General features: G+C 70.8%; 49 protein-coding genes and 2 pseudogenes (1 of these 51 running past the window's edge). 24 read left to right on the top strand and 27 right to left on the bottom strand.

What is annotated here, in order from left to right:
• Window positions 1-70, bottom strand: the 5' portion of a protein-coding gene (locus BLW63_RS23110; RefSeq protein ID WP_091161529.1) for a M1 family aminopeptidase. Its footprint begins 1,364 nt before the window's first position; 70 of the gene's 1,434 nt are visible here — the first part of the coding sequence; its start codon is at window positions 68-70; the stop codon falls past the left edge of the window.
• A gap of 267 nt (window positions 71-337) precedes the next feature.
• Here BLW63_RS23110 and BLW63_RS27100 point away from each other — a divergent pair, with 267 nt between their 5' ends.
• Window positions 338-1,537 (top strand): hypothetical protein, encoded by a 1,200-nt coding sequence (locus BLW63_RS27100; protein WP_091161527.1) that lies wholly within the window; start codon window positions 338-340, stop codon window positions 1,535-1,537.
• A 51-nt stretch (window positions 1,538-1,588) separates the two neighbouring features.
• On the opposite strand, the gene BLW63_RS23100 is transcribed toward BLW63_RS27100, so the two are convergent.
• From BLW63_RS23100 to BLW63_RS23090, 3 genes are read right to left on the bottom strand one after another with little or no spacing between them, the layout of a single operon-like run.
• Window positions 1,589-2,287 carry a BPL-N domain-containing protein gene (locus tag BLW63_RS23100; RefSeq protein WP_211517253.1) on the bottom strand — a complete coding sequence of 233 codons (699 nt, stop codon included), beginning with the start codon at window positions 2,285-2,287 and terminating at the stop codon, window positions 1,589-1,591.
• A complete protein-coding gene (locus BLW63_RS23095) occupies window positions 2,277-3,581 on the bottom strand; it encodes a heparan-alpha-glucosaminide N-acetyltransferase domain-containing protein (protein ID WP_139263759.1) in 1,305 nt (434 codons plus the stop codon). Before BLW63_RS23095 ends, BLW63_RS23100 begins: the two co-directional genes overlap by 11 nt.
• Complete coding sequence (locus BLW63_RS23090; RefSeq protein WP_211517252.1) at window positions 3,578-7,633, bottom strand: Pls/PosA family non-ribosomal peptide synthetase; 4,056 nt, start codon at window positions 7,631-7,633, stop codon at window positions 3,578-3,580. The genes BLW63_RS23095 and BLW63_RS23090 overlap by 4 nt, the downstream gene beginning before the upstream one ends.
• A gap of 383 nt (window positions 7,634-8,016) precedes the next feature.
• Between BLW63_RS23090 and BLW63_RS23085 the strand changes: the two genes are divergently transcribed.
• The 3 genes from BLW63_RS23085 to BLW63_RS23075 all read left to right on the top strand — a co-directional run bounded on the left by BLW63_RS23085 (window position 8,017) and on the right by BLW63_RS23075 (window position 9,952).
• Window positions 8,017-8,727, top strand: a complete 711-nt coding sequence (locus tag BLW63_RS23085) for a 4'-phosphopantetheinyl transferase family protein (protein WP_211517251.1) — start codon at window positions 8,017-8,019, stop codon at window positions 8,725-8,727.
• A 133-nt stretch (window positions 8,728-8,860) separates the two neighbouring features.
• Complete coding sequence (locus tag BLW63_RS23080; protein WP_091161520.1) at window positions 8,861-9,457, top strand: TPM domain-containing protein; 597 nt, start codon at window positions 8,861-8,863, stop codon at window positions 9,455-9,457.
• A 240-nt stretch (window positions 9,458-9,697) separates the two neighbouring features.
• The gene (locus tag BLW63_RS23075; RefSeq protein WP_091161517.1) at window positions 9,698-9,952 is read left to right on the top strand and encodes a hypothetical protein; all 255 of its coding nucleotides are present in this window, start codon (window positions 9,698-9,700) and stop codon (window positions 9,950-9,952) included.
• Window positions 9,953-9,988: 36 nt separating this feature from the next.
• On the opposite strand, the gene BLW63_RS23070 is transcribed toward BLW63_RS23075, so the two are convergent.
• Window positions 9,989-10,831 carry a hypothetical protein gene (locus BLW63_RS23070; RefSeq protein WP_091161515.1) on the bottom strand — a complete coding sequence of 281 codons (843 nt, stop codon included), beginning with the start codon at window positions 10,829-10,831 and terminating at the stop codon, window positions 9,989-9,991.
• Between the two features lie 68 nt (window positions 10,832-10,899).
• Window positions 10,900-11,097 (bottom strand): hypothetical protein, encoded by a 198-nt coding sequence (locus tag BLW63_RS23065; RefSeq protein ID WP_139263757.1) that lies wholly within the window; start codon window positions 11,095-11,097, stop codon window positions 10,900-10,902.
• A 323-nt stretch (window positions 11,098-11,420) separates the two neighbouring features.
• On the opposite strand from BLW63_RS23065, the gene BLW63_RS23060 reads away from it, so the two are divergent.
• Window positions 11,421-12,020, top strand: coding sequence for a TPM domain-containing protein (locus BLW63_RS23060; protein ID WP_170856934.1), 600 nt, complete (start codon window positions 11,421-11,423; stop codon window positions 12,018-12,020).
• 104 nt (window positions 12,021-12,124) lie between these two features.
• On the opposite strand, the gene BLW63_RS23055 is transcribed toward BLW63_RS23060, so the two are convergent.
• On the bottom strand, window positions 12,125-13,444 hold the full coding sequence (locus tag BLW63_RS23055; protein ID WP_091161507.1) for a UDP-glucose dehydrogenase family protein: 1,320 nt from the start codon (window positions 13,442-13,444) through the stop codon (window positions 12,125-12,127).
• 1,340 nt (window positions 13,445-14,784) lie between these two features.
• On the opposite strand from BLW63_RS23055, the gene istA reads away from it, so the two are divergent.
• Both istA and istB read left to right on the top strand, forming a co-directional pair.
• The gene (gene istA, locus BLW63_RS23045) at window positions 14,785-16,023 is read left to right on the top strand and encodes an IS21 family transposase (protein WP_091161503.1); all 1,239 of its coding nucleotides are present in this window, start codon (window positions 14,785-14,787) and stop codon (window positions 16,021-16,023) included.
• On the top strand, window positions 16,020-16,811 hold the full coding sequence (gene istB / locus BLW63_RS23040) for an IS21-like element helper ATPase IstB (protein ID WP_091161501.1): 792 nt from the start codon (window positions 16,020-16,022) through the stop codon (window positions 16,809-16,811). The genes istA and istB overlap by 4 nt, the downstream gene beginning before the upstream one ends.
• A gap of 569 nt (window positions 16,812-17,380) precedes the next feature.
• Here istB and BLW63_RS23035 read toward each other — a convergent pair.
• On the bottom strand, window positions 17,381-18,892 hold the full coding sequence (locus BLW63_RS23035) for a sugar transferase (RefSeq protein WP_091161498.1): 1,512 nt from the start codon (window positions 18,890-18,892) through the stop codon (window positions 17,381-17,383).
• A 551-nt stretch (window positions 18,893-19,443) separates the two neighbouring features.
• Between BLW63_RS23035 and BLW63_RS23030 the strand changes: the two genes are divergently transcribed.
• Together BLW63_RS23030 and BLW63_RS23025 are read left to right on the top strand one after the other, a co-directional pair.
• Window positions 19,444-20,463 carry a glycosyltransferase gene (locus BLW63_RS23030; protein WP_170856933.1) on the top strand — a complete coding sequence of 340 codons (1,020 nt, stop codon included), beginning with the start codon at window positions 19,444-19,446 and terminating at the stop codon, window positions 20,461-20,463.
• The gene (locus BLW63_RS23025) at window positions 20,460-21,467 is read left to right on the top strand and encodes a glycosyltransferase family 2 protein (RefSeq protein WP_091161494.1); all 1,008 of its coding nucleotides are present in this window, start codon (window positions 20,460-20,462) and stop codon (window positions 21,465-21,467) included. The genes BLW63_RS23030 and BLW63_RS23025 overlap by 4 nt, the downstream gene beginning before the upstream one ends.
• 104 nt (window positions 21,468-21,571) lie before the next feature.
• Here BLW63_RS23025 and BLW63_RS23020 read toward each other — a convergent pair whose 3' ends face one another.
• The gene (locus BLW63_RS23020) at window positions 21,572-22,312 is read right to left on the bottom strand and encodes a PIG-L deacetylase family protein (protein ID WP_170856932.1); all 741 of its coding nucleotides are present in this window, start codon (window positions 22,310-22,312) and stop codon (window positions 21,572-21,574) included.
• Window positions 22,313-22,810: 498 nt separating this feature from the next.
• On the opposite strand from BLW63_RS23020, the gene BLW63_RS23015 reads away from it, so the two are divergent.
• Window positions 22,811-23,674: a DUF6492 family protein gene (locus BLW63_RS23015; protein ID WP_170856931.1), complete on the top strand. Its 864-nt coding sequence runs from the start codon at window positions 22,811-22,813 to the stop codon at window positions 23,672-23,674.
• 54 nt (window positions 23,675-23,728) lie between these two features.
• Window positions 23,729-24,322: a DapH/DapD/GlmU-related protein gene (locus BLW63_RS27530; RefSeq protein WP_091161487.1), complete on the top strand. Its 594-nt coding sequence runs from the start codon at window positions 23,729-23,731 to the stop codon at window positions 24,320-24,322.
• 16 nt (window positions 24,323-24,338) lie between these two features.
• Here BLW63_RS27530 and BLW63_RS23005 read toward each other — a convergent pair whose 3' ends face one another.
• Together BLW63_RS23005 and BLW63_RS23000 are read right to left on the bottom strand one after the other, a co-directional pair.
• Complete coding sequence (locus BLW63_RS23005; protein ID WP_091161485.1) at window positions 24,339-25,721, bottom strand: oligosaccharide flippase family protein; 1,383 nt, start codon at window positions 25,719-25,721, stop codon at window positions 24,339-24,341.
• Between the two features lie 68 nt (window positions 25,722-25,789).
• Window positions 25,790-26,512, bottom strand: a complete 723-nt coding sequence (locus BLW63_RS23000) for a WecB/TagA/CpsF family glycosyltransferase (protein WP_244522748.1) — start codon at window positions 26,510-26,512, stop codon at window positions 25,790-25,792.
• A 291-nt stretch (window positions 26,513-26,803) separates the two neighbouring features.
• On the opposite strand from BLW63_RS23000, the gene BLW63_RS22995 reads away from it, so the two are divergent.
• From BLW63_RS22995 to BLW63_RS22975, 5 genes are all read left to right on the top strand, one after another.
• A complete protein-coding gene (locus BLW63_RS22995) occupies window positions 26,804-28,018 on the top strand; it encodes a glycosyltransferase (RefSeq protein ID WP_211517250.1) in 1,215 nt (404 codons plus the stop codon).
• Window positions 28,019-28,064: 46 nt separating this feature from the next.
• Entirely contained in the window at window positions 28,065-29,435 is a 1,371-nt protein-coding gene (locus BLW63_RS22990; protein WP_211517249.1) for a hypothetical protein, read from the top strand.
• A 181-nt stretch (window positions 29,436-29,616) separates the two neighbouring features.
• Entirely contained in the window at window positions 29,617-30,588 is a 972-nt protein-coding gene (locus BLW63_RS22985; RefSeq protein ID WP_091161477.1) for a glycosyltransferase family 2 protein, read from the top strand.
• A gap of 188 nt (window positions 30,589-30,776) precedes the next feature.
• The gene (locus BLW63_RS22980; protein WP_170856929.1) at window positions 30,777-32,039 is read left to right on the top strand and encodes an O-antigen ligase family protein; all 1,263 of its coding nucleotides are present in this window, start codon (window positions 30,777-30,779) and stop codon (window positions 32,037-32,039) included.
• Window positions 32,040-32,041: 2 nt separating this feature from the next.
• Window positions 32,042-32,839, top strand: a complete 798-nt coding sequence (locus tag BLW63_RS22975; protein ID WP_091161472.1) for a YveK family protein — start codon at window positions 32,042-32,044, stop codon at window positions 32,837-32,839.
• Window positions 32,840-32,992: 153 nt separating this feature from the next.
• On the opposite strand, the pseudogene BLW63_RS26385 reads toward BLW63_RS22975, so the two are convergent.
• Window positions 32,993-33,169, bottom strand: a pseudogene (locus tag BLW63_RS26385) (IS3 family transposase); the annotation flags it as partial.
• Between the two features lie 242 nt (window positions 33,170-33,411).
• Window positions 33,412-33,669: pseudogene (locus tag BLW63_RS29090) on the bottom strand (transposase); the annotation flags it as partial.
• Window positions 33,670-33,846: 177 nt separating this feature from the next.
• On the opposite strand from BLW63_RS29090, the gene BLW63_RS22965 reads away from it, so the two are divergent.
• Window positions 33,847-35,229, top strand: coding sequence for an NF041680 family putative transposase (locus BLW63_RS22965; RefSeq protein ID WP_091161544.1), 1,383 nt, complete (start codon window positions 33,847-33,849; stop codon window positions 35,227-35,229).
• A gap of 418 nt (window positions 35,230-35,647) precedes the next feature.
• On the top strand, window positions 35,648-37,261 hold the full coding sequence (locus BLW63_RS22960) for a glycosyltransferase (RefSeq protein WP_139263749.1): 1,614 nt from the start codon (window positions 35,648-35,650) through the stop codon (window positions 37,259-37,261).
• A 760-nt stretch (window positions 37,262-38,021) separates the two neighbouring features.
• Here BLW63_RS22960 and BLW63_RS22955 read toward each other — a convergent pair.
• The 4 genes from BLW63_RS22955 to BLW63_RS22940 form a co-directional block, all read right to left on the bottom strand.
• Window positions 38,022-39,215, bottom strand: a complete 1,194-nt coding sequence (locus BLW63_RS22955; RefSeq protein WP_211517248.1) for an ABC transporter ATP-binding protein — start codon at window positions 39,213-39,215, stop codon at window positions 38,022-38,024.
• A 1-nt stretch (window position 39,216) separates the two neighbouring features.
• Window positions 39,217-40,053: an ABC transporter permease gene (locus BLW63_RS22950; protein ID WP_170856928.1), complete on the bottom strand. Its 837-nt coding sequence runs from the start codon at window positions 40,051-40,053 to the stop codon at window positions 39,217-39,219.
• An 8-nt stretch (window positions 40,054-40,061) separates the two neighbouring features.
• On the bottom strand, window positions 40,062-40,568 hold the full coding sequence (locus BLW63_RS29085) for an NAD-dependent epimerase/dehydratase family protein (protein WP_211517254.1): 507 nt from the start codon (window positions 40,566-40,568) through the stop codon (window positions 40,062-40,064).
• A gap of 179 nt (window positions 40,569-40,747) precedes the next feature.
• Entirely contained in the window at window positions 40,748-41,500 is a 753-nt protein-coding gene (locus BLW63_RS22940; RefSeq protein ID WP_091161460.1) for a PP2C family protein-serine/threonine phosphatase, read from the bottom strand.
• A gap of 129 nt (window positions 41,501-41,629) precedes the next feature.
• Here BLW63_RS22940 and BLW63_RS22935 point away from each other — a divergent pair, with 129 nt between their 5' ends.
• The 3 genes from BLW63_RS22935 (at window position 41,630) to BLW63_RS22925 (ending at window position 43,547) form a co-directional block, all read left to right on the top strand.
• Window positions 41,630-42,802 (top strand): glycoside hydrolase family 3 N-terminal domain-containing protein, encoded by a 1,173-nt coding sequence (locus BLW63_RS22935; RefSeq protein WP_139263745.1) that lies wholly within the window; start codon window positions 41,630-41,632, stop codon window positions 42,800-42,802.
• Window positions 42,803-42,935: 133 nt separating this feature from the next.
• Window positions 42,936-43,244: a hypothetical protein gene (locus tag BLW63_RS22930; protein ID WP_139263743.1), complete on the top strand. Its 309-nt coding sequence runs from the start codon at window positions 42,936-42,938 to the stop codon at window positions 43,242-43,244.
• Between the two features lie 84 nt (window positions 43,245-43,328).
• Window positions 43,329-43,547: a hypothetical protein gene (locus BLW63_RS22925; protein WP_091161453.1), complete on the top strand. Its 219-nt coding sequence runs from the start codon at window positions 43,329-43,331 to the stop codon at window positions 43,545-43,547.
• A gap of 6 nt (window positions 43,548-43,553) precedes the next feature.
• Here BLW63_RS22925 and BLW63_RS22920 read toward each other — a convergent pair whose 3' ends face one another.
• Window positions 43,554-44,600 carry an NAD-dependent epimerase/dehydratase family protein gene (locus tag BLW63_RS22920; protein WP_091161451.1) on the bottom strand — a complete coding sequence of 349 codons (1,047 nt, stop codon included), beginning with the start codon at window positions 44,598-44,600 and terminating at the stop codon, window positions 43,554-43,556.
• 273 nt (window positions 44,601-44,873) lie between these two features.
• Between BLW63_RS22920 and BLW63_RS22915 the strand changes: the two genes are divergently transcribed.
• Window positions 44,874-45,386, top strand: coding sequence for a diguanylate cyclase domain-containing protein (locus tag BLW63_RS22915; protein WP_091161449.1), 513 nt, complete (start codon window positions 44,874-44,876; stop codon window positions 45,384-45,386).
• A 35-nt stretch (window positions 45,387-45,421) separates the two neighbouring features.
• Here the strand turns inward: BLW63_RS22915 and BLW63_RS22910 are convergent, their stop codons facing one another.
• Window positions 45,422-45,697 (bottom strand): hypothetical protein, encoded by a 276-nt coding sequence (locus tag BLW63_RS22910; RefSeq protein WP_091161447.1) that lies wholly within the window; start codon window positions 45,695-45,697, stop codon window positions 45,422-45,424.
• A 284-nt stretch (window positions 45,698-45,981) separates the two neighbouring features.
• Here BLW63_RS22910 and BLW63_RS22905 point away from each other — a divergent pair, with 284 nt between their 5' ends.
• Window positions 45,982-46,599, top strand: coding sequence for a metal-dependent hydrolase (locus BLW63_RS22905; RefSeq protein WP_139263739.1), 618 nt, complete (start codon window positions 45,982-45,984; stop codon window positions 46,597-46,599).
• A gap of 330 nt (window positions 46,600-46,929) precedes the next feature.
• Here the strand turns inward: BLW63_RS22905 and BLW63_RS22900 are convergent, their stop codons facing one another.
• The 8 genes from BLW63_RS22900 to BLW63_RS22865 all read right to left on the bottom strand — a co-directional run bounded on the left by BLW63_RS22900 (window position 46,930) and on the right by BLW63_RS22865 (window position 56,851).
• Complete coding sequence (locus BLW63_RS22900) at window positions 46,930-47,736, bottom strand: PIG-L deacetylase family protein (protein ID WP_211517247.1); 807 nt, start codon at window positions 47,734-47,736, stop codon at window positions 46,930-46,932.
• Window positions 47,733-49,064 carry a polysaccharide biosynthesis protein gene (locus BLW63_RS22895; RefSeq protein WP_139263737.1) on the bottom strand — a complete coding sequence of 444 codons (1,332 nt, stop codon included), beginning with the start codon at window positions 49,062-49,064 and terminating at the stop codon, window positions 47,733-47,735. The genes BLW63_RS22900 and BLW63_RS22895 overlap by 4 nt, the downstream gene beginning before the upstream one ends.
• Window positions 49,065-49,171: 107 nt before the next feature.
• Complete coding sequence (locus BLW63_RS22890) at window positions 49,172-50,233, bottom strand: GNAT family N-acetyltransferase (RefSeq protein ID WP_170856927.1); 1,062 nt, start codon at window positions 50,231-50,233, stop codon at window positions 49,172-49,174.
• Window positions 50,234-50,274: 41 nt separating this feature from the next.
• Window positions 50,275-51,453, bottom strand: coding sequence for a glycosyltransferase family 4 protein (locus BLW63_RS22885; RefSeq protein ID WP_211517246.1), 1,179 nt, complete (start codon window positions 51,451-51,453; stop codon window positions 50,275-50,277).
• A complete protein-coding gene (locus BLW63_RS22880; protein ID WP_139263735.1) occupies window positions 51,450-52,790 on the bottom strand; it encodes an alpha-amylase family protein in 1,341 nt (446 codons plus the stop codon). Before BLW63_RS22880 ends, BLW63_RS22885 begins: the two co-directional genes overlap by 4 nt.
• An 88-nt stretch (window positions 52,791-52,878) precedes the next feature.
• Window positions 52,879-54,528, bottom strand: a complete 1,650-nt coding sequence (locus tag BLW63_RS22875) for an ArnT family glycosyltransferase (protein ID WP_139263733.1) — start codon at window positions 54,526-54,528, stop codon at window positions 52,879-52,881.
• A complete protein-coding gene (locus tag BLW63_RS22870; RefSeq protein WP_244522746.1) occupies window positions 54,525-55,982 on the bottom strand; it encodes a glycosyltransferase family 4 protein in 1,458 nt (485 codons plus the stop codon). Before BLW63_RS22870 ends, BLW63_RS22875 begins: the two co-directional genes overlap by 4 nt.
• Window positions 55,979-56,851, bottom strand: coding sequence for a glycosyltransferase (locus tag BLW63_RS22865; RefSeq protein ID WP_091161432.1), 873 nt, complete (start codon window positions 56,849-56,851; stop codon window positions 55,979-55,981). Before BLW63_RS22865 ends, BLW63_RS22870 begins: the two co-directional genes overlap by 4 nt.
• Before the next feature lie 567 nt (window positions 56,852-57,418).
• Between BLW63_RS22865 and BLW63_RS27525 the strand changes: the two genes are divergently transcribed.
• Window positions 57,419-57,671 (top strand): hypothetical protein (locus BLW63_RS27525; protein WP_211517245.1); only part of this gene is annotated, 253 nt, incomplete at its 3' end.

Here is a 57,671-nt window from a genome sequence, read left to right as displayed (position 1 = left end):
AGGTGCAGCCGCTGAGCACCAGCGCCGAGCACGCCAGGACAACCGTGACCCACCGTCGACCTGCGCGCATCCCCGTCCTCACGGCCTGGGCGACCGGGCGGTCCCGGCCGACACGCCCATTCTGACGCGTGCCCACCCCCGTGCGTTCCGCTCGTGACGACGAGTGAGCCATCCGTCATCGGCAGCCGGACCGGGGTCCCTGGGACGGGTGAGACGGATGAGACAACCGTTACTGGTCGTTATCTGGCGGATGCGGAGCGCATGTGCCAGCCTTCGAACTGTCACTACGCAATCACGGTCCGTCGCCATCGGTGAGCGGACGTCCGGAGGACCACTCGTGCGCAGTTCCCTCTCTACGGCCGGCCGCCGCGCCAGCGTGCTCGCGGCCGCGGCTCTCGTCTCCCTGACCACCGCTGCGTGCGGTCCCGCGGACCTGCAGGTCGGCACTGCCGGGGCGGCCGGTCAGGCCGCGAGCAGCCAGGCGGCGACCGACCGGCCGCTCGCGATCGGCGACGCCGCCACCGCTCCGAGCGCCGCCGTCCCGACCCCGGCGCTCACCTCTGCGGCACCGGCGCCCACGACCCCGGCGCAGACGCAGCCGCAGGCTCCCGTCGCCCAGCCCACTGAGTCGCAGGTCGAGGCCGTCGACGAGCAGCAGGCAGCCGTCCCGGCCGAGGCCGCGCCCGGGGCCCCGCAGGCGGCCGCACCCGCGGCCCCGGGCCGCTGGAGCCGCGACTCCTCGTCGGGCCGGTCGGCGGGCACCTCCGCCGCCGCGCCCGCCCCCGTCGCCGGCGCGGCTGCCGCGCCCGCCGCGGCCGGCACCTCCACCGGCGGGTCGGGTGGGACGTTCACCGACCAGGCGCGCCGGTCCTTCACCGCGGGCAACGGTCAGGCCGGCAACTACCTGCTGTACGCCGCCGGCGTCGACCCCACGAAGCCGGTCGGGCTGGTCGTCTACGTCGACGGCACCGGCGAGTACGGCGTGGACAACCCGACCGCGTCGTACGCGCTCGGCGGCTCGTCGGGGCTGGTGGCCACCAGCCGGGCGCGCAACATGATCACTCTGGCCGTGGAGAGCCCCAACCAGTCCTGCGAGTGCTGGCACACCGGCGACACGAGCGCCTACGCGGACTTCCTCGCCGGGCTCATCGAGAACCAGCTGGGCAAGTACCCGGTCAGCGAGCTGTGGCTGAGCGGCTTCTCCTCCGGCGCGCAGGAGATCACCCGCTTCCTCGTGCCGCGGCACCCGGAGCTGATGCGCCTCGGCGGCGGCTGGGTGGTGTTCGGCGGCGGTGGCCCGCCGGCCGACGGAGGGTCCGCCGTGACCGCGGCCCGCATGGCCGGGGTCCGCGGCCACTGGTTCACCGGCACCGCCGACACGTCCGTCCCGCTGACCGCCTCCTGGGGTGCGCAGGCCGGGGAGCGGTTCTACGCCGGCCGCGGCGTCGTCACGTCGAGCGAGTACCCGGCCGGTGTCGGCCACGCGCTCGACGGCCGGCTCGGCCGCACGGTCGGGCAGCTGATCGACGCCTCCTGACGACGACGGTGGGCGCTCCCCGCGGGGGAGCGCCCACCGTGGCGTCCGGGTTCAGGAGAGGCGGTCGGCCGTCATCACCCGGTCGACCAGGTCCTGGGTGAGGTCGGCCCGGACGTCGTCGGGCACCGGGAGCCCGCTGTCGGTGTACCAGTCGGGCGTGGCCTCCGGGTGCGGCCCCACGACGCCCACGACGCCTCGGCCGAAGGGCGCGACGACCGCCGCGGGCAGCCCGTTGTCGTAGGTGGCCAGCACCTCCGCCGGTCCCCGGGCCGGGTCGAGGTGGAACCACGCACCGTCCTGGAAGTAGACCTGGCGACGGCGTCCCGCCCAGGTGAGCGTGACGAGGCTGTCGCCGTCGTGGTCCGGCTGGGCGCCGGGCGAGGAGATGAACCGGTCGGTGTCCCCGGGCAGGAGGCCGAAGCCGGGGGTCTCACCGGCGAGGTAGCCGCCCAGGCAGAACCCGAGGTACGCCCCGCCGGACCCGACGAACTCCCGGATGGCCTCCCGGGAGCGCCTCATCTTCCGGTACGCCCGCCGCAGGCCACCCCCGCCGGGCTGGGCGTAGAGCCGGGCGCCGGCGAGCACGCCCGGCTCCAGCGGGAGGTCCTCGCGCGGCCCGACGAAGCGGACGTCGAGGTCCCACCGGCTCCGGCGCAGCGCGGCCGCCACCGCCTCCGGGCACCCGGGGGTGGACGCCGGCCCGCGGTAGACCAGCGCCAGGTCAGCGCGACCCGAGCGGTCAGGGGGCACGCACCCGGCCGTCTCCGTCGATGACCAGCGCCTCCCGCCGCGGCTCCGTCACCGACTGCACCCTGCGGCGCACCGCACCGCTCGCCCGGGCCACGAGCTCCTCCAGCGGGCCGCGCGCGTGGAAGCGGCTCCACACCAGCGCGAACGCGACGACGACCGCGGTCTGGATGAGCAACCCCGTCGCGTCGCCGGGCATCACCGACCAGCTGAGCAGCAGCAGGTGCAAGGAATACAGCGTCAGGGTCATGCTCCCCGCGGCCGCCAGCGGCCGCAGCAGCGTGCTGGTGGCGCGGCCGAGGAGGATGCAGACGCCCAGGACGACCAGGCCGAGCCCGATGGTGGAGGCCAGGTCCAGCGGCGTGGTGGAGTGCGGCGCCAGGGTCGCCAGCCACCAACCGGTGTCGGTCGGCGTCGTCCCGGTCCACCCGACCGCCATGACCTCGGACAGTTCGTCCGAGGACATCGACGCGCTCGCGGCCGCCTCGAGGTCGGTGCGACCGCCGAGGACGTCGAGCAGGAACCACGAGATCGTCTGCGCGGCCACGACCAACCCGGCGCCGGTCAGGATGATGGCCGCGACGGTGCGCCGCGAGGTCAGCAGTGCGCGCCCCACCGCCATGCCGGCGCAGAGGTATGCCATCCAGGAGAGGGCCGGGTACACGCCGGTCAGCGCGAGCTCCCCCAGCACCTGGCCCGGCTCGCCGACCAGGTCGCCGAACGTCAGGTTCGGCACCGTGTCCCGCACCTCGGTACCGGACCGCAGCCAGTGGCTGAGGACCGGCATGACCGCGGCGATCGTCGCGGCCAGGGCGATGAGCGCGCGGCTGGACAGGGTGAGCAGGGGGATCGCGAGCACGAACAGCAGCGCGTAGTACGGGAGGATCACCGAGGCGAAGTCGGCGGGCACCACGGCACCCAGGAGCAGCCCGACGCCGCCGATGACGAGCGCCCGGACCAGCAGCGCGGCCGCGTGACCCGGCCAGGTCCGCGCGGTCGGCCGCTGGCGGCGCCCCGTGGCGAACGCGACGCCGACGCCGGCCAGCAGCGCGAACAGCGCCGCCGACTTGCCCGCGGCCAGCGTCCACGCCAGCGACACCTCCCCGTCGTCTCCGACGGCATCGATGTTGTGGACGGCCATCATGCCGAACAGGGCGATCCCGCGGGCGGCGTCGATGCCGACCAGGCGGGCGGTCGACCGCAGGGCCGGCGCGGTGCTCGACGGGGTGCCCGAGACGTCGCCGGAGGGAGCCGGCTCGCAGGCATGGGGCAGCGACGGCTGCCGGCTCGCGGTCATCGCCGGGCCCCCGTCGCCCCCGCCGACACCCGGCGCCGGTTCCGCGGCGGCGCCGCCGTCGGAGCCCGTCCGACCTTCTGCGCCGGGATGCCGCACCAGGTGGTCTCCCTCGGCAGCACCTCGCCCTTCATCGCCAGGGACATCGCCGACAGCGTGGCGTCCTCCTCGACGACCGAGCCGTAGAGGACGACGGCCTTGTCGCCGATGGTCGCCCGGTCGCGCAGGACGACGTGGTCCATCTTCATGACGCGGTCCTCGAACAGGTGGGTCTGCAGCGACGCGTTGGCACCCACCGAGACGTCGTCCCCGATGGTCACCAGGTCGAACTCGGTCAGGTAGGTCGTGTCGATCAGCGTCCGGCGACCGATCCGGGAGCCGAACAGCCGCATCGCGGGGCCCAGCATCGGGGTGCCGGTGAGGAAGGTGAGCAGCGCCGGCACCGCCGCCGCCTCGTAGATGCCGGTCACGAACTCGGTCCGGCGCACGAAGCCGCTCCACAGCGGTCGCACCCGCGGCCGGTACCGGCCGACGACGGCCCACTTGAGCGCGGCCACCAGGACCACCACCAGGACGCTGGAGGCCAGGGCGACGAGCGGCGCGAGCAGCACGGTGGCCACCGTGTTCCACGACAGCGCCAGCGAGGAGAGCGCGTACAGGGTCGCGAAGGTCGCGACGGCCAGCAGGGAGCTGGGGAGCACGATCCGCAGGGCCTCGATGGCGTAGCGGGCACGGACCTGCCGCCTGGACGGGGTGAACGTCTCCGCCTCGGTGAACTCCTTGAACACCTCGCGGCGGGGGAGGAAGAACGGCGGCGAGCCGAGCCACGACGTGCCGGCGTCGGTCCCCGCGGTCGGCGGGACCGAACGGACGCCGATGAGCGACCCGTCGCCCAGGTGCGAACCCGAGGGGACGAAGGCGGCGTTCCCGACGAAGGCACGGGACCCGATCTCGGTCCGCCGGAAGGCGACGTGGCCGTTGGCGTAGGTGGCGCTGCCCACGCTGGCCATGTCCGCCACGAAGCTGCCCTCGCCCACCGTGAGCAGGTCCGGGTCGATGTTGGCGATGGTGGACACCTCGGCGCCCTTGCCGACCTTCGTCCCGAGGGCGCGCAGCCACATCGGCGTGTAGAGCGTCGAGTACATCGTGTTGTTGAACAGCAGGCTCTGCTCGAGCAGCTTGTCCCCCAGCCACTTCTCCAGGCCCAGCTGCGACCGCAGGTGGTGCAGGCCCTCCGGGGTCTCCGGCAGGACCAGGCGCCGGGCACCCAGGATGAGTCCGCACGAGGCCACCACGAACAGCGGGCCCGACAGCGCCGTGGCCAGGAGGCCGGCCGCCGTCCCGAAGCTGAGCAGCGCCCACCAGACGACGGCCACCACCGGCAGCAGGATCAGGAACGGCAGCAGCTCGAGCAGCAGGACCCCACCGGCGAAGCCGGCCAGGAGGGAGCTGGACCAGGTGCGCGGCGCGTCGTCGCAGGCCGCCATGAGCTCGACGACCGGGTCCATCGAGTCGGGCGCCGGACGGGCCGGGGACCCGGCCCAGGTCTCGCCGGCGGGGACGCTCCGGCGGGACGGCAGCAGCGACTGGTCGCTGAGGATGGCCTTCTCGCCGACCTCCGAGTCGGACTCCAGCACGCTCTCGGACCCGACGACCGCGCCGGCACCGACGGTGACCGGGCCGATGGTCAGGATGCCCTCGGCGACGCGGTGGGCGTGCAGCTGCGTGCCGTAGCCGATCGTCGCGCCGCGGCCCACGCGCAGCATCGACGGCAGCGAGACGTTCGCCGTCCCGATGTGGGCCTCGTCGTCGATCTGCGCACCGGCCAGCCGCAGGTACGTCACCGCCCACGGCGATCCGCTGAGGATGGTGAGCGGGGAGATCGACATCAGCTTCTGCACGGTCCAGACCCGCAGGTGCATGCCGCCCCAGAGCGGGTGGTCACCGGCGCGCAGGCCCCGGGAGAGCAGCCGCGCGCCGACGACCGGGAGGACCCAGCGGGCCAGCAGGTAGACGGTCGGCAGCGCGACGGCCAGCTGGACGACCAGGGCGAGCGAGGGCTGACCGTCGTTGAGCCCGTACAGGACACCGACGGGGAACAGGAACGCCAGGATGATCGCGTACAGGACCGAGACCTGCGCCGTCCCGAAGCCGAGGACCCGCCTGCGGGAGGGCGGTCCCGGCCGGGGCTCGCGCGGCTCGAGCGTCACGGGCTCGTCCGACGGGCCGGAGGTGCCGTCCTCGAGGAACGTCGCCAGCTCCCGGACGGTGGGGTGCTTGTAGAAGTCCAGGATGGACAGCCCCGAGCCGAGCTCGCTCTCCCGCATCGCGGACACGACGTTCGCCGCGACGAGCGAGTGACCGCCGAGCGCCTCGAAGAAGTTCGCCTCCACCGAGACCGCACCGGCCGGCAGGTTGAGCATCTCCTCCCACAGCCCGGCGATCCAGGCCTCCGCGGGGGTCGACGGCGGCTCGTGCTCGCGGTCGGTGCGGATCAGCCGGGGACGGGTGGGCGCGGGCAGCCGGCCGCGGTCGGCCTTGCCGCTGGGCAGCATCGGGATGGAGGCGACCGCGTCGAGGTACGACGGGACCATGTAGGGCGGCATCTGGGCCACCAGCTGCTCGTGCAGCTCGGGGATGACGGCGTCGGCCGCCCCGGCGTCCCGCAGGATGACGTAGCCCGCGAGGTCCCCGCCGGTGTCCGGCGAGGCCAGCAGGGTGACGACGGCGCCGGTCACCTGGGGGTGCTCGAGGAGGACGCTCTCGATCTCCTGCAGGTCCACGCGGTGGCCCCGGACCTTGACCTCGCTGTCCGCGCGGCCCAGGTACTCCAGCTCGCCGTCGGGCAGGAACCGGCCCAGGTCGCCGGTGCGGTAGATGCGCTCGCCCGGGATGCCGCGGGGGTCGGGGATGAAGCGGTCGGCGGTCAGGTCGGGCCGGTTCACGTAGCCGCGCGCCACGCCGGGACCGCCGACGCAGATCTCCCCGACCTGCCCCGCGGCGACCGGCTTGCGGTCGTCGTCGAGCAGGGTGACCCGGTAGGTCGGCAGCGGGCGGCCGATGGTGACCGGCTTGCCCGGCCGCAGCACGGCCATCGTGCAGGTCACGGTGGTCTCGGTGGGGCCGTAGGTGTTGAGGATCCGGCGGCCCGGCCCCCAGCGGTCGACCAGCTCGCGGGGGCAGGCCTCGCCGCCGACGTTCACCGTCCGGATCAGCGGCAGCGTGCGGTCGAGGGTCGCCAGCACGGTCGGGACGCAGTAGATCATCGTGATCTCGGTGTCCTCGAGGAAGTCGGCCAGCCCCGACCCCACCCGGCGCCCGTCGGTGGGGCCGGCGACGACCGTCGCCCCGACGGCCCAGGTGGGCCAGATCTCCTCGATGGAGAAGTCGAAGGCGATGGTCATGCCCTGGTAGACGCGATCGGTCGGCTCGACCCCGTAGAGGGACGGCACGATGCCGACGAAGTTGCAGATGCTCGACTGGTTGATCTCGACGCCCTTGGGGCGGCCGCTCGAGCCCGACGTGTAGATGATGTAGCAGACCGGGTCGCCGTCGGACTCGATGCCCGGCCGGGAGCTCGACTGGACCGCGAGCTCGGGCCCCAGCTCGTCGAGGTACAGGCCCTCGCAGGGGAGCGCGACGCACGACGCGGCGAACGACGTGTGCGTCACCAGCAGGCTCAGCGAGGAGTCCTCGGCGATGTACTGCAGCCGGTCGGCGGGCGCCTCGGGGTCGATCGGGACGAACGTCGCCTCGGTCTTCGTGACGGCCAGCAGCGCGACGTAGGTGTCCACCGAGCGGTGCAGGAGGATCCCCACGCGGACGCCGGCGCGCGCGCCCCGGGCCATGAGCAGGTTGGCCAGCCGGTTCGCGCGCTGGTCCAGGTCCGCGTAGGAGACGCGGTCGCCGTCGCACTCCAGCGCGGGAGCCGACGGCCGCTCGTCGCAGGTGCGCTCGAAGAACCGGCTCAGCCGGGTGACCAGCGAGCGCTGCCCGGAGATCTCGGCGACGAAGTTGTCGTGCAGCCGGTACGACGTGGCGGTGTTGTCCCGCATGTCGTATCCCGGAGCGGTGGTCGGGGACGACCGCTCGACAGGTCCCCCGAATGCCGAGAAGAAGTCCCAGTCATCGCTGTGCGTTGTCATACATCAACTCTCTGCAGCCCCTCAGCGAACGAACTTCCCGAGGCTAGGTGGGGCTTCTCGAAGGGTGCAAAGTGCTGCGGGAGGGGGGACCGACCCGCGCACGGACCCCCTTGACCTGGCGAATTGAGCGTTGCGACCACGCAGCATCACTGGGTTGTTTCGGTGTGTGACGTTCACGGGCCGGGACGAGCGAATGGCCTACATTCCGCTGTCGGGCATTCACGCAGAGCAGGCAGGCGAGGTCTCGCGCCGTTGCCGACACGCCCGGATCAGTGACGGAGGTGAGTCGCCGAATGGGAGAAGAGTCACTCTATCGTGCGCCACTGGTTCTCCTCGCCCGTCCCGAGGACGTGCTCCGCGTCGGGGACGAGCACCTCCTGACGCCTCGTGAGCAGCGGCGCGCCGGGGCACTGCGACACCGGGCCGACCGTGACGCCCACGTCGCAGCCCACCTGCTCGTCCGGCACTGCGCCGCGGCGCTGACGGGTGAGCCGGTCGAGTCGCTCGTGCTGGTGCAGGAGTGTGCGGAGTGCGGCTCGACCGAGCACGGCAGGCCCTCGATCGCCGGTCTCCCGGAGCTGCACGTCAGCCTGGCGCACACCCGCGGCGCCGTGGTCGCGGGCGCGGACCGACGGCCGATCGGCGTCGACGTCGAGGGCCTGCGGACGACGGACGTCGACCCCGCCGTCCTGGCCGCCACCCTGACCGCCGCGGAGACGGCCCGGGTCCGGTCGGCGAGCGACCCTCCGTCCGCCTTCCTCCGCCACTGGGTACGCAAGGAGTGCCTGGTGAAGGTGGGCGTGATCACGCTCGACGAGCTGTCCCGCGTGGAGCTCGACCCCACGACAGAGCAGGACGGCGAGGAGGGGCGCACGCACGGCCGGTTCGGTTCCCTGCACCTGGTGGACTGGGTCGACCCGATCCTGGGCGCCGCCGTCGCGGCGGCCGCCCACCGGCCCCCGGTGGTGGGCTCCGCCGACACGTGGGCGGTCCGCTCGACGTGACGGCCGACGGGCCGCGCCCCTCCCCGACCCGGTGGAGTCGTTCCCCCGATGGGTTGGCGGAGGCCCGTGACCTGCGCATCCGTGCGTAGAGTCCGCCTCCCGCCGAGCCCGTCTCCACCCACCGGAGGTCCCCTTGCGCAGGCCCGTGACCGTGCTCGGTGCCCTGGCACTCGTGTTGGCGGGTGCCGGGACGGCGTCTGCCGAGCCCCCGCTCGAGGTGACCGAGCAGATCACCGACCAGGCCGGGGTCCTCGGCACCGGGAAGCCGGCGGCCGAGCGGGCCGTGGCGGACCTGGCGGCCGAGGACGACCTGAACCTGTACGCCGTCTTCGTGTCCTCGTTCGACGACGCCGACCCCGGGGAGTGGGCGCAGGACACCGCACAGCTGTCGGGCCTGGACGAGACCGACGTGCTGCTCGCCGTGGCCGTCGGGGACGCGACCTACGAGTACGGGTACTGGGTCGACGAGGACTTCCCGCTCTCCGAGGTCGACCTCGAGCGCACGGTGACCGGCGAGGTCGACCCCCGGCTCGCCGCGGGCGACCGGTCCGGCGCGGTGAGGGCACTGGCCGTCCAGCTCCAGGACCTGACAGCGGCGGAGGAAGAGGCGGAGCAGCAGGCGGCCCCGTGGCCTGCCTCCACCATTATCCTCGTCATCGGCGGCGTCGCGGTCGTCCTCCTCGCCGCCCACCTGCTCTCCCGTAGGAGGTCCTCGACCACCCGGTCCTGATGGCCGGGGTCACGACTGTCGGCTCGGGCCGGCACCTCGTGGCCCAGGGCCCACAGGAGTTCCACAGGGCGGTCACCGGGAGACGGCAGGCGTCCCGTCCACGCTCGCCCCATGACCTCCTCGACGGTGATCCCCCTTGAGCCGACGCCCGTCGCCGCCGCAGCCCCGCAGTCCTCGACACCCGGCGTCGCTGACCGACCCACCGTTACTGCCGGGGAGCCCGCGGGAGGCCCTGGGGCCATGAGCCTCGCGGCACCGCACGACCCGGCGCTCTGCGCGGGCCGGGGGTGCTCCCGGCACCACCCGAGCGACCACCACATGCGCACCTGGCCGAAGGTGTGGCGGCAGTTCTACGGCTACTCCGACCGGATGTGCTCGCACGGCGTCGGACACCCCGACCCGGACGACGTCGTCCACCTCCAGGCGCTCGGTGAAGCCTGGACTGAGCACGCGTGCGACGGGTGCTGCATCGCGCCCCTGAGCACCAGCGCCTGACGGCCGCCAGCATCCCGGGCGGGAGGACGGCGGCCGTCAGCCGGAGACGCGGTCGGGCACGGCGTCGGGCACGGCGAGGGACGCGGCGTCCTCCTCGCGGCGCAGCACCCACGACGCGGGCAGCACCAGGCGCGGCGCGACACCGACGAGGACGGCGACCAGGACGGCGACGCCGGCCAGCGCCTCCCCGGACTCCTCGAGGTAGGTCGCGGTCACCGCCCACTGCCCGGCCGCCAGGGCGGAGACGGTCGAGAGGCCCACGGACGCTCCGCCGTACGCCGCCAGGGAGGTGAGCACGCGTCGGCGGTCGCGGCGCTCGTCGCGGCTGACGAAGGCCAGCACGGCGAGCACGGTGCAGACGAGTGCGATGCTCGCGACGACGGCGCCGGCGTCGCCGACGGCCTCCGAGAGCGCGGTCATCGCGTCGACGTGGACGGTGCCGCCGATCTTGACGACGGCGATGCCCGCGCAGACCAGGCCGACCGCGAGCCACCAGGTGCGCCGTCCCGGCACACGGAGCGCCCCGGCGACCGCGGCGACCGCCGCCGCCGCGAACAGTGCGGCGACGTAGGTACGGGGTGCGGAGAAGGGGGCGTCCATGGAGAGGGCGCGGGCCACCGGGCCGGTGGCCGCGGTCAGCCGGCCGATGAAGCCGGCGGTCTCGAGCAACACCGCGGTCGCGGCCAGGCCGACGGCGACGGGCGGCAGCGGGATGCGCCGGCGCGGCGTGCGCAGCCGCAGCTCGACAGAGGGGTCAGCGGCGGTCAGCGGGTCGGCGGCCCGGACATCGGCCATGCGGATGCCGCTGCCGATGACCACGGCCACCCCGAAGGCGAGCAGCACCCAGAGGACCAATCCCCCGACGATCCAGATCCACACGGACCCGTCATCGGCAGGCCGGCCGTCCGACGTGACCGTGCATCGGACCGGTCACCCGAACGGGCGGGTCAGCGGCGCGCGCTGACGCCGGGCTGGAACTCGGCGGGGAGGTCCGCGGTGGTCAAGGCCCGCGCCGCACGCGCCCGGGTGTCGGCCAGGCGGATGCCCCGGCCGAGGACGACGGCGACCCCGAGGGCCACGAGCACCCACAGGACCAGTACGCCGATCACCAACGTCTCCATGCGTCCGACATCGGCAGCCGTCATGCCCACCGTGACCGTCCGACCGAACACGAGGACGGCAGGACCTCGCTCGTGCTCGAGGCGCACGCCGGCGCCATCGACGCGGCGACGACAGCAGGTACAGCGTCACCACGAGGCCACGGAGGGTGGTCCCACGTCGGCCCCGGACCGCCGCACCTGCGGCTTCCGCCGACCGTCGGGGACAACGGGTGCACACGCGCGGGGACTCGGGCACCGTGGGGTCCGACTCGCGGGCACCCCGGGGCTGCAACAGCGACCGGACGACCCGCCGTGCGCAGACACCGCACCCGTCCGGGATCCACCCAGTTCTCACTCGGAGGTCACGTGTGCGTAGGGCCCTGATCGTCACCGGCGCCGTGGCGGTCGCTCTCTCGACCGCCGGGCCGGCGTGGGCCGAGCCCCCACTGGAGGTGTTCGAGCCCGTCACCGACCGCGCAGCGGTCCTCGGCGACGGTGGAGTGGCCGCCCGAGAGGCCACGGAGTCCCTGGCCGCGGAGACCGACATCGGCCTCTACACCGTCTTCGTGCCCTCGTTCGACGACATGGCGGCGGACGACTGGGCGAGCCAGACCGCAGAGCTGTCCGGGCTCGAGGCGTCCGACGTCCTGTTCGCCGTCGCCGTGGGCGAGGGTGGGAGCACCTACGAGTACTCCTGGTGGATCGACGACTCCTCGTCCCTGTCCGAGGTGGACGTCGACGCGGTCATGACCGGCGAGGTCGAGCCGCGGCTGGGCAGCAACGACTGGTCCGGCGCAGTGGTCGCACTGGCCGAGCAGCTCCGGTCCTCGGTCGGGCCGGCGGACGCAGCGGCGCCGGGCTGGTCGACGACCACCACGGTTCTGGTGGTCGCCGCCGTCGCCGTGGTCCTCCTCGTCGGCCACCTGCTCGGCCGCAGGAAGTCCGCCGCGCACCCCGGAGCGCGGTGACGCAAGCCGGTGTCGGGGGATCGTCACCTGCGGCTGCCCGGCCATGTCGACCCACCTGAGCGGCGGGCGTTACCGCGGGAACGCGACCGCTCCGGCAGCCGCGGTCAGCCGGCGCGGCGGCCGAGGGCGCGATAGGTCCAGCCGGCGGCGGTCCAGGCCTCGCGGTCGAGGGCGTTGCGGCCGTCGAGCACCCGCTTCTGCCGCACCACCGCGCCGAACGCCACCGGGTCGAGCTCGCGGTACTGCCGCCATTCGGTGAGCACCAGGACGGCGTCGGCGCGCTCGGCGGCCTCCTCGGGGGTCTCCGCGTAGTCGAGCTGGGGCCACTGCCGGCGGGAGTTCTCGATCGCGGCGGGGTCGGTGACGGTCACGACAGCGCCCTGCAACTGCAGCTGGGCGGCGACGTTGAGGGCCGGGCTGTCGCGGATGTCGTCGCTGTCGGGCTTGAAGGCGGCACCCAGGACGGCGATGTGCTTGCCGAGCAGCGAGCCGTCGCAGACCTCCCGGGCGAGTTCGACCATCCGGATGCGGCGGCGCATGTTGATGTTGTCGACCTCGCGCAGGAACGTCAGCGCCTGGTCGGCGCCCAGCTCGCCGGCCCGGGCCATGAAGGCCCGGATGTCCTTGGGCAGGCAGCCGCCACCGAACCCGAGTCCGGCGTTGAGGAACTTGCGGCCGATGCGGTCGTCGTAGCCGATCGCGTCGGCCAGCTGCTTGACGTCGGCGCCGGTGGCCTCGCACAGCTCGGCCATCGCGTTGATGAAACTGATCTTCGTGGCCAGGAACGAGTTGGCCGCGGTCTTCACCATCTCGGCGGTGGCGTAGTCGGTGACGACCTTGGGGGTCCGACGGGCGACGATGTCGGCGTAGACCTCGTCGAGCATCCGCTCCGCGACCTCGCGGTCCTGATCGGCGGGCAGGCCGTAGACGAGGCGGTCGGGGTGCAAGGTGTCCTGGACGGCGAAGCCCTCGCGCAGGAACTCGGGGTTCCACGCCAGCATCGCACCGGGCACCTTCTTCCCCACCAGCTCTGCCAGGCGCCCCGCCGTCCCGACCGGCACGGTGGACTTGCCGACCACGAGCTCACCCGAGGCCAGCACTCCCAGCAGCGACTCCACGGCCGCCTCGACGTAGCGCATGTCGGCGGCGTACTCACCGCGCTTCTGCGGCGTCCCGACGCAGACGAAGTACACCTGCGCGCCGGCGGCGTCGTGGACGTCGGTGCTGAAGCTCAGTCGGCCCGATGCCAGCGAGTGCTGGAGCAGCTCGCCGAAGTCCGGCTCGTAGAACGGGGCGCGGCCCTTGCACAGTGCGGCGATCTTCCGCTGGTCGACATCGACGCCGACCACCTCGTGGCCCAGCTCGGCCATCGACGCCGCGTGGACGGCGCCGAGATACCCGCAGCCGATGACCGAGATCCGCATGACCTTCGTGCCTTCCCTCTCCGACCCCCTCAACACTTAAGAGCTGAAGTGCACCACGACGAGTGGCGCAGCGCTCAATGGACCGTTCATGGGGCGGGACGAATCGCGCCGCAGCGGCAGGCATAGAGGCTGGAGCCGCTGAAGGCATCGTTCCCCACCCAGCGGAAGCGGTGCCAGTGCGCACGTCCGGCCGACGACAAGGCCGCCGCGCCGCGACCCGATCGGATACGACGGACGACCGAGCGCGCGAGCACGTCGAGCAGTCTGCCGGATCCGCTCACCGGTTGGCAGTCTGAGGCACCAGTCCGTCAGGGACACCACGGCAGCCACCATCTCCCCGCACTCTGGGCTCCCGCACGTCCGCATACCCGCGCTTTACTCCGCATCAGGCTTGCGACGGACGAGGGGGCGCAGGTGGGCTGGGTATGGACAGCCGTGTCGGTCTGGGTGCTGCTCGCCGTCCCCGCCGCCGTCCTCCTGGGTCGGAGTATCCGCAGCGCCGATCACCGGGAACTCGGGACGCCGGCGCCCGACACCCTCGTCGCCCCGGCGCAGGTTCTTCGAGCAGGACGTGACCTCCATTTCAGGAGTAGCAGCCGGCTGACGAGCCTGTCGCCGTCCGCACATTCGGTGGGATCGCCTGGTGTACAGAGGCCCACGTGAGCCATGCCGAGACGGCGCCGCGGCACCGCCGGCTGCTCCGGGCACTCATCAGCACTGTCGCGCTTGGCCTGGTGCTCGAACTGGTAGCCGGCGGGACGCCCGGCTCCCGGCCAACCGGCAGCACGCGCGCCTGATCTCGATCCCGCGCGACCCGTGAGTCGACATCTCCGGCCGCGGCATGGACGAGGTCGACGCGGCCTAGCCTACGGAGGCCTACGCTGCTCATCCAGACCGTCGAGCAGCTCACCGACGTCCGTACTGACCACTACGTCGCCATCGAGGTTGATGGCTCATCCAGGTCACCGACGACCTGGCGGCATGGACGTCGTCGCCACGAAGGCCGCCAGTACCGGGCCGTACATATCCCTCGCCCCTATTAGCCACCTGAAGGGTGACCAGTCGCGCTGGATACCTCAGGCGGTTCTATGGCGAACCCGGTGGAGACTCGGACCGGGTGCGTCGGCAGCAGCAGTGCCTGCAGGAGATGTGGGCCACGTTGTTCAGCCCCGACATCTTCACCGACCAGGACTGCCGGACGCCGCGCTCCTGGCAGTCACCAGCGCCGTCGCGGTCGACGAGCGGCTTGTCGACGGCGCTTGAAAACTGACCCCCTGGCGGCAGCGCAAAGTTGACCCCCTCCCGAGACCCTGGCTCGAGCCGAGCCGGGGAGTGAGCGGGTGCTGGCAGTGGAGGACTGGGCGGAGATCCGGCGGTTGCACCGGTCGGAGCGGATGCCGATCAAGGTGATCGCGCGGGTCATGGGGCTCTCGAAGAACACGGTGAAGGCGGCGTTGCGCAGCGACGGGCCGCCGAAGCAGGAGCGGCCGCCCAGGGGCTCGGTCGTCGATGACGTCGAGCCACGGGTTCGGGAACTGCTGCAGGCGGTGCCGACGATGCCTGCCACGGTGATCGCCGAGCGGATCGGCTGGAACCGGTCGATCCGGGTGCTGCGAGACCGGGTGGCCGAGCTGCGCCCGGTCTACCTGCCGCCCGATCCAGCGTCGCGCACCGCCTATGTGGCCGGCGAGATCGCCCAGTTCGACCTGTGGTTTCCCGCGATCACGCTGCCGGTCGGCTGCGGGCAGACCCGCACCTCGAAGCAGCTGCCGGTGCTGACCATGGTCTGCGGCTACTCCCGCTGGGCGGCCGCGGTGCTGATCCCGTCGCGCACCGCGGAGGACCTGCTCGCCGGCTGGTGGCAGCTGCTCGCCGCCCTCGGGGCGGTGCCGCGGGTGCTGGTCTGGGACGGGGAGGGCGCGGTCGGCCGCTGGCGGAGTGGCCGCTCGGAGCTCACCGCCGAGTGCCAGGCCTTCCGCGGCACCCTGGCCACGAAGGTGCTCATCTGCCGGCCGGCCGATCCCGAGGCCAAGGGCCTGGTCGAGCGACTGCACGACTACCTCGAGCGCTCCTTCCTGCCCGGACGAACGTTCACCGGACCGGCCGACTTCAACACCCAGCTCGCCGCCTGGATCGGGCTGGTGAACACCCGCCCCCGGCGGGCGCTGGGCTGCGCGCCGACCGACCGGATCACCGCCGACCGGGAGCGGATGCTGCCGCTGCCACCAGTCGCCCCGGTCACCGGCTGGCGCACCAGCACGCGGCTGGCCCGCGACCACTACGTCCGCCTCGACGGCAATGACTACTCGGTGCATCCGGGCGTGATCGGCAGCCGGGTCGAGGTGGTCGCCGACCTGGCCCGGGTGCGGGTGCTCTGCGACGGCCGGCCGGTGGCCGACCACCAGCGGATCTGGGCCCGCCACCAGACGATCTCCGCCGGCGAGCACGTCGCCGCCGCGCGGGCGCTGCGCGCCCAGCGGGTCGGGCTGCTCCGCCCGGCCCCCTCCACCGAGGTGGAGATCCGGGCGCTCAGCGACTACGACGCCGCCCTCGGCCTCACCGACGGAGGCGTGGCATGACCGGCAAGACCGGCAGCCAAGACCAGGCCGCCGAGGTCGCCTTCCTGACCCGGGCGCTGAAGGCACCCACCCTGCGGGAAGCCGTGCCGCGGCTGGCCGAACGGGCCCGGGCCGAGTCCTGGTCCCACGAGGAGTTCCTCATCGCCTGCCTGCAGCGGGAGGTCTCCGCCCGGGAGTCCCACGGCGGCGAGGGCCGCATCCGCGCCGCCCGGTTCCCGGCCCGCAAGAGCCTGGAGGAGTTCGACTTCGACCACGCCCGCGGCCTCAAACGCGAGCTGCTGGCCCACCTGGGCACCCTGGACTTCGTCACCGCGAAGGAGAACGTGCTGCTGCTCGGCCCGCCCGGCACCGGCAAGACGCACCTGGCCACCGGGCTGGCGATCCGCGCCTGCCAGGCCGGGCACCGAGTGTTGTTCGCCACCGCCGCCGAGTGGGTCACCCGGCTGGCCGAGGCCCACCACACCGGCCGGCTCCAAGACGAGCTGCGCCGCCTGGGCCGCTATCCGCTGCTGGTCATCGACGAAGTCGGCTACATCCCCTTCGAACCCGAAGCCGCGAACCTGTTCTTCCAGCTGGTCAGCAGCCGCTACGAGCGGGCCTCGTTGATCGTCACCAGCAACAAACCCTTCGGCCGCTGGGGCGAGGTCTTCGGCGACGACATCGTCGCCGCCGCCATGATCGACCGCCTCGTCCACCACGCCGAAGTCATCTCCCTCAGCGGCGACAGCTACCGACTCAGAAACCGAGACCTCGGCCGCGTTCCCGCGGCCGCCACCGACGAGGCATGACCAACGAGGAGGTCAATTTTCACCTGCCGCCAGGGGGTCAGACTTCGCCCGCCGTTGACACGGCTGGGCACCACCGAGATGCAGTCGCCGTCCTACTCGCTGCGCGGGCTGCCGCCGGACACCATGGACTTCTCACCGGTCCTGGGCATAGGCGCCAAAGCGGGCGTCGTCTGCCGGGACGACGCCGTCGAGCGATCGCTGGGCTACGTGCAGGCGGACTCTTGCCGCAGAGCGCCAAGCAGTGCAGCCCTGGGCGCCGCCCGACGTACCCACTTGACCGGCGCTCGTGCTGATCAGCGACCCGTGACGCCACAGTGGCCCCGGACGTCTCCCTCTCGCGGCCCGCTTCCCGCAGGGATCGCACGTCCCGCCGCAGGTCCCTCGTGATGTTCCTGCTCGGGTTCACGTGGCTGGCCCTCAACAGCTGGGTGGCCGAGCACGGCACCCTGCTCAACGCCGCGGCGCTGTGCGCGACGTAGCCGGTCGCCGGCCCCGACTGTCCCCTGAACAGCAGAGGACGACAAGGCGCTCGGCCGCCTGTCGTCCCCGGCGCTCGAGGGAGCGGTCTCTCAGTAGGCCCCGGACCCTCGCAGCACGGCGCCGACGGTCTTCCACAGGATCATGAAATCGAAGGTCAGCGACCAGTTCTCCACGTAGCGGACGTCGATGCGCACCGAGTCGTCCCACGAGAGGTCCGACCGGCCGCTCACCTGCCACAGGCCCGTCAGGCCCGGCTTGACGAGGAAGCGCCGGTGCATGTCGTAGCCATAGCGCTCGACCTCACTCCGCAGGGGTGGCCGAGGACCGACCAGGGACATGTTCCCGCGGACGACGTTGATGAGCTGCGGAAGCTCATCAAGCGAGTAGCGGCGCAGGACCCTGCCGACGTGCGTGACCCGGGGGTCGGCCTTCTTCTTGAAGAGGACGCCGTTGCCGTCGCTCTCATCGGCCAGGTCGTCGGCCATTCGGTCGGCGCCGACCACCATGCTGCGGAACTTGAGCATTGAGAACGTCCGGCCGTCGCGGCCGACTCGCTCCTGCCGGAAGAGAACCGGGCCGCTGCTGGTGACCTTGACGGCCGCGGCGAGGCCCAGCAACACCGGCAACAGGAAGACGATGCCCAGGGCCGCGCTGGTGCGGTCAAAGGCTTCCTTGGTAAGCCGGCGAACGCCGGTCAGCTCAGGGCGCTCCATGTGCAGCAGCGGCAGCCCCGCGACCGGGCGGATGCGTACCCGCGGGCCAGCGACCTCGGTGACTGCAGGGGCCAGCAGGAGTTCCGCGTCGGTGTCCTCCAGATCCCAACCGAGCCGACGCAGGGCGGACCCGTCGAGCTCGGGGCACGGCAGGACAGCGACCGTATCGACCTCGTACCGCCGGACGACGGTTGCGACTTCATCGAGGCCACCCAGCACCGGCAGGCCATTGAAGGCGTCGGTGCGTGCGTCCGTCCCGGTGGGCAGACAACAGCCGATCACCTTGAGGCCGTGGTAGGCCTCCCGGTCGATCTGCTCATCAAGCGCGGCCACAGCGTTGCGGTGCCCCACCAGGAGCGTCGTCTGCTTGTAACGACCACGTCCGCGCTGACCGTGCAGCCATTTGCGGTGAGCGAAACGCAGGCCCAGCGTCAGGACGGTCGCTAAGGGGAGGGCGGCGACGACGAACCCTCGGGCGACGTCGAGGTCAAGCGCCCAGGAGACCGTGCCAACCGCAGCGAGCAGCATGACGGCAGCATCGAAGACTCGCCGGAACTCGTCCGGGCCGACCCAGAGGAATCGCTGCTCATACGTGCGACCGATCAGCATGGCAACTACCCAGACAACGGGCAGCAGCGACGCCAACCAGATGGATGCATGAGTCGCTTGGGCCTGATCGGCGCCGAAGCGGATCAAGTATCCAACGGCGCCTGCGATCACGGCGGAAAGTGCGTCGATGAGCAGAGTCCGCTGGACGTAGGCGTCCCGCCAAGCCCGCCTGGCGGCTGTTCCCTCACCGCGGAGGCGTCCAGCGAACAGAGACCAGCCGCCAGCAGTCGACCGCTGATCGTTACGGACGGACCCGTCACGGACGTGAAGCGTCGACATGTTGCCCCCCGTGCAGCGCTTGGATTCGCGAGTCGCCGGCGCCTTGACTTGGGCACCGCCACGCCGCTAAGCACCCGGAAGATACCTGTTGCACCCAATAATAGGGAGGGGCATGTAGTGGAGGTCACAGCGGGAGGGTTGCACTTGGCTGCAGTGACGGATGCCCCGTGACCACTGCCTTCCGCCTCGCCACATGCTGCTCTACCTCGGCATCTGCCGAAGCGACACGCCTCATGTCCGCCGTTGCGTTGGTTCCGCCCACGCGACGGTCGTCCTGCACCGTCCTCAAGCTGCGGCCCCGGCCTGACAGATGGCGCTCCACTGGGCTTCCTGACCTCCGGGACGGAGTGTCCTGGGCCAAGGAGGAATCTGACACGGAACGCAGTCGGCTCGAATGAGTGATAGATGCAGCGCTCCCCCGACACCCTTGCCAGAATGAGGTCGTGATCGTCTTCTGCGCGGGCACCTCGTTCGAGGGCATCGCGGGGACCGACGTGCACATGGCACGTCAACTGTCCCGTCACGCGCCCGTGCTGTACGTGGATCCGCCGATGCCGGTCAAGCCGGGACGTCGAGGACTCGTCGACGGCCGACGAGGTCCCGTGTTGCGGCAGGTCAGTGACGGCTTATTCCGCCTGACTCCCAGATCTGTGCCAGGACACACCCGTCGGTTCGTCGACCGGACCACCTCCCGGCTGGTGCGTCGACAGATCGAGGACGCCGTCCGGACACTCGACCGGCCTGTCCATGCAGTGGTCGTCGCCACCCTCGAGGATCTGCTCAAGGTGTGCGACGCGCCGCGCCGGATCTTCTACGGCACCGACGACTACGTCGCCGGCGCCGAGCTCATGGGCCTGCGCCGGTCGGCCCTGATGCGCGCCGAGATGCGTCAGTTGTCCAAGGCCACCGACGTGGTAGCCGTCTCTCCCTGCCTGCGCGACAGGTGGGCAGGTGGGGGGCGCTCCCCCGTTCTGATCACCAACGGGTGCGACGTAGACACGTTCTCATACACGGACACGGCCCCTCGGCCCCGTGACCTCCAGCTGACCGGGCCGATCGCCGGGGTGGTGGGGCACATCAACTCGCGCACCAACATCGACATGCTCGCTGCAGTGGCGGCCTCCGGCATGTCGCTGCTGCTCATCGGCCCGGTGGACCGGCGCTTCGCACCGGACCGAATGCGGAACTTGCTCCAACAGCCCAACGTCCAGACAGTCGGACAGAAGCCGTTCGCCGAGCTCCCGGGCTACCTCGGCGCCATCGACGTCGGCCTCACGCCGTACGCGGACACGCCGTTCAACCGGGCCAGCTTCCCGCTCAAGACGCTCGAATACCTGGCCGCTGGGCGGCCCGTGGTGAGCACCGACCTACCCGCGACCCGCTGGCTGGACACCGACCTCATCACGATGGCGGAGAAGCCCACCTCCTTCGCCGATGCCGTGGTCCACGCGGTCGCCGACGCGCGCGACCCGGCCCTCACCGAGCAACGCCGGAAGTTCGCGGCACAGCACAGCTGGGAGCGCCGGGCCGGGGCCCTCATGCAGTTTCTAGATGACGCGGGGACGACGTGAGCAGCCAGCCCGAGGTGGGCGTCGTCATACCGAGCCACAACCGGCGGGCACTGCTGGCGCGGACACTGCGCGGCGTCCTGGCCCAGCGGGACGTGGCCCTGCAGGTCGTCGTCGTCGACGACGGGTCGGCGGACGACACGAGCGACTACGTCACGGGGTTGGGTGATGCGCGCGTGACACTCGTGCGGCACGAGGTCCCCCGCGGGGTGTCTGCTGCCCGAAACAGCGGTATCGAGCGGTGCTTTGCGCCATGGGTCGCCTTCTCCGACGACGACGACGTGTGGTCCCCGGTCAAGCTGCGGGCTCAGCTGGACGCGCTGGCGGCCCACGGCCGTGCTCGGTGGGCCACCACCGGCTCAGTGCGGGTGTACGGCGAGGACCTGCGAATCCTCTTCGGTGAGCCGGTGCCGCGGACCTCAGAGGTCGCCGACGTCCTGCTCAAGAACAACATCATTCCAGGTGGGGCATCGAGCGTGCTGGCCAGCACGGAACTGGTCCGTGAGGTCGGTGGCTTCGACACGCGGATGTCCAACCTGGCCGACTGGGATATGTGGATCCGCCTGGGCCTGCGCTCGCCGCTCGCCGTGGTCCCGCGACCGCTGGTCGGCTACTACACGCACGTGGGGAGCATGGCCGGCAACGTCGACAGTGCGCTGCAGGACCTGGGCGTCATCCGCGAGAAGCACCGCTCCGCGATTGCGGCCCGGGGCGTCGAGCCGAGCCTCGAGAACCTCCTCTGGTACCTCTCCGCTCTTCAACTGCGGGCCGGCCGGCGGGTGGGCGCGGCCAGGGTGCTGCTCCGGCTCGTGCCGCTGGGACGGCCGGCCGTGCACGCGTTCCGCAACGCGGCAGTCGGGCTGGTCTGGCCCGGACTGCAGCGCTACCGCGACCGCAGGGACGAGCGCGCCTTGAGCCCGGAGTGGCGCTGCGAGGCCGAGGCCTGGCTGACCGCATTCCGTTTCCGGCGCGCGTGTTCCGACGTGACGAACCACAGGTCTCCGTGATTGCCATCCTCCAGGCGTCACGTCAGGCCCCTGTGTCGCTGACAGCGGCGGCCCAGTCCTTGGCCGGCACCAGGCGGCGCCGAGGGCGGCCAGGCGGAGGGGGTTCAACCAGGACGAGCCTCGAATCGCGGCGCGGCGGTCAGCCGTTCGGCGGGCACCGGCTCGCTGACCCACTCCCCCCGTGACGCCGTGGTACGTAGGAGCTCCAAGAGCAGGACGGCAGGACGAACTCCTAGCCGCCGGTGGGGACTCGGGTCCGACAGCAGCACCAGCTGGCTCCGGTAACGCCGCACGGCACGCAGCTTGCTCACGACCCCGCGCCGGCTGCCCTTCACCGGCCCCCAGCGCAGCGGAGGAGTCCACGGATCGACCGCCGGCTGGTCGGCCAGGCGCTCACGCAGCGCGTATGGCTCCTCCACGTAGAGGCGCACCAGCCGATCCGGCGGCAGGGCCCGCAACGCCAGCGTGGTTACCGCAGCATGGTCTGCGTGCCGAAGCGGGAACCCCGGAAGCAGCACCTCGTCAGCGTCCTCCAGGAAAGGCGCCAGCGCGGCGGACGCCTGGTCATCGTCCAGGCGCCGCGGGTACTGCTCGTCGACGTCGAACAGGTGGTGCGTCCGCGCGCCGACGAGCCGGCACGCCTCGACGTCCTCGGCCTGCCGTGTGGTCGCCGCCGCTCCCTCCGTCGCAAAGCCCGCGGCCGCGTCCCACGGACCCGGGGCGGCCACTGACGTCGGGTCCCCGGCCAAGGGAGTGACCACGGTGGCGCTCCCTCCCCCTCGGGTGTGCGCGGCGATGGTGGCGCCGAGCGAGAGGACGGCGTCGTCGCAGTGAGGGCTGACCACGACGAGCCTCCGGCGGAGAGGCGGAGGCGGCCCGCAGGCCAGCTCGCGGACCTCGTGGCGCGCACTTCTCATGCGGTCGACCTGGAGCGCCACCCACGGCCGGGAGACGTGACTGAACGGCTCCGGACGAAATCCGCACAGGGGCGTGGTCCCGGCTCTCCCCTCACGCCCGGCCCCATCCCGCCCTCGCCACTGCCATCTCCCCCTACATCCGTCCGTACACGCCGTCACCGTGCCGATCGAGGCTCCCTCGGCGGACGCGGACGCTTGCGGTATGACGACCACGGTGTGTAGCACCTCTGAGCGCTGGCTACGAGTCGGGCCGCGACGGTCCTCCGGAGGCTCATGACGCACCACCGGAGCCCCGCCACTTGAGCGTTCCTAGGCAGAGCAATCCCCTCACGATGAGTGAGGGCTAAGGGACGTCTCCGGTTAGCATGGTTCCTCCGCACGGTCGAGGACGACCGGTCGACCCACGGAGCCGCTCCTATGACCTCGATGGCCGTGCTGACACCGAGCTATGCGCCAGATTTCGAATTGTGTCGCGATTTGCACCGCTCGGTGCTCCGCCACGCCCCCACCGAGGTCGAGCACCACCTCCTCGTGCCCAAGCGCGACGCAAGACTTTTTGCCCAATTGAAGGGGCCCAGAACACGACTGCACGTCGCCGAGGACTTCCTGCCCAAGACCTTTCTCTCGCCACCTCGACTCAACTACTCGATCAATCTGCGGAGACCGCTTCCGCCGATCAGGGGATGGATACGTCAGCAGATTTTGAAGCTGGCGGCAGCGGCACAGCTCGAGATGGACGTTGTAATCGTCGCCGACTCGGACGTCGAATTTATCAGACCCTTCTCGGCGAAAGTGTTTCGCAAGGACGACGTGGTGCGTTTTTACCGGCGCCCCGAGGCCATCGATGTCACACTGCCACGCCACTTGATCTGGCACGACGTCACCCGTCGACTGCTCGGCCTGCCCGCGGCCACTCCGCCACTGCCGGACTACGTCGCCCCTCTCGTAGCCTGCGACCCGAATCTCGTTTCTAGCATGTTGCGGAAGGTTAGCGAGGTGACACGCGAGCCCTGGACCAGTGCAGTTGGCGCCGAACTGCACTTCTCCGAGTATACATTGTATGGCGTGTACATCGAGGAGGTTGCGGACCCATTAGCCCGCTCCTTCGTCTCCGACGACAGCCTGTGCCATGAATACTGGAACGAGGAGCCGCTCGATCCACAGTCGGCGGAGACCTTCTTGAGCGCGGTGCGCCCCACGGACGTGGCGGTGATGATCTCAGCCAAGTCGCGCACACCGCTCGGTGTACGGAGATCAGCATTGGCTTCGGCGCGCCGGGAACTTGAGTAGCAAACCTGCGTTCTCCCCCCGGACACATCGAGCGAGAGGACATCAACCATTGTCATGCGTGACACTCCCCCCTCTTCCCTAATGAGCAGTGGCGAGAAGATCCATGCTGGGCTGCAGCGAGGAGCAGCTGCGGTCCGCACGAGGCTCCTTCGGTCATCCTTCGCCTCCTTCGGGGCACGAAGTGTGTTCTCTGGGACACTGCGGGTCAGCGGAGCTAGACACGTCAGCATCGGATCACAAGTCTTCATGGGACCCGGCTGCTGGCTTGAGGCCGCACCACGCGAGAGCGGGACCGCCCGGGTGGTCATACACATCGGGGACCGCGTGTCGGTGTCCGGGCTGGCGACCGTGTCGGCGGTCGAGTCAGTGGTAATCGAGGACTCGGTGCTGATCGCGCGCGGCGTCTACATCTCCGACCACTCGCACGGGGTCAACGCGGATCAACCCATCCGCGACCAGGGGATTACGGGTGTCGCGCCGGTCCGAGTCGAACGGGGCGCCTGGCTGGGGCAGAACGCCGTCGTCCTGCCAGGGGTCGTGGTCGGTCACGGAGCTGTCATTGGTGCCAACAGCGTGGTCAGTCGGGACGTGCCGCCCCGATCAGTGGCCGTCGGAGCGCCGGCCCGGATCGTCCGGTCGTTGGACTAACCGTCGCGACAACGCCTCAGACGCGGCGCGCCCGGCGGATCATTATCACCGCGCCGGCCGACAGCGCGAGGCCCAAGACGAGCTGGACTACGACTGTTGCGAGCTCACGCCCGTCGCCGTACAGCAGCGGCGCTCCCGTGACCGCCGCCACCACGGCGCCGAAGGCAAGCGGACGCAGGAGGACGCCCACGCCTGCGAACGGACGCCCACCGGCGACCCTGCCAATCGCGTAGGTCCAGAACAGGGATGAGACGACCGCGGCGAGGCTCACGGCGATCGCAAGGGCTAGCACACCTTCCCGCGCAGCGACGACCGCCGCCACGATGGTTATGACGGCAGTCACCGCGCCGAGTCCTAATTGGAGGCGAGTGCGCCCGCAGGCCTGCAATAGCACCGTGGCGAGGCCTTGGTAGATGAGGAACGGAGCCCCTGCGAGCAGGACGGACAAGGGGCTCGCTGCCCCCAGCCACTGGTTCCCCAGCGCGACGAAGACGATGAACTCTGCGGTGGTGCAGCCGACGGCGATGGCGCCGCAAGACAACAGCATGCAGTCGTGCGTCGTCCGTCGCCATGGGGCGAACTGGGCCGCGATGCTCGGACCCAAGCGGGCGAGGCTCGGGAGCATCACCCGGTGGACCACCGACTGCAGGACCGCGTTGGGCAGCGCGGCGAATTGGGCCGCCCTGCTGTAAAGCCCCACCGAGAACGCGGAGCCGGTCCGCGCCAGGGACAGTCGGTCGACGTTTGACGCGAAGGTCGACAGGAGGCCGTAGCCGACGAGCGGCATCCCGTAGCCCAGCATGTCGCGGATCGAGCCGCGGTCCCAGCGCAGCCGGTTCCGCTGCCGGGCCAGGACGTAGAAGGCGGCCGCTTGGACCACACCAGATAGCGCCGGACCGGCCACGAGGGAGACTGCTCCTGCGCCGGCGAGAGCGAGTCCGAGGCTAACCGCGAAGGCAAGCACCGCCCCGCTCACCTCGACGGTCACGATGGCACCGAAGCGCTGCTGCGCCGCCAGGCTTCCTAGAGGCACCGACCAGGGGCTGGCCGCCACGCCTGCTGCGGCGACGTAGAGCAGGGGGACCAATCCATCCCCGCCGAAGAAGCTGGCGATCTGCGGTGCGGCCAGGACGAGAACTGCGCCTACCAGCAGGGAGGCCAAGAGGTTGAGCGACAGAGCGGACCCGGCGAAGCGGGCCCCAGCCGTCCGAAAGTGCACTATCGAGGTCGAGATGCCAACGTCGGCGACCAGCGTGCTGATTACGACGATGCTCGCTGTCACGGTCGCGAGCCCAAAGTCCGCCGGCGTAAGGACCCTAGCGAGAATAACGACGTTGGCCAGTTGGGCGACCTGGACTAGCGCCCGCCCCAACGCCGTCCAAGCGAAACCGCGACGCATCGTCGCCCCGGTCCTGCCACGAGGACTGGAGACCCCGGACAGGCCGTCCTGGCGCCGCTCGTGGTCGGTCAACGGTTGATCCGACCCTCCGAAGGCTGGCGGCGGGCACGGACGGCGTCCCGCAGGAGTGGGACGAGGACGGGCATGTCCTCGACGAGATAGCGGCGACCGAGCCTGCCGGGGTCGGTTCCGAGACGGAAGACCCACTCCAGCCCGGTCCGTTGGAGGGCCGCTGGCGCTCGGCGCACCATTCCCGCTGCAAACTCCAGCGAGGCTCCACAACCGATGATGGTGCTCGAGGGGTCGAGGTCGCGGACGGCGACCCCCAGATGGTCCTGCTTGGGGAAGCCGTAGGCCGCGAACACGACGTCGGGACGATCGGCAAGGATCGACCCGGCGGCCTCTCGGAAGCAGGGATCCGCCGGGTCGCGGGCTAGCCGGAAGGCACTGGTCGACAGGCGCCCCGAGCACCTCCCTTCAGGAATCACCGCCGCCGCAGCCCCCTCGGCCGCGCCCGGCGGACCGCCCGTGTAGTGAACGTGGAGTCCCGCGGACAGGGCGGCGCGCGTGAGGATAGGTAGCAGGTCGGCTCCGGTCACGCGACCGGGGACGGGACGACCGGCGAGTGCAGCTCCCCAAACCAGCGGCATGCCGTCCGCCAGCAAGAGCGTGTAAGAGGACCGCAGCTTCTGTGCGTGGGGGGCCGTCAGGTAGGCGAGGTGCCGGTAGATGTCGAGGTTGAGCGTGAGGACGTGGTGCCCGACGCCCTGACGGGACGCGGCTATGAGCATCTCGACCACCTGCTCGGGGGTGAGCGGCGACAACCCTGGGGTCCACGGCCATGGGTCCTGTCGGCGCACGTCGGTCCGCTCCGTCGCTGTCCTGGGTCTCCTGGGTGCCGCGTCCCGGTCGGGCGCGAGCGAGGCCGCAGGCTATCAGCGTGGACGGCTCGTCACCCATCGTCACCGGTTTTCGGTGGCCCCGCCCGTCGAGGGATGTGTCGTGAGGTCAGGCAGCGGGTCGTTTGCGGTATGTGGTCCACTGCCATCGGCAACGCCGGCCGGATCGGAGAGGATGGCGGCATGGCAGCGGCTGAGGATCCGTCCTACGTATGCTTCTCGGCGCAGGATTGGTGGTACCACAACACTGCACACTCGGACTTCCAGTTGATGCGTGCAATTGCGGCGAAGCGCCGGGTCCTCGTCGTCAACAGCATCGGGATGCGCATGCCTACTCCCGGCAGGAGTACCCACTCACTACGCAGAATCGGCCGTAAGCTGCGCAGCGTCGCGAAGTTCGTTCGTCGGCCGCTGGCCGAGCTGCCACTTTTTCACGTCATGTCACCGCTACCGCTACCGTTCTATGGGTCCCCTCTGATGCGCCGGGTGAATGCCACCCTCGTGCGGCTGCAGGTTCGCCTCGTGTGCCTCCTGCTGGGCATTACAGCTCCGCCGGTTGTCGTCGTGACGCTGCCGACCGCTTGGGACGTCGTCCGTCCCTTGCGCCGGCGGTCACTCGTGTACAACAGGTCCGACCGGCACTCTGAGTACCCGGAGGGCGACAGAGCGACGCTTGAGCACCTCGAGCAGTCTCTATTGCGCGCAGCCGACCATGTCGTCTACGTGAGCCGGGCGCTCATGGCGGAGGAGCGGTCGCTCACCGGCGACCGCGCGTACTTCATGGACCACGGGGTTGACGTCGACCACTTCGTGACCCATCCGGAAGAAGAGCTACCTGAGGACGCTCGGAACATCCCGCGCCCGCGCGTCGGATTCTTCGGCGCTTTAGACGACTTCGTCGTGGATTTTGGGCTCCTAGAGGCCGTCGCGACAGGCCTCCCCGAGGCCTCACTGATTCTAATCGGCGACTCCACGCACCCCATGGAGACCCTGCTGAGTCACGGCAACGTGCACTGGCTGGGGCACCGTCCGTACGCGGACATCCCCCGCTACGGCTCGTCGTTCGACGTGGCGATCATGCCCTGGCTGGACAGCCCATGGATTTGGTCGTCGAACCCGATCAAGCTCAAGGAGTACCTCGCGCTGGAGCTGCCCGTGGTCAGCACGGACTTCGCTGAGTTGGCGAGTTATACCGACCGGGTTCGCGTCGCCAAGGGCGCAGACGAGTTCGTCGCGGCGATCCGGCAGACGCTGTCGGATGGAGGGCTCAGCACACCGGCCGAGCGCCGCGCCTCGGTACTGTCCTACTCGTGGGGGTCGCGGGGCGACGTGCTCGTTAGCCTGGCAGAGCGGGGCCACGCCTGGGCCAACCAGACGCCGCAGCACCTACCGAGCTGATGAGCGGGTCTGCGCCGATGCCCTCCCTGCCCGAGGAGATGCGCACGTGACGGAGCAGGGACTGGGCACCACTCCTGACAGGCGGGACCGGTCACGGCGTCCGAGCCGCCGGGCTTTGCGGCTAGTCGTCCCAGTTGTTCTGGTCACGGCGGCGGTCGCGGCCGGCGCTGTTGCGGTCCTCCGCGACCACCGCGAGGAGTACCTCCTCGACGTGCAGGAGGTGGACGGCGGGCCGGCCTACTACGACCGGTTTTCCCCTTCGCTGCCCTCCGACCCATCCCAATTCCCCATCGGGGTGTGGCTCGAGAGTGTCACGTCCGAGGCAGACATCCGGCAGGACGCCGCCGCCGGGATCAACCTCTACGTCGGACTCACGGAGGACAGCGATCTGTCACTGATCCGTGACGCCGGGATGATGGTGATCCACGACCTCGAGGGGAAGGTGGGCGAGGAGACGGTGGGCTGGCTCGTTTCGGACGAGGCCGACATGTGGGGCGGACCGGGAGAAGACGAGTGGACCGGTCGCCGCCCCGGGGACGGTGACATCTGCACGCCGGCGGGCGGGAGGTGTGGGTACACAGTTCAGACGACCCGCCTCGAGGGCCTGCCCAACGACAACCGCCTCAGGTACAGCAACTACGGCAAGGGCGTGGCCTTCTGGGAGACCGACGAGGAGGCAGCCCGGTTTGTCAACAACTTTCAGGACGTTGTCTCCGTGGACGTCTACTGGTACACCGACGAGAGCGTCTGCGGCCTCGGCGAGGGAGGCAACTTCTTCGGCACCGAGGCCCCGATTGCACCTGCCCAGTGCCATCGGGCCGCGAACTACGGATTGACCGTCGACCGCGTGCGAGCCTTGGTCGACCCGCCCGGCAGTCGGCCCGTGTGGGCCTTCGTCGAGGTGGGTCACCCGTTCCCCGACGACAGCTTTCCAACAATTACGCCGGAGCAGGTCCGAGCGGCCGTCTGGAGCAGCCTCATCCACGGCGCCCGCGGCATCGTGTACTTCAACCATAGCTTCGGGGGGCCGTGCCCTACACAGCATGCGCTGCGAGACCCCTGCTACACCGACGTTCGCGAGGAGGTTACCCGCGTCAACCAACAGGTGGCGGACCTGGCGCCGGTGCTCAATTCACCGTCCGTGCAGGACTTCGTCCGGGTGGACGGCGACGTCGACACCCTCGTGAAGCTGCACGAGGGTAGCCTGTACGTGCTGGCGGCCTCGCGCGAGCAAGGATTGGCGGAGGTCCGCTTCTCGATGCCCTGCGCTGAGGACTCGCCGACCGTCACCGTTCTGGGCGAGTCCCGCACGGTCCCGGTGAACGGGGGAAGATTCACCGACTCGTTTGGCGACGAGACGGCGGTTCACCTCTACCGAGTCGATGGGGAGCCATCGTGCCGGTTCTCAACGAGTTGAGCACGATCTTGGCGCACCGCCTCTCAGACTTGGGGTCGTCGCTTCCCCCGCGGGGGAGGAACGACCCTACGGAGATGTGAGGTGAACTCGCTCGTCGTACGGTGTTGGGAGCCTGCTGGGGCGCGACCCTGGGGACCGCCTTTGACGTCTCGGGGGTATCGGATGGAGCGTTGTTGGACCGATGGCAGACCTCGCACCGGCCGGGACGGCACGGGCCCCCAGCGCTGTGGAGTGCGCAATCGTCGTCGTCACCTACAACAGCGCAGACGACCTTGACGCTCTGCTGACGTCGCTGCCGGAGGCTGCCGGCGAGGTCTCAACGCACGTCACCGTGGTGGACAACGACTCCCGTGATCACATCGGGGAAGTGGTGCCCCGACATCCAGACGTCCGGCTGATTAGAGCCGCGGGGAACCTGGGCTACTCCGGCGGGATTAACCTGGCCGCGCCTCACCTACCGCGGAGTTCGTGGTTGTTGGTCCTCAATCCCGACCTGGTCCTGGGGTTCCGAGCCATCGAACGACTTGTCGCGACCGCCACACGTACGAGCGCCGGAGCGGTCGTCCCCCGCATCGAGGACCCCCATGGCGGTCCGGCCCACTCACTACGGCGTGAGCCTAGCGTCCTGCGTGCGCTGGGGGAGGCTCTCCTAGGGGACCAGTTGGCCGGCCGTCCGCCCTGGTTCGCCGAGATCGTCCGGGACCCGGCCGCATACGAGATCCAGCATGACGTCGAGTGGGCCACCGGTGCCGCAGTCCTGCTGTCCCGGGACGCGGCAGCGGCCGTCGGCGACTGGGATGAGTCCTTCTTCCTGTACTCGGAGGAGACCGACTACTTCCGTCGGCTGCGGGAGCAGGGACACCGGGTCGTGTACGACCCCGACGTCGTCGTGAGGCACCGCGGGGGTGGGTCCGGCAACTCTCCGGCGCTCGTCGCGCTACTCAACGTCAACCGTGTCCGCTACTTTCGCAAGTGGCACGGATGGACCACGACGGCCCTGTTCTGGATCACGGCCGTCCTGCACTCGCTGCTCCGGGTTACCCGCCCCGAGGAGCGCGCCTCACTAGTGGCACTCCTCTCACCGGCGCGCCGGAGGCGCCTCCCGGGCGGCGCAAGGGGTGCGCTTCCGCGGACACCTGCGGAGTCCAGATGAGTGGCGGAGGACGACACCGCGCGCCGGAGTCAGCCCTTCCGGTCGACCGGGCACCGGCGGGACCTGCTTGGGAGAGGCCCCCCATGGGGAGAGCTGCGGCGAGCCTGTCCAGTTCGGGCCTACAACAGCTCGATCGATCCGCTGCAGGTCCAAGCACGCAGGCCGTAGGAGCTCTTGTCAGTTACACCTTGGCTCTGTTCATCTTCCCGTCGGACATGATCATCCGCGCTGTTGGAGGGCAGGGCTACGCAGCTAGCCTGATCGCGTTCCTCCTTCTGGTTCTGTGGCTTTTGGCTGTGCTCTTCAACCGCCATGATCCTTTGACGACACCTCATCCCACCAGAGGCCTACTGGCCTTCCTGGTCGTCACGAGCCTGTTAAGCTACGCATTCTTGCCCTTTCACCGACTCACGGAGACGGAACGCCTGAGCGGTGACCGATGGATGATGCTTCTGGCCGCTACGGCTGGGGTTGCACTGTCGACGGCGGAGCTGCTGCCATCGCTCGAAGCACTAAAGAAAGTTCTGCGTGCGCTCGTGCTCGGAGCCGCGATCTCAGGCGTGGTAGCAGCACTGCAGTGGCTCCTCCGCTTCGACCTCGCAGGAGTCATCCGTGGAGCCATGCCTGGCTTCACGCTGAATAGCGACTACAGCACCTATTCCGCTCGGGGTCTCCTCGACCGTGTCACGGGCACCGCCCTGCACCCCATCGAACTTGGTGTCGTGGCGGGAATGGTGCTACCCATCGCGATCGCCCTGGCGATGCAGCAACAGGACCGGCCCGTCCTCCGCAAGTGGGGTCCCGTCGGGCTCGTGGCGCTTGCGCTACCCGCGTCGGTGTCACGCTCAGCCCTGCTGTCGGCCGTTACTGGCTTCGTTGTCTTCGCGTTCTTCTTGCCCCGCCGGCAGCGAATCACTGCATTTGTGCTCCTGCCAATTGGAGCCCTGGCGCAGTTCATCGTTCGGCCGGGTTACCTCGGCACTCTGGTGGGCTACGTGTCGCAAGGTGGTGACGACCCCTCCGTCGCCACGCGGCTGAACGACTATGAGCTCGTCGAACAGTTGGTGTCGGAGAAGCCCCTTTTGGGCAGTGGTGGCGGAACTTACATCGCCAGCAACGCCTTCGACATCCTGGACAATCAGTATCTCAAGGGTCTCATCGAGCTCGGTCTCCTCGGCGCGACCGGCCTGTTCGCATGGCTACTCCTCCCGGCGCTCTATGCGCTGGCCGCCCGCCGACGGTCGGCAGACCCACGATTGCGGACGATCGCCGCCGCGCTCGCCGGTTCTGCCTCGTCCGGGGCAGTCTGCTCCGCGACATTCGACTCTCTCTCATTCAACATGTATGCAGGGGTGTACGCCTTGGTGGTTGGCGCGATCGGCGCCTGCTGGGTGCTTGCGAGCCGCGAGCAGCCCCTACCGCAATCGGCCTCACTGCTACAGAAGGGTTGACCGTGGACCTGCTCACGATCGTGCAGATGCTCCGGCGCCACTTGACCCTGAGTATGAGCGTCATCGCTCTCACGGTGCTGGGTGGCATCGCACTATTGCTCCTCACACCGCGGCAATATGAGGCCACGGCGTCCTTCGTGCTTGCCTATCCCCCGGCACCACCCACGGCCGAGCAGATCGCCGAGAATGCCGCACTGGGACGGATCAACTACAACAACCCTTACCTGCGCTTTACCAACGACTCCACGGTGGGTCAGGTGCTGTCCGAACGAGTGGGGTCCACCCCCGTGCGTCAGGAGCTGGTCGACGCGGGCGCCCACGACGGATACGCCATCGGGCCTTCCACGGCCTTCGGCTCCTCGGGACTGGTGGTCGGCGTGACAGCCACCGGTACGAGTGCCGCCCAGACCGATCGCACGATGGACCTAGTGACTCAGCGTATGCAGCAGGAGCTCGCGGACATGCAGGGGATCTACGGAGCCGATGATGAGGCGCTCATTACAGCCCTACCCGTCGCCGAGCCGAGCGCTCCGATGATGGTGTTGTCCGGCATCGCGCGATCGCTGATCGCTGTGGTTGCCATCGGTGCAATCGTCCTCTTCGCCGCGCTGTCCCTAGCGGAACGCCGTCAGTCGTCTGCAGCCCGTCAGCCCCAGCACCAAGGCACCCGGCGCCGAGGTCAGGTCGAGGGGGCAACGACCGCCCAAGAGCGGCCGATCGAAGCCGGGATCGGCGGTGTCGCTACGGAGTCGCCCTCGACGTCCCGACATGCACCGAGCGTCAAGCTGCCGACCTCCTGAATCTGTGGAGGAATCAATAGGGCCCCCAGTCTGGTTGACTCGTACCGTAGGGGTGAGGCCGCTGCTGCGGCGTGGGGGAGTCTTCGTATTCGACCGGGTGCGTCGACCGAGTCGGCGCTGCCGCCGGCGGCGGTAGTAGGTGCGCTGGATTCAGGTGATAATCGCCAACCGGAACTCTTATCCGGTGGCTCAGCGCTGCCGGTCCAGGACGTTCTTCTGCAGCAGGACGAAGAAGGACTTCATTGCCGCGTTGTCCCCGCAGGCCCCGACCCGACCCATCGAGCCGACCAGGCCGTGGTTGGCCAATGCCCGGACGAAGGCGTTGATCCTTCAGCGAGGCCGCAGCCTCCAGGCAAGGAGTCAACCGAACTGAGGGCAGTCCCAACGTCAGCTACGGAGCACTAGGTGCCGCTTGCGGCCGTTGACCTTCTTGCCGGCGTCCCAGCCGCGGGAGCCCTTGCCGACGGTGGAGGCGCCGGGCACGGTCTGGGAGTCCAGCGCGCCGGCCGAGGCGGCCGGATCGCGCCCGGCGCATCGCGGGCCGCAGCCCGCAGCGCGTCGTGGATGCGGTCGGTGGTCCCGTCGGCGGCCCATCGCTGGAAGTAGAAGAACACCGTCTCCCAGGGCGGGAAGTCGTGCGGCAACTGCCGCCACGAGCAGCCGGTCCGGGTCACGTACAAGATCGCCTCGACGACCCGGCGGCGCGGGTACTTAGGCGGGCGCCCGCCACGGGTGCCCTTGCCGCGGGTGCTGAGCACCGGGACCAACGGCTCGATCAGCGCCCACGGCTCGTCGGTTAGGTCCGAGGGATAGGCCGGGGAAGCGCCCATATCCCAGCCTCACCCATCGCCGGGCTGCTGTCAGCCCCCTTACTCAACACCTTCTGAGCTCGCCTTTTAACCCCAGCCGTGTCTGATCACCGAGCTGGGATTCAGGAGCTGGCATGAGGGCGGCCACCGCTGGATGCTTCGGAGTTGCGAGGCTTCGAGGCGACGGCGGTGGCCGTGATGGACAGTCTGACGCTGACCGATGGGGTTGACCAGAGCCTGATCACCGCGGGCCTGCAGCAGCTGCAGGACTTCCGCGACGGGCTGTACCGATGTCTGGGCCGGCGCCGAGATGCGTTGTTCGAGCTGGTCGACGCGCTGCTGGTAGCCGAGGCGGTGCCGTCGCTGCCGCATCTGAGCCTGGTCCCGACCCACCGGCGCGGCTGGGGCAGCGTGTATGCCGCGCTGGCCGCCGGCGAGGTCGACACCGAGCGGTTGGCCGAGCTGCTCGTTGCCCACCGGGACGGTGATGGGGCGCCGGTGTTCGCGGTGGATGCCAGCACTTGGGCGCGCTGCGATGCCGAGTGCTCGCCGGGGCGGGGGTTCTACTACTCGCCGACCCGGCACTCGGCCGGTCAGCCGATCGTGGCCGGCTGGTGCTATTCCTGGATCGCCCAGCTCAACCTCGACCGTGACTCCTGGACCGCGCCGATCGACGTCCGCAGGCTGGTGCCGGGCGAGGATCTCGGGCTGGCCACTGCCACCCAGATCCGCACCCTGACCGGCCGGCTGGGCCCGCTCGAGCCGATGCCGCTGTTCGTCTTCGACGCCGGCTACGACCCGATCGCGCTCACCGTGGACCTGGCCGATGTTCCGGTGGCGGTGCTGGTCCGCATCCGCGCCGACCGGGTCTTCTACACCGACCCGGCGGCCCGGGCACCGGGTCAGATGGGTCGGCCGCGCCGGCACGGCGCCCGATTCTGCTGCGCCGATCCGGCCAGCTGGCCGACCCCGCAGCAGACCCTGCAGGTCGACGATGATCAGTACGGCCGGGTGGCCGTGACCGCCTGGGCGGGGCTGCATCCCAAGCTGGCCGGCCGCGGCCGCTGGACCGACTGCCCCGCGCCGCCGATCGTGGCGGGCACGGTGATCCGGGTGCAGGTCGAGCATCTGCCCGGGCCCCGCGGTCGGGCCGTCAAGACCTTGTGGTTGTGGTGGGCCGGTCCCGGCACCCCGGACCTGGGCCTCTGCTGGCGGGCCTACATCCGCCGGTTCGACTTGGAGCACACCTTCCGCTTCTGCAAGCAGGCGCTGCGCTGGACGACTCCGCGGGTGCGCACCCCACAGCAGGCCGACCGCTGGACCTGGCTAGTGCTGGCCGCCTACGCCCAGCTGCGACTGGCCCGTCCGGTCACCACCGACACCCGGCTGCCCTGGGAACGCCGCCTGCCGACCTCCCGCCTGACCCCCGCTCGGATCCGCCGTGGATTCAGCCAACTGCTGCCGCGGCTGGGCACCCCGGCCAGTCCTCCGAAACCCTGCGGACGCTCACCCGGACGACCCAAAGGCACCCGACGAGGACCATCTCCACGCCACCCGGCCATCCACAAGACCGCCGCCTGAAGTTAAAGCCGAGCTGAGACTGAGACGACCAAGTGCCCGAGTCGGCGGACACGCCCGGACGCTACTGACCGCGCGTCGGACCGCGCACAGGCACGGGGCTCACTCCCTCGGTGGATGATCATCCCCGACTCGACGCTCCTCCGGCCGGCGCCCCCTTGTTAACGTCCAGCCTATGGGCGACAGGGCGCGGCCATGACCGCGGCGGATTCGGTGAGGTACGGGGCATGGCCGTCCACGACATCGCGATGATTGATGCAGTCGGTCGGCATGTGATGGAGACGGTCCTGGCGCTGCCCCGTCCGTGAGCCCGCATGGTGCAGGCCGCGCCCGCGACAGCAACTGATCGTGGAAGCGGGGCATCCATCCCGTGGTGGCGAGACGATGCCGTCGTCTCGCACGTGACCTCGAGGAGGAGCGGTTGCCAGAGCCCGTCACAGTCTCGGTCGTCGTGACGACCTACCAGCATGCTCGCTTCCTGGGAGCCGCCCTGGCCAGCGTGGCGGCACAGACGAGACCGGCCGACGAGGTGATCGTCGTCGATGACGGGTCCACCGACGACCCTGCGTCGGTCGTCGCACAGTGGTCGGGGACTATCTTCATCCGTCAGGACAACCAGGGGCTCTCAGCGGCTCGCAACACCGGCCTGCGTGCCGCTCGCTCGTCCTTCGTCCTGTTCCTCGATGCTGACGACCTGCTGACGCCCGTGGCCGTCGCCGCCGGGCTCGAGTGCTTCATCGACCACCCAGAAGCGGCTCTCGTCTACGGAGCACACCGACGCATATACGCCGATGTGAGCCCCATGGGCGGTCGCGTCTACATCCCTGCCGGTCACAATCCGCGTTCGACCCTGCTACGCGGCAATGCCGTCGCCATGCACGCCACTGCGTTGTATCGGCGAGACCGACTGCTGGTCGCCGGCGGGTTCGACGAGAAGCTCCCCAGATGCGAGGACTACGACGTCTACCTCCGGCTCGTTGAAGCGTGCCCCATCGCCTCGCACCCGGTGGAGACTGCCCTGTACCGCTGGCATGGCTCCAACATGTCCGACCATGCGCCAGCCATGCTCACGACTGCCCTACGGGTGCACTCGCGACACCGCCCTCGCCCCGAGGAGGCCTCAGAGCTCCACCACGCATGGCGTGAAGGACGAGCCAACTGGCGCGCCTGGTATGCCCGAGAGCTGCTCGACCGGGCAGACGGCTCCGGACGACTACCGGCCGCACTGACAGCTGCCCGGCTCGCACCTGCCTGGTTCGCACGAGCGGTGGCGCGGTCGACGAGCCGCCGCGTGGTGGAGCGCCTCCCTCGGTGGGCGCATGACATCCTCGCTCGTCGCGTACCTGCCCTCGGGAGGCGGCCGCGAGGCCGCGTCCGACTAGGTGACCTCGACCGGCCGCAGCCCATTAGCATGGACTTCGGTTGGAATCGCGGGACCCCGGTCGATCGCTTCTACGTCGAGCACTTTCTCCAGACCAACGCGGAGGACGTCGCGGGTCGCGTCCTCGAGGTCGGGGACGATGCGTACTCACGCCGGTACGGGGGGGATCGCATCGCAGTGCAGGACGTGCTGCACGTGCACGCAGGCAACCCGGACGCGACCATCGTCGGGGACATTGGTGAGGCTGGAGTCCTCCCTGCAGACGCGTTCGACTGCATCATCCTGACGCAGACACTCCACCTGGTGTGGGACATGTACGCCGCTGTACGACAGCTCCACGGCGCGCTGCGACCAGGAGGCGTCTTGCTCCTCACCGTCCCCGGGATCAGTCAGATCGACCGCGGAGAATGGAGCGACCAGTGGTATTGGTCGCTCACACCAGCGGCGGTCCAGCGGCTCCTCGGCGAGGTCTTCAGCTCCGAGTTGGTCAACGTGGAGAGCCACGGCAACGTGTATGCCGCAACAACCTTCCTCCAGGGTCTGGCCATCGAGGAGGTCGACGTGCGCGGGCTCATCCCGCGGGACGTGGCCTACCCCGTCGTCGTCACGGCCCGCGCCCAGAAATTGCCCGTGAACCCGATGCCGGTGGTCTGACCCCGCTTCGGCTGACGGGCGGCAGCCGTCGGAATCACGCGATGGTGCCGCGGAGGCCCTCCCACGGGCACCTCCGGCCCCGCCGAGCATCCTGCCGGACCGAGGTGGTGTGGCCTTGAAGAACGGGGATCGTCCTGCGGCCGCTCAATCAACGAGATCGGGGCGACGAGCCCGTGACGTCGAGGACCCGCTGCGCCGGGTCGAGCACCGCCATCTCCGCCCGAGCTCTTGAGTTGGTCGGCCCCCTGGTCCAATCTGAGCAGCCCGACGACGCACCTGTCACGGTCGTCGAGATGAGAACCTGAGTGCGTCCGGCGGCCCTCCCAACCACGGTGACTGGCTCCCGGGCGAGGGCTGACCTACGAACGTCGGGATTGTCTAGCTCCACCGCTCCGCGTGAGTGATACGCACGGAGGTTCGCTTCGCCTTATCCTGGACCGCGCCAGTCAGCCCAAGATGCCGCATAAGCCGCTCCACCACGCAGCGGGCGACCGGAAGGCCGCCCTCCCCGGTCCAGGATCCGCCAACTCTAGCGCGCCGTAGGCGCCGTAGGCGCCGTAGGCGCCGAGGTGACCCCTACACCTGCATGACCTCGGCCTTGAGCTGCTCATCGGCGAGCGCCCGTGCCGACGGTGACCGGGCGTCGGCAGCGTGCCGTCAGGGCATGGCCACGATGAATGCCGCGCTGACAGGCTTCGCACGATGCCTCAATCCCCGATGTTCGTCACCGCCCGGGCGTCTCGACCCTCCTCTCCTCCACTCACGCCGGACTGAGCGGTCGCACGACAACGGGGTGTTCGTAGACGAGGACGCGGTCGGGTCGGCCCCGGTCGTTCCCGTGGAGCGTGAAGGTGGCTGCCGCAGGTTCGTCGAGGAACTCCGTGTGTGCGGTGCCGAACCAGACCCCGACGACGAAGTCTCCGACGTTGAGGACCGGTGGCAGGTTCAATTGGGCCGTGTACTCGCCTGCCTCCAGCCGCGCCGGCTCCCTGTCACTGACCGCTTGGTCAATGACCCGGACGCCCTGGCTCGTGCTGACGTAAAGGGCGATGTCCATACCTGGGACCAGCTCGGCCAGGGAGAAGTCGACTTCGATGCTGAGTGAGTCCTCGCGCATCATCGCCTGTCCGGAGGGCCCCCTCGCTCCGAGCACCCGGACGCCTTTGACGGTGACGGGACCGCCCCGCACCACCGCGTATCCGACCCCTACGGGAGCAAGCCCGGAAGACAGGTAGTCCCTGACCAGCTCCTTCGAATCGCCCTCAGCCCGGATCTGCCCGGCGTCGAGCCACAGTGACCGGCGACAGAGCTTGCCAAGGGTGTCGAGATCGTGGCTCACGAAGACGACGGTGCGCCCCTCCTTCTCGGCCTGCTCCATGCGGCCGAGGCACTTGCGCTGGAACTCCGCGTCGCCCACCGCGAGGATCTCGTCCACCACGAGCACGTCGGGCTCCAGGTGGGCGGCCACCGCGAAGGCGAGGCGGAGGTACATCCCACTCGAGTACCGCTTGACTGGGGTGTCGAGAAACCGTTCGACACCGGAGAAGTCGACGATCGCGTCGAACGCCCGCGCGATGTCACGCCGAGCCATCCCGAGGATCGCACCGTTCAGGTAGATGTTCTCGCGGCCGGTGAGCTCCTCGTGGAACCCCGTACCGACCTCGAGGAGCGCCGCAACTCGGCCGCGCGTCCTGGAGACGCCACGCGTCGGCGCGGTGATGCCGGTCAGTACCTTCAGGATGGTGCTCTTGCCGGCACCGTTGCGGCCGATGATGCCGAGCGCCTCACCATCCGCAACGGTGAAACTCACGTCGCGCAGGGACCAGAGTTCAGGTGCTGCGCCAGGACCTCGGCCGATGAGGGTCCGCGCCATCGCCACGAGCGCCTCACGAGCATTCGTGCGCTCGCCGAGCGTATATCGCTTGCTGACCCGATCGAACTGGATGCGGTCCACGTCAGATCACATCGGCGAAGGATCGCTGGGCGCGGCTGAAGTAGACGAGCCCGGAGATCAGGACGAGAGCGGCCGACCCGGCGGAGACCATCAGCGACCACCCGGGCCACGGCGTCCCGAGCAGCGCCCAGCGTCCCAGGCCGATGACGCCGACCATCGGGTTCACTGCGTAGACCAATTCCTTCCAGCCGCTCAGGAGGGTCGCCGGATACGCAACCGGGCTGGCGAAGAGCCACAACTGGAGGACTGGCGCGACCGCGTGCTGGATGTCTCTGTAGCGGACGTTGAGCGCCGCCAACCACAACGAGACACCGAAGGCCGAGACGAGCAAGAGAAGCAACCAGAATGGGGCCGCGAGGAGACGAACTCCCGAGAAAACCCCGAACCATGCGGCCAACGCACCGACGAGGACCAACGACATGACGAGGTCGATCCCTGGCGGGAGGAGGGATGCGGCCGGGGCAGCCATCCGTGGGAAGTAGACCTTCGTGACAAGGCTCGCGTTGTTGACCAACACGGTACTGGCCGAGGCAACGGTGCCGGAGAAGTAGGTCCACGTCACCATGCCGACGAGCGCGAAGAGGGGATAGGGCACCCCCTCGCTCCCGACACCCGCCAGGCGACTGAAGACGACCGTGAAGATCGCGACGCTGGCGATCGGCTGTGCCAGCACCCAAATCACGCCCAGGACCGCTTGGCGATAGCGCAAGCGCAGATCTCGCAGGGCTAAGTAGCCGATCAGCTCACGGGCTTGCCACAACGCAGTCCAGGGTCGTCCACGGGACACGCCCGTGACGGTGTTCTCCGTCCATCTCTCTGTCAGCCCCGCCGGTTGCACGGCAGCCATCATGACCCGTGAAGCGGCCACTGACCTGTGGTCGCGCACTCGAACGCCACCGGTTGGAGCCCGCTCGCGAACCACTCCACCGTTCGAGCCGGCCCGTCGGCGATGTTCCCGTCGGGCTTCCACCCGAGGACCTTGCGGGCCAGCGCGACGTCGGGCTGTCGCACGTGCGGGTCGTCCTGCGGACGTGGGATGGACTTGGTCGAGGACGACGACCCGGTCACCTCTAGCACTGGCGCGCAAGATCGAGCACCGACATCTCCACCGGAATGCCGATGCTGATCGGACCGGGGTCGTCGGAGCGCGTCAGCTGACACACCTTCGACCAGGTCGTCGACGTAGCAGACCGACCGCGTCTGGTTACCGTCGCCAGCGGGCAGGGGCCGGCCAGTGAGGGCCTGCCGGATGAACGTGCTGATGGCTCGGCCGTCGTTCGGCTCACGGCAGTGAGCTGGGCCGAGTGGTGGGCGTCCCGGAGCAGTGACAGTCTCCGCCGGTGCGCAGGTCAGAGACGGTCCGCACCGGGCGTCCTCCCCGGCTCAGCGGCCTGGCGTTGACGGTCCCGGCTTGGGTCGCGCTCCTCCTGGCAGCCTGCACGTTCTGGGTGCCGTTCACCGGCGATCAGGCCCTGTTCGCCACGGTCAGCGAGCAACTCCTCGACGGACACGCCCTGTACGGCCGACCCTCGTCAGCGCGGTGCGGTCTCACCGGTCGACGTGCCGGGGTGACTCACGTCCACCGCGACGACAGTCACGTTGTCGCGCGCGCCCACGCTCTCGGCCTCAGCCGTGAGCGTCATGACGACCTGCTGCGCATCACCACCGGCTAGGAGCAGCTGCGCGATCCGGTCGTCGGCCAACTCGCCTGTCAGTCCGTCGGAGCAGGCGAGATAGCGGTCGCCCGGCACGACGGGGTACAGGACGACGTCGGCGTCGGGACGGGGGCCGACACCGAGCGCGCGGGTGATGATGTGCCGCTGCGGGTGCGTGGCGGCGCTCTCGTCGGAGATGTAGCCGGCGTCCAGGAGCTCCTGAACGACTGAGTGGTCCCTGGTGACCGGCTCCAGACAGCCCTCGTGCCAGCGGTACACGCGCGAGTCGCCGACGTGGAACACCGCCCACTGCGGCCCCTCGCCCTCGTCCACCAGCGCGACACCCGCCACCGTCGTCCCGGCGCCGGCCTTGTCCGGCCCACGGAAGCCGCGGATCTCGCCGTCGGCCCGCTGCAGCGCCAGCCGGATGGCCTCGACGGTCGTCGTCCCACCGGAGGTCAGGGACCGCAGCGCCTCGACGACCGCCTCGGCAGCGGCTGCTCCACCGGCGTGGCCCCCCATCCCGTCGGCGACCGCGAACACCGGCGGGGCGGCCAGGTACCTGTCCTGGTTGTCCTCCCGCTGGCCCACGGCGGTGGCCGCTCCCCACGTCAGCTCGACCGGCGGCATCCACGCTCCACAACACGCATCGACGACAGGACGCCCCGCGGGGAAGACGAGGTGGGCTGAGCGTAGGTGGTCGGCGACACGCCGGCAGGACGCCCACCGGCGACCGCACCCGACGCAGAATGGGTGGCGATGCGCTCTCCCCGTCTCGGAGCCGTCGTCGGCTCCCTGCTCTGCCTGCTCCCCACCGCCTGCGCCCAGCCGACCGGCGGCGCCGGAACGGCGTCCAGCACGTCCAGCGCCACTCCCTCGCCCAGCTCGAGCGCCGAGATCGACCCGGTCGACGCCGTCCTCGCCGAGCTGGACCGCCGCGAGCAGGTCGCCCAGCTGATCGTCGTCGGGGTCGCGCTCACCGACCTCTCCCCCGCCGACGACTTCGTCGCAGAGGGCATGGGTGGTGTCTTCCTCCAGGGCCGCAGCAGCACCCCCGCCGACGAGCTGGCCACGGAGACCGCACGGTGGGCGGAGTCGGCCCCCGGGCCGCGTCCGTGGATCGGCGTCGACCAGGAGGGCGGTGCCGTGCAGACGCTCTCCGGCCCGGGCTTCGCCGACCTCCCCCCGGCCGCCCACCAGGGCGCCATGTCGGACGAGGAGCTGGCGGCGCTCGCCGACGACGTGGGCGCGTCGCTGGGCGGTGCGGGCATCAACCTCAACCTGGCGCCGGTCGTCGACGTCGTCCCCGCGGGCACCGAGGACGCCAACGCGCCCATCGGCGCCTGGGACCGCCAGTACGGCAGCACCGCGGAGGACGTCGTCCGTGCGGCCGGCGCGGTGGCCGACGGCCTGGCCGCGCACGGGGTCACGCCCACGCTCAAGCACTTCCCCGGCCTGGGCCGGGTGGCGGAGAACCCCGACGAGAGCCGGGACGTCACCGACGACGTCACCACCCGCGAGGACGAGCAGGTCGCCGCCTTCGGCGCGCTCGCCGGCTCGGACGCCGAGCCCTTCGTGATGATGTCGTCGGCCACCTACACGCATATCGACCCCGGCACGCCGGCCGTCTTCTCCCCCGTCGTCGTCGACGACCTGCTCCGCGGGCAGCTCGGCTTCGACGGGGTGGTGATATCCGACGACATCGGCGCCGCCCAGGCCGTGCAGGACACCCCGATCACCGAGCGGGCGGTCCGCTTCATCGAGGCCGGCGGCACCCTCATGCTCACCATGGACGCCGGCGCGGTGGACGAGATGGTCGACGCCGTCGTGGCCCGCGCCGAGGCCGACCCCGCGTTCGCGGCCGAGGTCGACGAGGCGGTCCGCACGGCGCTCACGGCCAAGGCCCGCGCGGGGCTGCTGGGAAACCCGTGAGGGACGGCGTTACCGACCGTCCGAGCCGGCGTCACACGCACGTCCTCCGTCCCGGTGAGCGGCCCAGCCGTTGAGGTGACCATGCAGTGCCACCGGCTCCGGAGTCGTGGTCGGCGGCCGCACCCTCGCAGTCGTGATCGGCTTCGGGAGGGCACGCGGTGCGGCGCGGCGGGAGTGGCGGCGGTTCGAGACGCCGGAGTACGCGGCGGCCGTGTCCCTGGAGGTCCGCCTCCGGCAGGAGCACGGTGACCGCCGTGCCGCCCGGTCGGTCGCCTTCGAGGCCCTCGAGCAGGTGCGGCGGCGCTCCGGCTCGCCTCAACTCACCACGCTGGCCTATCGCCGGACCCTCCGCATCTCGTCGGACGCCCTGCGGGACCGCCGCGCCCAGGGGGTGGGTCCGCAGCGCCACGACGGATCGCGGCCCTGGGGCCCGGGTCGGTGAGGGAGACGGGAGCCTCGTCTGCCCGGCAACGGTGAGTGGGCGGTCATCGACGGGGACGTGCGCCGCCCCGGCTACCGTCGAGGTGTGCTCCGCTGGCTCTTGGCAATCGTCATCGCGGGGATCGTGTCGGCCTTCGCCTTCCTCCTGCTGACCGGGGAGTACGTCAACGACGGCGCCGTTCTCGTCCAGCTCAGCGAGGACCGCGGCATCCACGAGGGCGACCTCTTCATCACGACGGGCTGGGCGATCGCGCTGCTGTCCGAGGCCGGTCTCCTGTTCATGGGAACACGCGGCCGGAACTGATCTGGGTCAGCTGGCGGCGTCCATCTCCGGCCAGGACTCCGCCAGCCGGGCGAACCAGGCCACCTCCTCGGCCAGCCCCCTGTCCAGGTCCACGGTCGGCCGGAACCCGAGCAGCTCGCGGGCCCGCTCGGTGCGGCACAGCACGGTCCCGGCCCGCCGCGCGCCGACGTGCCGCGGCGGCGGGGGCAGCTGACCGCGCTGGGCGGCCACTGCCTGCCGCACCCGCTGCGCCAGCGCCACGGTGCGCTCCGCCGTCCCGCTGCCGGCGTTGACCAGCCGGAACCGGTCGCCGTCCGGCGACACCGCCGGCGGCCGGGCCACCGCGCGCAGGACCAGATCCGCGGCGTCCTCCACGTGCAGGTAGTCGCGCAGTTCCAGCCCGTCCCCGGCGATCGTCGCCGGATGCCCGGCCAGCCCGGCCCGGATGAACGTCGGCACCGCCCACGGCATGGTCTCCCCGGGCCCGTAGAGCGTCGTGAAGCGCAGCACCGTGGCCTCCGGACCGCCTGCTGCGGCGACCACCCGCAGCTGGTCCTCCAGCGCCAGCCGCGCCGCGGCAGCGGAGTCCTCCGGCGTCGGCCGCATCGACTCGTCCACCGGGGTCTCCGGCGCGCGCCCGTAGACCTCCACCGAGCTGCCGAGGACGACGTGCCCCAGCCCGTCCCCGAGCGCCGCGAGCAGCTCCAGGGTGCCGGCCACGCCCACCGCCACGTGGTGCCGCGCGGTGCCGGTCGCCGTCCGCTCCCCCCGGGGCACCGGGACCGGGTCCAGGTGCACCAGCTGCTCGGTGCCCGCCGCCCGGCGCGCCACCCGCCGGGCCGCCTCGGGCCGCCACCACTCCGGCTCCTGCACCAGCTCGACGACGCCCTCGCGGATCGCCCGCCGCACCGGCTCACGCCACCCCGGGTCGGCACCCACGACGGCGACGCGGCACCCGGCGCGCAGCAGTCGAGGCACCAGCGCGGCCCCGAGGAAGCCCGTGCCGCCGGTGACGAGCACCGGCATGCCACGCAACCGACCGTCGTCCACACCGTCCGGGTCGGTCCCCCGCACGCCCCCACCTCCTCGGCGCGACGTCCGCGCCCGTTGGCCGACGGAGGCTAGGGGCGGGGCAGACGCGACGGAACCGTCCGGTCCGCGCCACGGGGGTGGCGTCCGCGTGTGCTGACCGGGCGTGTCGTCGTCGGGCCCCGGCGTGCCGCCCGCCCGGGACGGAGGTCCCTGCCCGGCGACGGCCCAGCCACGAGGGGTGATGGGGCGGGGCCCATGTCACCCCGAGGGGTGGGACGCCTCCAGCAGGGCGGGAGAGAATCCGATCACACGGTCATGCCCATCGCGCACAATCCGTTCTCGGTCTCGCTGCCGGTCTCCTCCCTGCTCCCGCCGGAGGACGACGTCACCAGTCTGCTGCCCGGCCCCAACTCGGTCTCGGCCCACCTCGCCGAGCGCCTGGCCGTCGTGCCCACAGTCCCCGGGGCACTGATCGTGCTCGGCCTGATCCGGCGCCACGAGACCGGATCGACCGCCCCCGGCAGCCTCGCCGCCGCCACCTCGGTCGTGGCTCGCTCGCTGCGCGGCGACGACTGGCTGGGCCGCTCGGGCCCCGACGAGTTCGCCGTCCTGCTGCGCGGCACCGCCGCGGACGCCGAGGCCGCCGCCGCCCGCATCGTCGGCGCGATCACCGAGCTCGACATCCCGGGTCTGGGCGCCTGCGCCGGCGTCACCGCGCTCGAGGAGGGCACCACCGCCGCCGAGACGCTGCGCCGCGCCGTCCTGTCCCTGCAGACCGCTCGCTCGCAGGGCGCCGGCCGGGTCATCCGCCACTCCGGGACCCGCTGAGCCGACGGGCGTCCCCGACGCCGTGGACGCCCGTCTCAGCTCCTCCCCCGCCGCCATCGGGCCAGCTCCGCCCGCAGCCGTGTGGACTCCGCGTCGTCCCCCCGCGCGCGGGCCCGCCGCAGCGCCCGCCTGAGCCGGGCGCGCCGCGACACCAGCACCCACGACACCGCCGCGAGCAGCGCGAACCCGGTCAGCCAGCCGAACACCTCGGGGTTGCCCGGCGCCCCGGTCGCCTCCCACACCGCATAGCCGATCACGTAACCGAGGACGACGACCAGCAGCACCGGCACCGCGAAGACGAAGACCCCCACGTCTCCTCCTTCGCCGTTGCCGCCCGCGCCGGACGCACCCGCTCAGCGTGCGCCGAGTCGCGGCTCCCCGCCCGCCGGCCACGTCCCTGCCGGATGAAGTGCCGCTCCCGACGACTGCTCCTGCAACGACCCCGCTTCCTCGACCGCTGGAGGTGGAGTGCCGAACCGGAGCAGGGGCACCGAGCGGTTGCGTCTAGTCCTTCCTCCCGCCAACCTGACCAGACCGCACGGTGTGTCCGTCGCCGCTGCCGGACCGAGCAGGAGGGACCGGAGACGTGCCGCGCATGTTCCGAACCCGGCCATGCGCCTGGCTGCTACCGCCGGTCGTCGCCGTCGCCATCGCCCTGATCGACGTGGTGTTGAGATCTCGGTTATGGCCGCTACCGGTCGTCGGGCTGCTCGATGGACCCGCGCACCTCGCCACGGCCTGGCTCGCACTCCGGGCACTGGCGCCCCGCAGCACGCCGCCGTGGCTGTGGGCGACGGCACTGGCGGCATCCGTGGTGATCGACGTCGACCACGTCCCGATGTATCTGAGCGACGGCGGCTTCACCGTGAACGGGGGGCGGCCACCCACGCACAGCCTCGCTCTGGCCGTCCTGCTGGTGGCGATAGGCCTGGCCGGCCGGGCAACGCGGTGGGCGCTCGGCGCGGCGATCGGGGTGCTCCTGCACTTCGTCCGGGACGTGGCCACCGGTCCGGGCCTCCCCCTCCTCTGGCCGGCGAGCCACACGGCCATCCTGGCCCCCTATCAGGCCTACCTGATCGCGGTCGCCGTCCTGGCACTGGTGGCCGCTTACCGCAGCCGTCCCCGCACGGAGATGCAACCGGTCCAGGCGTCGAGCCTGCAGACGTCGGAGTCGCGGCCGCAGACATCGGATCAGGGCCGGCCGCCGCCGTGAAAGCACCCGTGTCGAGTGGAACGGGACCGGGCGTTCGACAGCGCACGACACCGCGGCTGCGCCCCGGCCACACACCCTCACGCCACGGGGCCATGCTCCAGCGGGTGAGTGCGCCTGACCGACCTCGACGCCTCGCTGGTGGAGGCCCACGGTAGGACGGGCTCGGCGGATCACCGGTGCTCCGCACCGGTCGGCGCCCGGCGCCGCTCCAGGTTCCTGCACTCCCAGCCGGGAGGCGGCCGCGCCCTTCCAGGCTCCTCAAGCCGTGCCACCGCCGTTGCGCTGCACCGGCACCATCACCGCCCGCTCATCGTGCGGCTGAGTCTGCAGTCAACTGGCGGCGGCCCTCCACGGCGGCAGGTAGTACGTCTCCGGCGTCGCCGGGATGTCGCCGGTCGGGAACAAGGCGTCCGCTTGGGTGCGGTAAGCGCGGATCAGATCCGGTCGACGGTGGATGCCCTCGTCCCACGTGATGCGCGTCAGCCGGTGCGCCGAGAGATAGGTCGGGTCCGGTTCATGCCTCCTGTCGTACGGAAAGTCGGAGTAGTGGACGCGGGTGCGGTGCCGCTCGCCGAGGCTCCTCGTCAGCAAGTGGTCGACGTGCCGGCCCACCCCCACAGGACTCAAGACGACTGCGGCATCGATCCGCTCGGCCAGGGTCCGCACCTCGTGGTGGAGGAGTTCGAGCAGCGCCCGGTCGCCGCGTGAGACGCGCCCCCGGTCGATGTCCAGCCGGAAGGTGGGGTACCGGTGCACGACCTCGGGAACGACGCGGCCGATCCGGGTCAGCGTCCGACCCACCTGCCGTTGGCGGAAGAGGGCGTCGGTGATCCCCAGGTGGACGTGCTCGACGCCCAGGCCGGCGAGGACCTCGATGTCCTCGCGGCGCCGTTCGTCGTACAGGTCCAGCGCGCCCGTCGCCGCGCACTGGCGCAGATAGGTGCACGCGGCACGGGTGTGCGGCGGCGGGGCAGCGGCGGAGAAGACCGTCGCCACGGTGATCGGCAGCCGCCTGCCGAGCGTGCTGAGCAGCGCTCCGCAGGACAGGACCGCGTCGTCGAGGTGGGGAGACAAGAAGAGGAGTCCCCGACCCTCTGCCTCGGCATCCTCCATCAGGGCGCGGAGCTGATCACTCATGACGCGACCCTCGCCGCGACGGGCCTGTCCCGGCGCAACTCACGAAGGAGCACCACTGCGACGAGGGCGACGCAGAGACACCACAGGGCCGGCAGTGTCCGAGCCGCGGCCAGCGCCGCTGTCAGGGCCACGGCGACCGCGAGGCCGAGCAGCGCCCGGCGGAGCGTGCCTGCGGGCAGCAGGGGGCCTGCGGCGGTCCAGACCACGCCGGCCGCGGCGAGCGCTCCGAGGGCGACACCGACGGCCAGACCGGGTACCGCCGCCATACGCCAGCCGAGGAGGGTGCCCGTGGTCAGCAGTCCCGCGGCGACCAGCAGGGACACCTGGGCTCGTCGGTACGCGTGCAGGGCCAGCAGGACGGTGGTGAACATCGTGACGGAGGCGAAGCCGACCCCGGCCGTAGCGAGGACCGGCATCAGCCGCAGCGAGGCGGCGTAGCGCTCCGGGAAGACGAAGAGCATCACCTCGCGCGGCACCGTGGCGACCACGGCGGCGGCGGAGAAGGCAAGGAGCGCGAAGGAGCGCAGCGTCGCCCTGAGGATGCCGGGGACGTCCGGGGCGGGGCCGCGGAGCAGTGGGAAGGCCACGGCGACCGCGCCGGCGGCGATGAAGACAGGGGCCTTGGACAGGGTCGACAGCGCCTGGTAGCCGGCGCTTTCCAGGGGGGGTGCGTGGAGCGCGGCGATCAGGACGACGTCGGCGCCGATCAAGGACGAGGAGATCAACTGGGTGAGCGCGATGTCCCCCGTCTCGGTCCACCGCCGACGCTCCAGGAGGACCTGTGGCCGCCAGGCCAGGTCACGGCGCATCGCGCTCGGTGCGGCGAGCAGCACGATCGCGACCCCCACTGCGAAGCCGGTCAGCGCGCCACCTGCCCCGAGGCCCAGGAGGACCACGCTGACGCTGACGAGCACGCGCGTGGCCACCTCGGAGAAGGTCATGACCGCAACGCGGACGAAGCGCAGTTCCCCGTGCAGCCAGGCCCACACCGGGCTGCACGCGAAGAGGACCAGAGCCGAAGCCACGACCGCGACCACCACTGTCGGCGGTGCGAACGTCGCCGTGATCAACCCCGTCACCAGGGCGGCGACTGCGCCGGCTGCTGCCGCGATCGACCAGGCGAACGCCATGCCGCGATACCGCTCCTCCGAGCGGCGGGGGTGCCCACTGATCACGTGCATGAGGGGCAGCGGGATCAGTGCCGAGGCGAAGACCCCGACGGTACCGAGCAGCGTAGCGGCCGCTGCGTAATCGCTGAACGAACGCGCGTCGAGGAGGTGGGCGAGCAGCAGCGAGCCGCCGTAGCTGAGGACTGCCACTGTCCCCATGGCCGCCGACACCACAGGTCCCTGCCGGGTGACGAGGCTGCCGTTCGCGGGGGTCGACGAACGGTCGTCTCCGGCAGCGACCGCACCGACCGGGGTCGCCCCTGCGCTCATGGCCGTTCCCCGTCCGGACGCCGGTGACGCAGGGCCAGCACCCGGCCGGCTGCGGCGTGCAGGCCCTGATCGGCGGCGGTCACGGGAAGGCGTTCGAAGCGGAGCACCTCGTAGGAAAGGGGGGCGGCGCCGAGCCACTCCTTGAATTTCGCCACTCCGGAACCCGGGTCCGAGTCGCCGAAGTGGAACCAGCGGGCGTCTCCGCGGCAGGCGTCCTCGATGGCCAGCGACTTGAGCAGTGCGCCGGCGTTCGTGCGCTGGGCCCGATCCTTATCGATTGCCGACATCCAGGAGACGACGTGCTCGCCGGACGTCAGGAAGACGTTCACGGCCACGGGCTCACCCTCCAGGTGCGCCGTCCACACGCGCAGCATGGGCCGCAGCAGTCGAACGGCGGAGGCCAACTGGTGAGCGCGGTCCCGCCGTTGCTCGACCAGGCGCGCCAGCCAGCGCGGCTGCTGGCGCTGCTGCGCCCACCGGTCCACCGATCGGCGGTTGAGTTCGGTGAAGTCCGCCACTGCCCGGTCGTCCACATCCGTGCGGATCTCGAGACCGTGCTTCTGCCCGGAACGGATGTTCTTCCGGGCGACCTTGTGGAACCGGATGGACCACACCCTCTCGAAGCCGCCTTCCAGGTCCAGGACGTGTCCGAGGAGGGGAACCCGCAGCGCGCCCTCCGGTGCGACCGCCGCCCAGGTCGGTGCCACCAGGGGATTCGGGCTCAGCGAAACGCGTACCAGGGGGCGCCGGGCCAGGTCGGCGAGGACGGCCTCGGCCTCAGCAGAGGACGGCTTTCCCCCCGGGACCAGCACCCCGCCGTTGCCCATACCGTGCGGCATCGACTCCTCAGCGACCCTGACGCCGGCCCACGTGCGGCTGAGCAGGGGCAGGACCATGCGGCGCCCGTGCGGGAACTCGTACAGCCGGCTGGCATCGGTGTGGCGGCGTGTGCGACACAACCAGTCCGTCCACTCGGGCGTTTGGGTCGGCAGGGCGAAGGGGTCGGCGTCCAGTACCTCGCGCCACGCGGAGCGTGGCGCCGGCGAGACGACGCGCACGTCCCGGAGGTCGACGGCTGGGGGGATACGAGTGGTCCTGGTCATCTGCGTGTCTCCGAGCGGGACGGGGCGGACGGAGCAGAGGGCTGGGAACGGGAACGGCCGACAGCTGAGAGGTAGGCGTCCGCCTGCCGGCGGGCCAGGTCGTCCCAGTCGAACCGAGTAGCGAAGGCACGGCCGGCCGCACCGAGGGCGAGCACCCGATCCGGAGCGGCGTACAGGTCGGCGAGCTCGTCTGCCATGGCCGCGACGTCGAAGGGCGGCACCAGGCGGCCACAGGCCCGTGGCACGACCTCGCGGAGGCACGGGATGTCGAAGGCCACGACAGGCGTGGCCGTGGCCAACGCCTCGACGGCCACGATGCCGAAGGTCTCGGCCCGTGACGGCACCACCACCAGGCGGCTTCCCGCCAGCAATGCGGCCTTCGGCTCTCCCGCCACCCAGCCGACGAACCGGACGCGGTGCTCGATGCCCAGGCGCCGGGCGAGCTGCCGGACGCGGTCCTCGTCGGGTCCCACGCCGGCGATGACGAGGTCCCCGTCGATCCGGCTCTCGGCCGCCGCCCAGGCCTGCAGCAACATGCCCAGGCCCTTGCCCTCGAGTTCGAGGCGCCCCAGGCACAGGACGTCTCGGCCGAGCTGAGTCGGCCGCGCGAACAGGGCGGGGTCGACCCCGTTGCCGATCACCTCGACCTCGGCAGTGGGGTTCATGGCCGACACCCGCTCGGCGATGCCCTGCGAGACGGTGATGAGCCGGCGATGGGAGCGCACCGCCGCGCGCTCGATGAGGTGGAACGGCAGCTTGTACTGGCGCGCCTTCTCCCGGGCGTGCAACCACTGGACCATGCCGATCACCGGCCGGCGGGTCCAGAGCGGGACCGCCATGCTGGAGAACGGCGGCAGGGAGTCCTCGATGATGACGTCGGCGTCCTGGTGAGCCCAGACGGCGCCAGGCAGCAGCGCCACGTAGCCGAGCAGGCGGGTGAGCCGGTTGGCGCCCTTACCGATCCCTACGTGCTCGTACCGCACCCCGCCTCGCACATCGTCGACACAGCCGGGGTAGCGGGTGGTGAGGACGGTGACCTCCATGCCGGTGTCAGCCAGCCGTCGGTTGATCTCCTGGGTCCGGACGGAGCCGCCACCAGCGCCGGGCATGACCGGGTCCTCGAACCCCAGGTGCAGGACGCGCAGCGGGGCGGGGTGCAGGGCCCGCCCGGTCATGCGCAGCTCTCCTCGACCGAGATCCCGCTCGGGTCGTCTTTGACGGCGCGGATCTGGGTGGCGAACATGCCCAGAGTGGCTGGGGCGCTGCACAGGTCGTCCTCGAAGGCCCACATCAGGAGTGACAGCCCGCAGTCGCGGGCGTACTGGGGCGCCTGCAGCATCTGCTCGGCAAGGCTGTCGGTCAGGGCGTTGCCCCCGGTCCGCGGCGTGTCCGGTGACCCAGGGTTCTCCCCGATCACGTCCAGGCCAGCGCTCCGGGCGTTGGCGATCGTCCAGCGGAACGAGGACCAGCGCACCACCTCGGGATCGCTCTCCAGGTCGCGGTCGCTGTCCTCAGGGCGGCAGCTGTCCTCGGCCGGGGACCGTCGGCGGGCCGTCACCGCCGTGGCGTCGTCCACGCTGGCGGTGTCGGCAAGCACCGCACCCTGCCGAGGGCTCTGGGACTGTGCCAGCCGCTGTGCGATGTGATGCAGCTGCTCGGGGTAGTACAGGCCGGCCTCGAGGCTGCCGTCATCCGTGGCCATGGTCCTGCCGTCGAGCCGGGCGGCCACGGCTGCGGTGAGGTCCCGAGGCAGAGCGCCCCGCCCGGCCAGCGGCAGGTGGATGTCCCGCTCGAAGCCCTGGTCGCGAAGTGTCTGTGCCAGCCAGATCACCGCGTCCGCCACCGACTGCGAGTACCAGCGGAACCAGGTGCGGACGTCCTCGGGTCGGACGTCCCTACCGTTCCAGGTCGGTGAACCCGGCGTCCATCCCGGCATGGGACTGACCGAGACGTCCTCGGCGAGCCCGGCGCCGGTCTGGGCAGCCTCGTCGAACGCCCAGAACGGACGGGCTGTCGCGGGGCTCGTACTCTCCGTCGGGTAGCCGAGTTCGCCGTTGTACCCCGTACCGACGCGGATCGCCGCGACCGAGTTGAGCAGCACGACGCGGTCGAGTTCGGCCAGGTATCCCCTGACAGCGTCACGGACTGCGGCGCTGAAGACCACGTTCGGGACGTCAGCGGGCCCGAGCCCGCCGGCTTGGTCCCGGTACGTGCCCGCGGCGAGCTCCCCCACCCAGGGCGGCGCCGCGTGCAGGCCGAGGGTCAGGACCACGCTGAGACCGGCTTGAGCGCACGTGTCCAGCATCTGACGCACCCGATCCTGATAGACCCGGTCATACCGACCGGGAGCAGGCTCGAACGCGCCCCACGTCAGCTCGACCTCGGCGTACCGCACGCCGGACGCGCGCAGTGCCGCGACCCGGTCCGGGTCGCACGTGGACCCCAGGACACCGAAGTTGAGCCCGGGACCGTCGTCCATGGCGCTCTGCGATCGCGTCGCCGTGACGAGCACGGTAGTGGCGGCCAGGAGCGCGAGTCCGGCGGCCAGAGCTCGCCTCCGGAACCGACGTCGGGCGGGTCGTGCGGCGTCGATAGCCACCTCAGGGACCGCCATCGTGGCTCCCGCTGGTGTGCTGACCACCGGTGCCGGCGTCGAGCGCCTCCGGCGGAGGGCCGCCCACGCCGTCCGCGGCACCTCTCTCCAATGTCTCCCGGTCGATGAACCACAGGAGTGTTTCCCCATTGGTCTCTCCCCTGTCGAGAAACAGCACCGTCGCGTGGCGTTCCAGCCAGGACAGCAATTCGGGATGGGCCATCGCATAGCCCTGCTCGATCGGATGGCTCACCGTCAGCACGTACTGGGCGCCGTTCTCGTGCAACAGCGGGGCGGTGGTCCAGAGCCCGTACCGCGGATCGAGGCCGAACGCGCGGGCCGACGTGTCGTTGGTGACGCCGACACGGGCTCCGGCCGGGAGCTCCTCGGCGGCCCACCTGTCGTACTGCAGGAAGCCGTCGTCGTCGGCCAGTTCCAGCCGCAGGCCCATGAAGACGGCCGCAGCGAGGAACAGCGACATCAGCACCGTGGCGGGTCGACGGAGCACCGGCCACCGGCAGGCCAGCTCGACGGGGGCGATAGCGATCGCCATGACCGACGCCAGCACGACCGGGTAGCCGAACTGCTCCTCGAGGGTGCCGAAGGCTGCCAGGTACAGCCCGAGCATCCCCATGATCATGGCGGCGAGGCCGACCAGCCGGCGCCCCGGATGACGGCTGAACGCGGCGATCAGGCCGGCCAGTGGGCAGATCGCCAGGAGCACGTAGCTGGTTGCGTACTGCTGCGCCTCCTCGATGAGCCGGCTGACCAGGCTGGGCGCGTTGGGGGCGTTGAAGCCACTGATCTGGGGTTCACCCGAGAGCCGGGCCAACCCCTGTTGCTTGGCCTCAATCCAGTTCCCCAGGTATCCGGTCAGCCACAGCACCGACAGGTAGAGGGTGTACGGCAGCGCGGAGCCGACCAGGAAGACGGCGGCCTCCCGGAGGCGGAGCGTGTGTCTCCACAGCACCGCAACCAAGACCGGCAGCACGGCGAACACGACGAGCACGTCCTTGGTCATGACGCCGTAGCCGGCGAGGACGCCACCCCCCAGCAGACGGAGGAACCACCGACCGCGCTCGGGTCCGGCCAGGTAGTCGATGACGACGAGCAGGCCCGCGATGACGAACAGGCAGGCCGATGTCTCGAGGAACACACGGCTGTTGTTTCGCAGCACGAACGGCTCCACGACCAGGACAGCCGCAACCCAGAGCGCCGGTGCCGTCCCGGCGATCCGACGGATCAGCAGGAAGGCGAGAGCGACCGTCAGCGCGCCGAGGACGGCGGTGAGCCACCGGAGGTCGTAGACGAGCGTCATGCTGTCGGCGGTCTCCAGCCCCAGGACCCGGATGACGGCGCCCGCGATGAGGAAGAAGCCTGGTGGATGGAGGAAGAAGGGGCCGTCGGCGAGCCGGGGCATCTCACCCCGGCCCGCCGACGCACCGAGGTCGGCGTACAGCATCTCGTCGACCCACAGCTCGAAGCCGTGGACCAGCCCGAATGAGCGGACACCCAGGGCGACGCCGGCCACGGCCGCAGCGAGGACGACGGGCGAGGAGTGATTGACCCAGCCGTCGCGCACGGCCACCAGGGCCCGGGGGACCCGCAGGGCGGGTCCCCCGGCGGCGCGCGCGCGAAGGTCTGCGGCAAGGGTCACGCGATTCTCCCGGTGCCCACGGGAGGGATGTCGACGCGGGGGAGCCTGGACCCGGTCGGGCCGGCGAGCAGCAACCGGCGGTCGACGAGCCGCAGCGAGACGCCACGCGCCCCGATGCGGTTCAGCACAGCCGGCGCGTCGAACTCGTCGCAGCCGGTCAGCACGACCGACGTCAGGTCACCCTCGTCGACCACCTCGTCGGTGACCCGCACCGCCGCGCGGACCGCATTCGCGCTCGTCCGCCGAAAGCGTGCCAGGACGGCCATGTCGGAGCGGGCGGAGCGGCGGTCGAGTTCCCGGCCGGACCGGCGGACAGTGACCCTGCCCATCTCCGAGAGCACGACGCTGGCGAGGAGATCGGCGCTGCGGTCCCAGGAGAAGCACGCCGCCCAGTCGCGGCAGGCGCTCGTGATGGTTCGGGCCCGCTCCGGGTCGGCGAGCTGTTCGATCGCGGCCACCAGCGCGGCCCCGAAGTCGGCCGGCCGGTCCACGAGCCACCCGGTCTCCTCGGCGAGCACCGAATCGCGGATCCCGGGTGCCTGGAGTGCCAGGCAGGGCACACCCCAGGCGGCAGCCTCGATGACCGAGCAGCCCCAGCCCTCCGCGACCGAGGTGGAGGTGGTGAGCCACGCCTGGTCGAGGAGCGTGTCCCGCACCTCGTCCGTCACGCGGCCGTGGAACCGGACGGTCGACTGCAGGCCGAGATCGGCGGCAAGACCCTGCAGTCGCCGGCGGTCCGGGCCGTCCCCCGCGATCTCCACGCGGAGACCAGGAAATCGTCCGGCGGCCGTGGCCACGTGCTCGAGCAGCAGGTCGATCCGCTTGTGCGGGACCAGCCGGCTGACCACGACGACGGTGGGCACGGCGGCCCGTCCGCCGCCGGCTACAGCGGGGGGGACCGTTCCGTTCGGCACCACGTGAACGGGCCCGGTGAACCTGAGCCGTCGGCGCAGCTCGGTGCGCGTGGACGGGGAGACTGCCGCAACGGGACGGTCCGCATAGACCCGGCGGGCCAGCGGTCCCTCGAGCAGCCGGCCGACGGCCGCCATCGGGGCGCTGAACCGGGTGGCGAACTGATCCTGGTGCACGTGATGCACGACTTGGACGACGGGCACCTCCCTGCCGGCGAACAGCGGGGCGAAGAAGGGGATACCGTTCTGGCAGTCGACCACCGCGTCGAAGTGGTCATGGGTACGCAGGAGCCGGACGGCGGTCTGCGCATACACCGACAGCGGTCCGCCTGCACGCAGCACGCGCATGCCGTCCAACCGGTCTCTCGCCGGCTGGCCATCGGCCGCGGCCGTGAACCACGTGACGGCGGCTCCGGCCCCGACCCAGCGCCTGCCGATCTCGTGCATGTACTGCTCGGCCCCACCGGCCAGGGGGTGCCGTATGTCTCGCCAGTTCAGCACCAGGATCCGCGCGTCCCGGAGTCCTGCCACCGTGCCGGTCACGACGTCCACCCCGCAGTGAAGCGCGGCAGGCTCAGCACGTCACCGAAGCTCGCTATGCCGTCGTGCCAGCACCGGAACGACGACCCTCTGGCGTCAGTCCAGGTCACCGGCAGCTCGACGATCCGGTGACCGTCCCACTGCAGCTGGCGTAGCAGTTCGACATCGAAGGCGAAGCCAGTCGTCCGGCAGCTGACCAGGGCATGGGTCACCGCTTCGCGCTCGAAGAACTTGAAGCCGCACTGGGTGTCCCACACGTCCTTGACGAGAGTCCGCGCCAGAAGGCGAAACGCGGCTCCACCGAGCCTCCGCCCCGCAGGCTGCGGCTGGGCGAACTGCGCCCCGGGCGCGTGTCGGGAGGCGATCACAGCCGACGCGCCGCCCCGGAGGTGGACCATCGCTGCGGCGAGGGTTTCCACCGGCGTGGCGAGGTCGGCGTCGAAGAAGCCCACGAACCGGGACCTGCTGCTCAGCAGGGCGCGCCGTACGGCAGCTCCCTTTCCTGGACGGGCACAGCCTACGAGTTCCACCGGCACCCGGCTCCCGGTGCGGTCGGCGAGGGCTCGGACGACGTCCGCGGTGTCGTCACAGCTTCCGTTGTCGACCACGACAACGCGCGAAGACCAAGGCTGTTGGCGTAGGAACTCGACGGTTCTCTGCAGGGTGGTCGGCAGGCGGCGAGCCTCGTTGAACGCGGGGATGGCCACCTCGAGCTCGACGGCGGAGCGCCCCGTTTCGAGGGTGCCGACGACGGCTGCTGGCGCCGCGGCCCGCTGTGCTGACGCTGGGCCGGGGTGGAGCCGTAGCGGGTGGTTGACGATGCGCTGAGCGGGAACGTGGATCGTGCGTTCGGAACTGTCTGTCTGACTCATCGGAGCGGTTTCCTCAGGTGCAAGATGGTCGTGACGACGCAACGGATTGGTGCAGGTGGGCTCAGGGTCGGGCTCGTTATGGGCGGTCGTGACCGCCGTGGCGATGCAGGAGGGAGGGCGCACGGCGCCCCGGCACATGCCGTGCGGGGTCAGTCGGGACGGACTCCCGGACGGTCGGCGTCTCGGACGGGCCGGCTGGCGTTGTCGCAGGAGTAGCGGGCGGAGCTCCCGCTTACGGAGCGGGTGCGGACGTCGCGCAGCACGGCGAGTTGCGCTACCGAGCCGGAGCTCTGGCCGATCACTGTTCCGAATCCCCCGCAGTGACCCCCGGTGCCCACCGGTGAGGCCGGTCCCGGCGGGGGCGCGCTCAGGGGAGTGGGCGGAGTGGTGTGGTGAACGGGCTGACCTGGTGCGGCCACAGGACTTGTATCAGACAGGGTGGCATGCACATCGTCCACGACGCTGGCCTGGCCGACCCGAGCCGCACCGCCGACCGAGGACTCTGCCAGCCGGCGGTCCTCCGTGACTGCGGGGGCGCCCGGGGGTGTGGCAGGCACCGACGGCGGGATGGGCAAGTCCACGGCCGAGGTCGCGACCGGCGCGGTCAACGTGCCGACAGGCGACGATGACGACGGCTCGGGCGCGCGCCTCGGCGCGTTCGGCTCCGGCGTAGCCGGGACGCTCCGCGCCTCCGGCTGCGTGGTTTGGCTGTTTCGCTGCAAGTCCTCGAGCGGGTCGCGGTCCCAGTCCTCAGCGCGGGCGGTCTCGGCGTCGCTGTTCCGCTGCCAGCGCTCGAGCGGGTCGCGGTCCCAGTCCTCAG

Origin of the sequence: Geodermatophilus africanus, from assembly GCF_900107105.1 — a bacterium.
Lineage (GTDB): Bacteria > Actinomycetota > Actinomycetes > Mycobacteriales > Geodermatophilaceae > Geodermatophilus > Geodermatophilus africanus.
This window is presented reverse-complemented; position numbering and strand designations above follow the sequence as displayed.

Bases quoted from the DNA above. Each gene is read 5' to 3' on its own strand.
- BLW63_RS23095 (WP_139263759.1), bottom strand. From the start codon at position 3,581: ATGACCGCGAGCCGGCAGCCGTCGCTGCCCCATGCCTGCGAGCCGGCT.
- BLW63_RS23090 (WP_211517252.1), bottom strand. From the start codon at position 7,633: ATGCGGGACAACACCGCCACGTCGTACCGGCTGCACGACAACTTCGTC.
- BLW63_RS23085 (WP_211517251.1), top strand. From the start codon at position 8,017: ATGGGAGAAGAGTCACTCTATCGTGCGCCACTGGTTCTCCTCGCCCGT.
- BLW63_RS23075 (WP_091161517.1), top strand. From the start codon at position 9,698: ATGAGCCTCGCGGCACCGCACGACCCGGCGCTCTGCGCGGGCCGGGGG.
- BLW63_RS23065 (WP_139263757.1), bottom strand. From the start codon at position 11,097: ATGACGGCTGCCGATGTCGGACGCATGGAGACGTTGGTGATCGGCGTA.
- BLW63_RS23055 (WP_091161507.1), bottom strand. From the start codon at position 13,444: ATGCGGATCTCGGTCATCGGCTGCGGGTATCTCGGCGCCGTCCACGCG.
- istB (WP_091161501.1), top strand. From the start codon at position 16,020: ATGACCGGCAAGACCGGCAGCCAAGACCAGGCCGCCGAGGTCGCCTTC.
- BLW63_RS23035 (WP_091161498.1), bottom strand. From the start codon at position 18,892: ATGTCGACGCTTCACGTCCGTGACGGGTCCGTCCGTAACGATCAGCGG.
- BLW63_RS23030 (WP_170856933.1), top strand. From the start codon at position 19,444: ATGCCGGTCAAGCCGGGACGTCGAGGACTCGTCGACGGCCGACGAGGT.
- BLW63_RS23015 (WP_170856931.1), top strand. From the start codon at position 22,811: ATGGCCGTGCTGACACCGAGCTATGCGCCAGATTTCGAATTGTGTCGC.
- BLW63_RS27530 (WP_091161487.1), top strand. From the start codon at position 23,729: ATGCGTGACACTCCCCCCTCTTCCCTAATGAGCAGTGGCGAGAAGATC.
- BLW63_RS23005 (WP_091161485.1), bottom strand. From the start codon at position 25,721: ATGCGTCGCGGTTTCGCTTGGACGGCGTTGGGGCGGGCGCTAGTCCAG.
- BLW63_RS23000 (WP_244522748.1), bottom strand. From the start codon at position 26,512: ATGCTCATAGCCGCGTCCCGTCAGGGCGTCGGGCACCACGTCCTCACG.
- BLW63_RS22995 (WP_211517250.1), top strand. From the start codon at position 26,804: ATGGCAGCGGCTGAGGATCCGTCCTACGTATGCTTCTCGGCGCAGGAT.
- BLW63_RS22985 (WP_091161477.1), top strand. From the start codon at position 29,617: ATGGCAGACCTCGCACCGGCCGGGACGGCACGGGCCCCCAGCGCTGTG.
- BLW63_RS22965 (WP_091161544.1), top strand. From the start codon at position 33,847: ATGGACAGTCTGACGCTGACCGATGGGGTTGACCAGAGCCTGATCACC.
- BLW63_RS22940 (WP_091161460.1), bottom strand. From the start codon at position 41,500: ATGCCGCCGGTCGAGCTGACGTGGGGAGCGGCCACCGCCGTGGGCCAG.
- BLW63_RS22935 (WP_139263745.1), top strand. From the start codon at position 41,630: ATGCGCTCTCCCCGTCTCGGAGCCGTCGTCGGCTCCCTGCTCTGCCTG.
- BLW63_RS22915 (WP_091161449.1), top strand. From the start codon at position 44,874: ATGCCCATCGCGCACAATCCGTTCTCGGTCTCGCTGCCGGTCTCCTCC.
- BLW63_RS22905 (WP_139263739.1), top strand. From the start codon at position 45,982: ATGTTCCGAACCCGGCCATGCGCCTGGCTGCTACCGCCGGTCGTCGCC.
- BLW63_RS22900 (WP_211517247.1), bottom strand. From the start codon at position 47,736: ATGAGTGATCAGCTCCGCGCCCTGATGGAGGATGCCGAGGCAGAGGGT.
- BLW63_RS22895 (WP_139263737.1), bottom strand. From the start codon at position 49,064: ATGGGGACAGTGGCAGTCCTCAGCTACGGCGGCTCGCTGCTGCTCGCC.
- BLW63_RS22885 (WP_211517246.1), bottom strand. From the start codon at position 51,453: ATGACCGGGCGGGCCCTGCACCCCGCCCCGCTGCGCGTCCTGCACCTG.
- BLW63_RS22865 (WP_091161432.1), bottom strand. From the start codon at position 56,851: ATGAGTCAGACAGACAGTTCCGAACGCACGATCCACGTTCCCGCTCAG.